This is a genomic window from Streptococcus sp. k-378, assembly GCF_013277505.1.
Classification (GTDB): Bacteria; Bacillota; Bacilli; order Lactobacillales; family Streptococcaceae; genus Streptococcus; species Streptococcus pseudopneumoniae.
Map to the genome: position 1 here is coordinate 1 of NZ_VMNC01000028.1, position 44743 is coordinate 44743.

Consider the following 44743-nt stretch of genomic DNA (forward strand, 5'->3'; position numbering starts at 1 on the left):
TTTTGCTCCTTAATACTCTTCAAAAATCTCTTCAAACCACGTCAGCGTCGCCTTACCGTAGGTATGGTTACTGACTTCGTCAGTTCTATCCACAACCTCAAAACAGTGTTTTGAGCTGACTTCGTCAGTTCTATCTACAACCTCAAAGCAGTGCTTTGAGCAACCTGCGGCTAGCTTCCTAGTTTGCTCTTTGATTTTCATTGAGTATAACTTTGTTTCTATCTTAATCAAACTGGATAGTGAATAATCATATTCTCACGATAGAAGAAGAGGCTGAGATTGCTGACTCTCGGCCTCTTCGATTTCTTAAAATGTTCCGATACGGGTGATTGGCCAGAAGCGGAATTTAGCTTCCCCTGTGATATCTTTTGCTTTGAAGGTGCCTACGTGGCGGCTGTCGCTCGAAACCAAGCGGTCGTCTCCGAGGAGAAGGTATTCTCCTTCTGGAACTGTAAAGCTAAAGTTGGTGTTGTAGTTGACATCAACTGTGAAGGCTTGAGCTTTTTGAGCGATACTTCTAAAGAAAGTTCCTTTATTTCCTTCAAATCCCTTGCCTGAGTAGGTGCTTTGGAGTTTGTCATCCTTGAAGCGTTTGATATAGTCAGCTAGATAAGGTTCATCTGTCTCTTTGTCATTGATGTAAAGTTTATCATTTTCGTAACGGATGGTATCGCCAGGCATTCCGATGACGCGCTTGACGATGTCCTTATTGCCATCTTCCTCATGGGCCACCACGATATCAAAACGGTCAATAGGGAGGTGCTTAACGACAAAGAGAATTTCGCCATCCGCTAGGGTAGGATCCATGGAGTGTCCTTCTACGCGGACATTACTCCAAAAAAAGATACGACTTAAAGCTAGTAATGACAGAATCAGGAGGAATAATCCCCACTCTTTTAGGAAATTTTTAAATGAATTCATAACTTACCTTTCTAAGCGTTTTTTCGCTTTTTCAGTATTTTTAAAGTGCAATTTGGCGCAGAAGCTGAGTCCCTGCATACCATAGGCTTGTAAAATCTGGCTAGCCACCTTATCAGAAGCCGTTCCAGCTCCACTTGGAAGTTGATAGCCCAGTTCTCGTCCTAGATTTTCTAGATTTTCCAGAAAGAGATCACGCGCAATGATAGAAGAAACTGCGACAGCCAAGTATTTTCCCTCAGCCTTTTCTTCTAAGCTGATCGGATTGCTGAAATGATTGGCCTCTTGTGCCAAGTACTTGTCATAATTTTTAGCACTGGTAAAGGCATCAATCACAATTTTCTCAGGCTGAATGCCTTTTTGAAGAAGGAGATAGATAGCCTGGTTATGGAGGGCTACCTTAACCGAAACAGCGTTGTAGCGGTCTCCGATGACCTCGTTGTACTTGCTTGGTGAGAGAAGCAGTGCTTGATGCTGGATTTTTTCTTTGAGGATAGGGGCAATCTGACGAATCTTTTGATCGGTCAGAGTCTTAGAATCTCCCACACCGAGTTTTCGTAAGAAGTCGTGCTGGTCTGGTGTGACAAAGGAAGCCACAACTGCAAGCCCACCAAAGTAGGAACCATTTCCAACCTCATCTGTCCCAATCAAAGGAAGATTTTGTCCGCTGGTTTGCTCTACAGCTTGATAGCCAAAGAAACGAGCGTATTTCTCAGCCCCCTCACCCTGAAGCAAGACCTTTCCAGAAGTATAGATAGAAACCGTTGCTTGAGGTAGTCGCAAAAAGTAGCGGATATAGGGATTCTTGCTGGGAGCTAGACTGGTTTGGTAGTGTTCAAGAAAAGCCTGAATCTCCTTTTCGCTTGGTGTGAGTGTTATACTTGCCATAGTTTCTATTGTACCACAAAAGCAGGCAAATTTGTAAAAACTGACAAAGTTAGCGAATTTTGGTATAATATCGTGAGGTGAATTTTATGGCAAATCTAAATCGATTCAAATTTACATTCGGGAAAAAATCATTAACCTTGACAAGCGAGCATGATAACCTTTTTATGGAGGAAATTGCCAAGGTTGCGACAGAAAAATACCAAGCAATTAAAGAACAAATGCCTAGCGCAGATGATGAAACCATCGCTCTTTTGTTGGCAGTCAACTGTTTATCAACTCAGCTCAGCCGTGAGATTGAATTTGATGATAAGGAGCAAGAGCTAGAAGAACTCCGTCACAAGCTTGTGACTTGCAAGCAAGAACAGAGCAAGATTGAGGATTCCTTATGATTTCACTCCTTCTTCTATTGGTCTTGGCTTGGGGATTTTATATCGGCTATCGGAGAGGCCTGCTCTTACAGATTTATTACCTGATTTCAGCCATGGCATCGGCTTTTATGGCTGGCCAGTTTTATAAGGGGCTTGGAGAGCAGTTCCATTTATTACTTCCTTATGCAAATCCGCAGGAAGGTCAGGGGACTTTCTTTTTCCCATCGGATCAACTCTTTCAGCTGGATAAGGTCTTTTATGCAGGCATCGGCTACTTGCTTGTATTTGGGATTGTCTATAGCATCGGTCGTTTGCTTGGTCTCCTCTTACACTTGATTCCTAGTAAAAAACTGGGTGGTAAGTTGTTCCAAGTTTCAGCAGGTATCTTGTCCATGTTGGTGACCTTATTTGTCTTGCAAATGGCTTTGACCATCTTGGCGACCATCCCCATGGCAGCTATACAAAATCCTCTTGAAAAGAGTATCGTCGCAAAACACATCATCCAGAGCATACCGGTAACAACTAGTTGGCTCAAACAAATCTGGGTGACAAATTTAATCGGATAAAAAGGGCAGGAGTTTTCCTAGCCCTTTGTTTACAGATTTGACTCGAATCTATCAGAATATAAAAAGCTACCACACCTAGACATTCAAAGACAAGGAAATAAAGATGAATAAGAAAATATTAGAAACATTAGAGTTCAATAAGGTCAAGGCCTTGTTTGAACCCCATTTGTTGACCGAGCAGGGCTTGGAGCAATTGAGACAGCTGGCTCCGACTGCTAAAGCAGATAAAATCAAACAGGCTTTTGCTGAGATGAAGGAGATGCAGGCTCTTTTCGTAGAGCAACCGCATTTTACTATTCTCGCAACTAAGGAAATTGCAGGAGTCTGCAAGCGGTTGGAGATGGGAGCAGACCTCAATATCGAGGAGTTCCTCCTCTTGAAGCGCGTGCTTCTTGCTAGTCGAGAACTGCAAAGTTTTTATGCCAATTTGGAAAATGTCAGCTTGGAAGAATTAGCCCTTTGGTTTGAGAAATTACACGATTTTCCGCAATTACAAGGAAATCTCCAAGCCTTTAATGATGCAGGTTTCATTGAAAATTTTGCCAGTGAAGAATTGGCGCGCATCCGTCGAAAAATCCATGACAGCGAGAGTCAGGTCCGCGATGTCTTGCAAGATTTGCTCAAACAAAAAGCGCAGATGTTGACAGAAGGAATCGTTGCTAGCAGAAATGGTCGTCAGGTTTTACCAGTCAAAAATACCTACCGCAATAAGATTGCAGGTGTCGTTCATGATATTTCTGCTAGTGGAAACACCGTCTATATCGAACCCCGTGAGGTGGTCAAACTGAGCGAAGAAATTGCTAGTTTGCGAGCAGATGAGCGTTATGAAATGCTTCGCATTCTCCAAGAAATCTCTGAGCGTGTTCGCCCTTATGCGGCTGAGATTGCTAATGATGCTTGGATTATCGGCCATCTGGACTTGATTCGTGCCAAGGTCCGCTTTATCCAAGAAAGGCAAGCAGTCGTTCCTCAGCTGTCAGAAAATCAGGAAATTCAATTGCTCCATGTCTGCCATCCTTTGGTCAAAAATGCTGTCGCAAATGATGTCCATTTTGGTCAAGATTTAACAGCGATTGTCATTACAGGTCCCAATACAGGTGGGAAGACCATCATGCTTAAAACTCTGGGCTTGACACAGGTGATGGCTCAGTCAGGTTTGCCGATTTTAGCTGATAAGGGAAGTCGTGTTGGTATTTTTGAAGAAATCTTTGCAGATATTGGGGATGAGCAGTCTATTGAGCAGAGCTTGTCTACCTTCTCTAGCCACATGACTAATATTGTGGATATTCTTAGCAAGGTCAATCAACATTCACTCTTGCTTTTGGATGAGTTGGGGGCTGGTACAGACCCTCAAGAGGGAGCTGCCCTTGCCATGGCTATTCTGGAGGACCTTCGCCTGCGTCAAGTCAAGACCATGGCGACTACCCACTATCCAGAACTCAAGGCCTACGGTATTGAGACAGCCTTTGTGCAAAATGCCAGCATGGAGTTTGATACTGCAACTCTACGCCCGACCTATCGCTTTATGCAGGGAGTTCCTGGCCGAAGCAATGCCTTTGAAATTGCCAAACGTCTAGGCCTATCTGAAGTTATCGTAGGGGATGCCAGCCAGCAGGTCAATCAGGACAATGATGTCAATCGTATTATTGAGCAGCTGGAAGAGCAGACGCTTGAAAGTCGTAAACGCTTGGACAATATCCGTGAGGTGGAGCAAGAAAATCTCAAGATGAACCGTGCTCTCAAAAAGCTATACAATGAGCTCAATCGTGAAAAGGAAACGGAGCTCAATAAAGCGCGTGAACAGGCTGCTGAGATTGTGGACATGGCCCTAAGTGAGAGCGACCAGATTCTTAAAAATCTCCACAGCAAATCTCAACTTAAACCCCACGAAATCATAGAAGCCAAGGCCAAGTTGAAAAAATTGGCTCCTGAAAAAGTAGATTTGTCTAAAAACAAGGTCCTTCAAAAAGCTAAGAAAAAACGAGCTCCAAAGGTAGGAGATGATATCGTGGTTCTCAGTTACGGTCAGCGTGGTACCTTGACAAGTCAGCTTAAGGACGGCCGTTGGGAAGCCCAAGTTGGTTTAATCAAGATGACCTTGGAAGAGAAAGAGTTTGACCTTGTTCAAGCCCAGCAAGAAAAGCAAGTCAAGAAGAAACAGGTCAATGTTGTGAAACGAACTTCTGGTCGTGGTCCACAAGCCAGACTGGATCTTCGAGGCAAACGTTATGAAGAGGCTATGAATGAGCTAGATGCCTTTATCGACCAAGCCTTGCTTAATAATATGGCTCAAGTCGATATCATCCATGGTATCGGAACAGGTGTCATCCGTGAAGGTGTCACCAAATACCTACAAAGAAACAAACATGTCAAGAGTTTTGGCTATGCCCCACAAAATGCTGGAGGCAGTGGTGCGACTATTGTCACTTTTAAAGGATAAGAAATATTTCGGAATTCATAAAGTAAAAACTGTTGGGTAAATTCCCAAACTAAGTTCCACCGCTAATCCAAGTGGAAGTTAGTCTGATAAAAATCCTAAAAACCAGTGGAAATCCGTGTCAGGGTAAGTTCCACTGGTTTTACTCATGCTTGATTTCATCGCTTTTGTAGCCAAAATGAATCGAAAAAAAGAGCGCACAAAATCCCCTCATCTGAAAGCGTTTCAGATTAAGTTCCGCTATGGTGGAAGTTAGTGTGAGACGTTTGAATGCGGTTAAAGATTAGTTTTTAGAACTTATGTTGGAGTAATTTAGACGACTGGCAGACGTCTTCTGCAGGTATTTTAGAAATGCCGAGAAGCTTAGGAATCTCTTCTCCATAGGTAAATGCAAAGAGTTCATAGGCTGACTTTCCATTCAAAGCAGCGCGTTTGACACTGTTGACATGCGAACAAACGAGATTGATGTCCTCTTGAGTTAAATTGTCAAAAGAAGTTCCCTTAGGTAGAATGTCTCGAATCAGCGTGTGATTTTTCTCAATTCTCCCTTTCTGGTCAGAGCGATTAGGGTCACAAAAGAAGAGTTTACTCTCTCCTCGCACATCCATTTCGATGTCATCAACCCTTGCAAACTCTCCACCATTATCTGTCAGGATGACAGGAAAGAGTTGGAAGAAATCTTTGTCAGCTTGGTGAAGAGTGTTCTTGATGTCATAGAGGTGTTTGGTAACCTCAAGGGCAGTTTTATTATCCAGCAGTCTAGCGAAGATAAAGTTACAGAAAGACAAGTTGAAGGTGAGTAGGAGTTTACCTCCCATTCTGCCCATAACTGTATCCATTTCCAGCCAAGAGTCTAGTTGATTAAGGGCTAAATAGTTTTGGAAATCCTCATAGGAACGGCCTTTTTTAGCTTCTTTAGGGATGGAAGGTAGCTTACTTTTCCGTCTTTCTTTGAATTTAACGGCTCTGACTAGGTCAATAGGAGCGATAGATAGGTATCCTTTTCGGATGTGTCAATAGACGGTTGAGGAGCTGCCATCAAGGCTATGAGTTTTGAGAATATGATAGATGTGTTGTCCCTTTTTAACACCATCAGAAATGACTTTGTCCATGTCCCAGAAGGTCTTGGAATTGAGGGGAGTTCCTTCACGAGCTTCAACAAGAGTTTGTTCGTACTGTTTTTGAGCTTGCTTAGCGAGGTAGAAGATTTTCTGATAGCCACAGTTTTGTCTTCTTTTAGGGCAGCCGTTACAGACAAAGGGAGTTTTGTCAAGTAGAGGGCAAGGAAGGTTATGGCATGTAGACTCTCGGACTCGTCTGTTTCGTTTGACTTCTTTGGAGACAGTGGTCGGGTCTTTTAGAATGGACTGTCCGATAGCTTTGAAGGTTTCACCGCGCTCTAAGCCTAATTGGATATCATTACGGTCTGAAAGGGTAAGGTGTTTATGTTTTGTCATAGTGAGCCTCATTTCTAACTCAAACGTCTCACACTTAATTCCACCATAAAAATCCGTTTTAGACTAATTTCCACTTTGGTCAAGCAAGTGGAAGTTACTTTGAGAAGTTACCGTAAAAACTGTTGAACTAATTTTTACTAATAAACACATTGACAAAAGCCAACATTTTTTGTAAAATAAGAATCAATTAAATACCAACACCGAATGAAGTTTAATAGAAGTGGGGAATCGTTTGATTTTCCATGACTGTAAATGGACGGAACTCTGGAGAGACCGTAAAGGCACCGAAGGGGCAAGGCAGGCAACTGCTCAAACTCTCAGGTAAAAGGACAGAGCTAGGATAGACCGCTTTTTAGCATTTATCTAAGCATTCCAGAGTACATGTATCTTGCATGTGCTCTTTCTTTTGGGGTTGAAACGATAGGAGAAGGAAATGTTAGAATTGCTTAAATCAATCGATGCTTTTGCTTGGGGACCGCCCCTCTTGATTTTATTGGTCGGAACAGGGCTTTACCTAACTATTCGGCTAGGACTCTTGCAGGTTTTGCGTCTGCCCAAGGCCTTTCAGCTTATTTTTATCCAGGATAAGGGACATGGGGATGTATCCAGTTTTGCAGCTCTGTGTACAGCCTTGGCATCAACCGTTGGAACAGGAAATATCATAGGAGTTGCGACGGCTATCAAGGTTGGTGGACCAGGAGCCCTCTTTTGGATGTGGATGGCGGCTTTCTTTGGAATGGCTACAAAGTATGCGGAAGGACTCTTGGCCATTAAATACCGCACCAAGGACGACCATGGTGCAGTGGCGGGAGGTCCCATGCACTATATCCTTCTAGGAATGGGGGAGAAGTGGCGACCACTTGCTGTTTTGTTTGCAGTAGCAGGAGTACTGGTTGCTCTCTTGGGAATCGGAACCTTCACCCAAGTCAACTCGATTACAGAATCTATCCAAAATACAACGGCGATTTCGCCAACCATCACAGCTCTCGTCTTGTCTGTCTTTGTAGCGATTGCAGTCTTTGGCGGACTCAAGTCCATTTCAAAGGTTTCAACTACTGTTGTTCCTTTTATGGCTATCATTTATATCTTAGGAACTCTTACAGTTATTTTCTTTAATATCGGAAAAATCCCTGGCACAATCGATTTAGTCTTTACCTCAGCTTTTAGTCCCCTTGCTGCGGTAGGTGGATTTGCTGGTGCTAGCGTTCGGATGGCTATTCAAAATGGTGTGGCGCGTGGTGTGTTCTCAAATGAATCTGGTCTAGGTTCTGCTCCCATTGCAGCGGCTGCGGCTAAGACAAATGAACCAGTAGAGCAAGGTTTGATTTCTATGACAGGAACCTTTATTGATACCCTCATCATTTGTACTCTAACTGGTTTGACCATCTTGGTAACTGGAGTTTGGAGTGGTGACTTGAATGGGGTTGCCTTGACTCAGTCAGCTTTCTCAACAGTCTTTTCACACTTTGGGCCTGCCCTCTTGACCATCTTCCTTGTACTTTTTGCCTTTACAACGATTCTAGGTTGGAACTATTACGGAGAACGCTGTTTTGAGTTCCTCTTTGGGGTTCGCTTTATCTGGCTCTACCGTGTGGTTTTTGTGCTCATGGTCTTGTTAGGAGGATTTATCGAGTTGGATATGGTCTGGATTATCGCAGATATCGTCAACGCCTTGATGGCTCTGCCAAACTTGATTGCCCTCTTGGTCTTGTCGCCAGTCGTTATTGCTGAAACTAAAAAGTATTTTGACAAATAATGGAATCACACAGCTCGTGTGATTTTTTTGCCTATAAATAATTTTTATCAGCCTGATATATAATATATATTATGCAAGTGATTGGAAGTGTGATAAACTAATACTCAATGAAAATCAAAGAGCAAACTAGGAAGCTAGCCGAAAGCTGTACTTGAGTACGGTAAGGCGACGCTGACGCGGTTTGAATTTGATTTTCGAAGAGTATAATATACAACGAAAATCTTATGAGAGGAATAAACCTTTGTCTTAAATAAACTTAGGAATCAGGATTTTATAAGATTTTCCAATAATATTAGTGTTAATAACAAGAAAAGAGGTATCTTATGACAACATTTACAATCCATACAGTAGAATCAGCACCAGCAGAAGTGAAAGAAGTTCTTGAGACAGTAGAAAAAGACAACAATGGCTATATTCCTAACCTAATCGGTCTCTTGGCTAATGCACCGACTGCTTTAGAAGCCTACCGAACTGTCGCATCTATCAACCGTCGCAACAGCCTGACACCCGTTGAGCGTGAAGTGGTGCAAATCACGGCAGCCGTGACAAATGGTTGTGCCTTCTGCGTCGCAGGTCATACAGCTTTTTCCATCAAACAAATCCAGATGAATGATGACTTGATTCAAGCTCTTCGCAATCGTACTCCAATTGAAACAGATCCTAAATTGGACACTCTGGCTAAGTTTACCTTGGCAGTTATCAATACCAAGGGTCGTGTAGGAGATGAAGCCTTGGCTGAGTTTTTAGAAGCTGGCTACACCCAACAAAATGCCTTGGATGTAGTTCTCGGTGTCAGCCTAGCAAGCCTCTGTAACTATGCCAACAACCTAGCCAATACCCCAATTAACCCAGAATTGCAACCGTATGCTTAATTCATATCTGAGTAAAAAATGAAGTCTGAAATTAACGGACTTCGTTTTTTATCCCCTCATTTAAGCGCTTTTATGCTATACTGAAACTAACATGATTATTGGAGGTTAGGATGAAAAAACTCCCCTTGGTATTTTCTGGTTGCTTGCTAGGTTTGGCAGGAGCTGGGAATCTTATTTTAGATACGTTGCCAGTTCTGTCACATCTGTTTAGTCTGACAGGTTTGATTTTGTGGATTTACTTTCTAATTCTGCATCTTTTTAATTGGAAGGAAACCAAGCAAGAATTGACTAAGCCTCCTCTTTTGTCAGGGATGGCTACTTTTCCCATGGCTGGAATGATTTTATCGACCTATGTCTTTCGCGTATTCCCTCAGCTTCCTCTGGTAGCACAAGGAATCTGGTGGTTTTCATTTCTCTTGGATTTGGCCTTGATTGCTGGTTTTACCATCAAGTTTGCTTGTCCTGGTCGGAGGGTTCATGCTACTCCGAGCTGGACTGTTCTCTATGTGGGGATAGCAGTGGCTGCCTTGACCTATCCTCTTGTAGGCATTATCGAGATTGCCTATGCGACCTTGAGTTTTGGTTTTCTTCTTACCTTCTATCTCTATCCCCTTATTTATAGCGATTTAAAGAAACATCCACTCCCACTAGCCTTGCTTGGGCAAGAAGGAATCTACTGTGCTCCTTTCTCTCTACTCTTGGCTTCTCTAGTTCGAGTAGGAGGATCCAGCCTGCCGACTTGGGTCTTGATTGTCATGATCTTGGCTTCTCAATCCTTCTTTTTCGTTGTTTTGACTCGCCTGCCCAATATTTTAAAACAAGGTTTTCAACCAGCCTTCTCAGCCCTCACCTTCCCAACCATTATCACGGCTACCTCGCTCAAGATGGCTCAGGGAATCTTGAAACTTCCATTTCTGGATTATCTGGTATTGGCTGAAACCGCTATTTGCTTAATTATTTTAGTCTTTGTATTAGGTGCTTATCTGAATTGGTTACGAAAAAAGGTCTAGCTAGAAATAGCTAAACCTTATTTTTTATGGTTTGATAACTTCAGCGCCACCCATGTATGGACGAAGAACTTCTGGGATGGTTACAGAACCATCTTCATTTTGGTAATTTTCAAGAATTGCAGCCACTGTACGTCCAACTGCAAGTCCAGAACCGTTCAAGGTATGGAGCAATTTCACCTTGCCATCTGCTTCATCACGGTAACGGATTTGGGCACGACGGGCTTGGAAATCTTCTGTGTTTGAACAGCTTGAGATTTCACGGTAAGTATTTTGGGCTGGAATCCACACTTCCAAGTCGTAAGTTTTAGCAGCTGAGAAGCCCATATCTCCTGTAGAGAGCACAACGACACGGTATGGAAGGTTGAGTTTTTGAAGAATATTTTCAGCGTTGGCTGTCATTTTTTCCAATTCTTCGTAAGATTCTTCTGGCTTGGCAAATTTAACCATTTCAACCTTATGGAATTGGTGCAAACGGATCAAGCCACGCGTATCACGGCCAGCTGAACCAGCCTCAGAACGGAATGATGGGCTCATAGCAGTGAAGTAGATTGGCAGGTCTTTACCGTCAAGGATTTCATCACGGTAGTAGTTTGTCAGAGGAACTTCAGCTGTAGGAATAAGGACGTAATTGCTATCGCTGAGTTCAAAAGTATCTTCCTTGAATTTTGGATATTGCCCAGTACCAAACATAGAGTCATGGTTAACCATGTAAGGCGTGATGACTTCCGTATAGCCTTCCTTTCCATGCTCGTCCAACATAAAGTTGTAGATAGCACGTTCCAAACGAGCACCGAGACCTTTATAGAAGAGGAAGCGAGCTCCTGTTACCTTACCACCGCGTTCCCAGTCAAGGATGCCAAGGTCTTCACCAAGATCCCAGTGAGCTTTAGGTTCGAAGTCAAACTCGCGTGGAGTCCCCCAACGGCGAACTTCCACATTGTCATCTTCATCAGCCCCAACAGGAACGCTGTCAGCAGGGATGTTTGGAAGAGTAGTGGTAAATTCTGTCAATTTAGCATCGATTTCTGCCAATTCAGCATCCAAGGCTTTGACGTCAGCAGATAGATTTTGCATGGCAGCAATCTTGTCATCTGCATTTTCCTTGTTACGTTTGGCTTGGGCAATCTCAGCAGAAACTGTGTTACGTTCTGCCTTGAGAGTTTCAACCTTGACCAAGATGTCACGACGTTTAGTATCGATTTCTTTCATCTCATTCAAGACAGCAGCATCTACACCACGTGTAGCTAATTTTTCTGCGACAGCATCAAAGTCTGTACGAATACGTTTGATATCTAACATAAGAACTCCTTTATGAAAAAAGCACACCTGACAAAGCGTTGGAGTGGCAGGGCCACGGTTCCATCCAACTTCACAGGTGTGCACTTGATTGTGTATGTAATTGTTACTAACGGTAGAATTTCACCTATCCCTCCTATCTGCTCGCAGCACCCGCAGACTTTCTGAAAGAAGAAGATAACCTACTTATCCGTTGCTATGATTATACTAAAGTTTTTACTTTTTTGCAAATAGATTTTTAAATTTTTGACCAATTGTCTGAATCAGGGTCGGAAGTTTGACGACCTTGTCATTGCCTAGTTTTTCGCGTGCAATTTTGAGAATAGCACCTGAGTCTTTTGAAGCAAAGAGGAATTTTCCTTTGTCTGTAAAGACTTCGAAGTGGCGACTGATTTTGCGACCAGAAACGTTAGCTCCAATTTGGTTGATATGACTCCAAGGAATCTGGATAAATTGTTCAACATTGACATCTGGGTAAAATTCCAGAGCCTGATCTCCGACAAGGAATTTCCCAACTTTCCCAGCGATAGAGAGGTAGGAAGTGCCTGTCGTGCTGAGAAGCACTGTTTTATTAAGTGATTGAGCCATGCTTAGTCTTCCTTACTTTCACCGAAAAAGGCATTGTAGAGGGCTTTGATAGCTGCTTTCTCTTGGTCTTTATTGACAACGAACATGATAGAAACTTCACTAGAACCTTGAGACATCATCTGGATGTTGATCTTGTTTTCAGATAGAGCGCGTGTCGCAGTAGCAGTTACTCCGATATGGCTCTTCATTTTTTCTCCAACAATCATAATGATAGAAAGGTCGTGTTCGATTTCTGCATGGTCTACTTCAGCCTTTTGAACCAACTGACGCAGGATTTCTTCTTCCTTGATAGGAGTTAGTTCGCGAGAACGGAGAATAATCGAAAGATCGTCGATACCTGTTGGCATATGTTCCCAACCGATGTTAAGGTCTTCAAGGATTTGCAGAACCTTGCGGCCGAATCCAACCTCGCGGTTCATGAGGTATTTCGACATATTAATGCTGACAAAGCCTGAGTCACCAGCAATTCCCACAACTGGAAATTCATCACTACTGTGTTTTAGAACGATACGAGTACCTGGATGGTCAGGGTTGTTGGTATTCTTGATAACCAGAGGAATTTTTCCACGGTAGGCAGGAAGAAGTGCTTCGTCATGAAGGACTGAGAAGCCTGCATAGGCCAACTCACGCATTTCACGGTAGGTTAACTCAGGAATCGAGTGTGGTTGGTGGATAATACCAGGGTGGGCTGCAAAGATACCATCAACGTCTGTAAAGTTTTCATAGAGGTCAGCCTTAACACCTGCAGCAATGATAGAACCTGTAATGTCTGAGCCTCCACGTGAGAAGGTACAGATTTGATTTTCCTTGGTAACTCCAAAGAAACCAGGAATGACAAGGACTTCATTTGTATTTGTCAATTCCTCAATCTTGTCATAACTTGATGGAATGATGCGAGCGTGACCAGGTTCACTTGTGACCACAATACCAGCTTCTCTAGGGTGCACATAGCGTGCATCGATACCATTTTGGTTAAAGTAGGCAGCAATCAATTTGGCATTGTTATTTTCACCGGCTGCTAGGAAAGTATCGTAGAGAAATTCATTTTCATCAATAGGAAGAGTGGCCAAGGCACGAATACTTTTTGAAATTTTTTCTAGCACAGCTGGTTTAAGACCTAGTTCACTAACCATAGCAGCATAGCGGTCGATAATCCAGTTTTGGCTCTTGCTAATATCGTTACCAGCAACATAATCGCGGTAGTATTTAATCAAGGCATCCGTAACCTTAGTATCTTCAGCATTGCGTTTTCCTGGTGCAGAAACAACTACAAAACGACGCTCTGGATCGCTTTTAACGATGTTTAAAACTTTTTCTAATTGACCAGCAGAGGCAAGAGAGCTACCTCCAAATTTAACAACTTTCATAAGAACTCCTAAAGTAAGTATTTTATACGATTATAGCAGAAAAATGAATATATGCCAATATGACAGCTTTTTTTAATACTCTATATTTTGTTTTAAGAACTTTTTAGGAACTTTTTAACTTTTCAAGAGCCATTTCAAACACTGCAGCGGTCTTTTTTTGGTTCGTTTCAGATAGGTGGCTGTATATATCCATGGTCATGGAGATTTTTGAATGACCTAACCTAGTTTGAATATCTTTATAACCTAGTCCAGCGTTTAACAAGATACTAGCGTGGGTATGGCGGAATGCGTGAAAACCTAGGCTTGGGCAGTCAGCTTTTTTCAAGTGCTCTTTTAAGCGGTATTGCAGGCGGTTAGTTTTTTTGTATTCGTCAAAACTATTAGGGAATACTTTTTGGTAGCTGATACCAATAGTCCGCCCGTTTTCTGCTTGTCTTGCTTTGTAAAGTCTAAGCATGAGTAGAGTTTTTTTGTCAAGGTCAAGCGTTCGGATGGCGCTTTTACTTTTGGGGCTGTTTAGCGTTCCTAAAAGGTTTAGAGTCTTTGTTACTGAGATAGTCCCGTCTTGTAAGTCAATATCTGACCATTTGAGGGCTAGACATTCCCCAATCCGTAAACCAGTGGCGAGTAGAGTTTTATATAGCACGGTATCGTAAAAATTTTTATAGGTATTGTCCAAACCGTCCAGGTAATCGAGGAATTTTTTTAAATCCGTATCGTTTAGATACTTGATTTTTGTTGGTGTATTTTTGGCTTTGCGTGGTACGATGGTATCCCTTGCAGGATTTGAGGGCAGGGCTTGAAGGACTACACCATACTGTAAAATACGTTTATTGGTTGAATGTAGTAAGCTATAATTTTTGTAGCCGTAACCGCTGTTATATGCTTGCGCCCAATCGTTGACAACTTTCTGAATAATTTGGGGTGTGAGTTTGTCCAGCTTGTAAGATCCAAAGGCTGGCAAAAGATAATTTTTCAGCATACCTTTATAGACTACCATTGTGTTAGGCTTTACGGTGTGACGGTAACTGTCCCACCAGCTTTCAACCAGTTCTCCATAGGTCAATAGAGTGGCAGCCTTGTATACTGTAGACCCTCCTTTTTCAAAGTCTATTTGAGCCTGTAGTGCTTTGGCTTTGAGTTCTCTCTTGGTTCGCCCTGATATAGTTGTCTTGACTTTCTTACCCGTTACGGTATCGATGCCAAGATAGACGCTGGAGCGATAAACTGTAGATCCGTCTTTTTTTGTGTGTTGTGTAATTTTCATGGTTTTAACTCCTTTTTCATCAGCAGGCAAGCAATTAGAAAAGGTTTTGAGTTTATACCATGCGAGGAGCTACGAGAATGCCCCTATTTTCGATTTTAAGTAGTCAGACGGCAAGTTGTACCAGAATAGAAAACAAGGCGGATATGGGGCTTATATGGGCTTGTTTAATGAACGAGTTTATTTGATTGTTGCCAATTAGGAGGGAAGCCTAGTTCGTTTAAAAAGAAATCAATAGAGAGTGTATGTAAATGTTTAGAGAAGTCTTTAAATCGTGATAGGAGCGTATTATGTAGTTTAGCATACTCATTAGCGCTTAGGAAACATTGTAACGCAATCATGGTATGGTAAGGACTACTTTTTGCGTCTGTATTCTTTATATTGTGCTTGTCGTGTAAATCAGGATAGTATTTCAAGCTATTTCTACACTTGAAACCATATAAGCGGTTATCGTGAGCGCAAACATTTCTAGTTTCTGCTAGGTTTTCAACAAAGGAAATCAGCATATCCCTAGTAAAAGTTTTCTTAATAGTGCAGTGTTCACTAATAAAACTGTAAGACTTCTTTGCAATTCTATCTTGTAGGGAAAGTGGCAAACTCTTTAAAATTGCGAGTATATCTCCAAAAGTCAAGTAATCCACGATTACCCAGAAAGGGACGTCGCTATGTTTATTGAAATAGTGTTGTATGCTATTGCTTTTTCGGCTTGATTTATGTTTATCAATGATTTTTACGATTTGACGAATCACAAAAGGGACAGTCCTCTTGTTTTTCTTGTAGTCGTGGTTTTGGTAATCTAAGTAAAAATAAGGAGTAGTAGGGTAAGTCTCGGAAAAAACATAAGCTAATATAGATTTTATGTGTTTCTCAGCTTCTAAGATAGCTTTTAGGAAGGTGTATTTGATTTCCTTATCATAGAAATATGTATAAGTAATTTCCGAGAAATTAGCACCTTGTATATAATTGTTGTGTGGATCAGTAAAATATTTACTGTAACCATTGATAATACTGTAGTAGTTATTTGTTAGTAGGTACTTTTTTGTTTTGGAATAGTCAGATATTACAAGCCCCCGTTTATGTAATAACTCTATTTGTTCTTGTATAGTCTTGAATGGTTTGGACAAAAAAAGGCACCTCCTAAATACATAGAAGGCGCTTTTTTCGCTATCCCGTTTCACTGAGAATTATCGGGCGCTATTCTCTTAAGTACCTTCATTGTATGATAATTTTAAATGTTAGTCAACACTTTTGTTCAAAATAATTGATTTTTCTTTACTTCGTTTTGTTGGGTAAAATCGGCTTTCTATTCTTCAATTTCCCCTGTTTTTGCACAATAGACCTTAGAAATAGGGGTGCTATTGGCGAATATGGGGGAGCTTTATAGAATTTTTTCAAATACCATTGTGGCTTGAATACGGTCACCACCGCCTAGTCCTTTGCTTCCACCATTGGCGGTTGTGATGGTATGCAGGCGGTAGCCTTTTGCTACTTGGGTGTTAATGACGTTTTCTAATTCTGTCAAGTTTCCTGATCCAGTACCGAAAAATTTTTCTTTCAAAGTTACCTGAAGGACAACGTAGTGTAGTCCATTTACTCCTTTTCGTCGTTTCTTTCAGATAGTTTTTTTACTAAATCAAAAGCTATTTTTTTATCATAATCATTTAAAGAAATATAGTTGATTAAAATATCTGCAAAATTTGTACCAATTTCAGCATCATTTATTATTAACTTTTCTATAGTCAGCATGTAGCTTTGATTAAAATTCACTAAGCCTTTGCCGAAATTCTCGTATTTTTTAGGATTATTTATATGTTTTTCAATGTTCTCATATGCTGATTGAACCTTTTTTAGTAAATCATAATTAGGTTTAATGTTATTTAATTCATTCATATCAAGATTTTTAAAAAAATCTTGTAATTTAGTAGTCATTTCTTCGGGAGATATTTTATCATGGCCTAAAAGAGTTGCGACACTTACCCCAAAGAAGTCAGCAAGTTGCTGGGCTTTTTCTGGTTTAATTTGACGTTCACCTTTTTCCCAATAAATGTAAGTTCTTTTTGTAACTCCTATTTCATCAGCTATTTCTTGCTGGGTCATTCCTACTTTACCGTTAAATTCTTTATTTAACCTCAATTTTTTTAACTTATTATCCATATCAAACAAATACCTTTCAAGAGTATTTTACCACGTTTATTTGCAATGTTGCAAAATAATTTCAACATTTTATAAAAAAAGTATTGACATTGAATAAAAAGTTCAATATAATGTTTTTGTTAACAATAGGTTGAACAAAAAGTACACCATAAAAAATGTTTTTCAATCTAATGTGGTGAAATTTCTAAAAAGTGAGGTAAAAAATGAAAAATAACATGAGATTGTTATTAGCAAAGCAACGTAAGAAAACTGCTGATGTTGCAGAAGCTACAGGAATTTCAAAAAGCACTTTGACGGCTTTGTACTATGAACGTGCAAAGAATCCAAGTCTTGATACATTGAAAAAAGTATCTAGTTACTTGGGTGTTACGCTGGATGAATTTTTAGATACGAAAGATTAGAAAGGAGCGAACTAATCGCAATACTACTCTACATTTACAGATTTCTCATGTGGTGCTTTACCATTGGAGATTGATAAACGGATCTAGCTAAATATTTGCTTGCTACCTATAGCAGTATCAAGGGTTTGTAGGGGTTCATATTCTCCGATTTTACCCTACTTTAATGCTTTACCTTGGTACTGTTTTAGGTGGCAAGCACTGACAAAAGAAGAAAGGAGTGAACCAATGGAACTGGTTTACATGGACGGCAAGAAAGAGCCGTATACTACGAGCGAAATCATCGCTGAATGTGCTGAAGTTACTCATCACACAATACAAGAACTTTTGAGAAAGCATAAAGCTGATTTTGAAAACTATGGAATTATCGCATTTGAAATGCGTAAATTAGACGGACGAGGGAGACCGATGAAAATCTATCGCTTGAACGAGCAACAGGCTACCTTGCTGATCACTTATCTAAAGAATACCGAACCTGTACGGCAATTCAAAATGAACCTAGTCAAAGCCTTTTTTGAAATGCGTGATGAACTTTCTAAACGCTATCTTCAAAGAGAACTGGAAAAGCCAAAGCGTAAAAGTTTAACTGAAGCTATTCAAACATGGGAGAAAGCACCTAAGCATGCCTATAGTACCCTTACAAACTTACTACTAAAGGGAGTGACAGGGAAGAATAAAGCGCAACTCATGAAGGAGCGAGAAAGTAAGAACGGCATTGATGGTTTGACAAGTGCAGAACTGACAAACTACCAACGTTTGGAAGATATGGCAATAGCTATGATTAACTTGAATAGGGGATATTCAGAAATTAAGGAATTAATTTTTAAAGCATAGGAATATAGAAAATGGAAAATGAATTTAAGACAGTTACAAATGCCAAGGGTTTAGAAATTCCCAAGTATCCCAAGGATTTTAAAAAGCTAGTTGAGAAAGACAGACAACTAGTCGAATATCTTTGTATGAACTATGAGGACTTAGAAAGTGAAGACCTGGGCGCATTTCTTGAAACGGTGGAGCAGGGATTCAGCTGGATTCTGGATCTTATCGAAAGTAAAGACTTGCTTTATAAACCAAAGTCAGGTAGTAATCATGCAAAAAGAAAATAAAAAAATCACTTGCTCAAATTTTGACCGAGGAGAGCAAGCGACAAGATTAAGGATATAGAAATTTTTTCTATGCTCCGATTATAGCAGAAAACAGCTATTTTATCAAATACAAACGAAAAACCGAAGAGCAGGCAAGCAATTAGAAAAGGTTTTGAAATCAAGCGCTGACAGGGTGATTCTAAGGCCTTGTTTAGCTGAAAGATGGGTAATTACTCACGAAACACCGCTACAAGCGTTCGCCAACTTGGGGCAATCGCCCAGCGTTTGGAGTGGGTGGAAACCTGTATAAGAAAAGGCAAAAGAAAAGGAAATAATATGACAGTAAATACAAATGATGTTCTAGTAGATTATGAGGGGCTTTGTTGTCAGTTAACTGATACTCTACTAGTCTTAGAAATGGCTAGTATGGAAGACAGTAAACAATCATCAGCTTTACTAAATACAGTAATCCAAGCTATGAACCAACTCATTTCAGAACATACTCAACAGGCTAATGACTATAGAAAGGGGATAAAACATGAATGAGTTAGATTTAACCAACATACAGGCGGTTATCTTTATTGTGGTAGCTATTGGTTTACTAATCTATCTAAACCACCTAGACCGCGAAAAAAGCGCCAAAATAGAGCGAGAAAACCAACAGACGATAGAAACACCTAACGAGAGTTTAACCCCCGATTATGGGCGTTATATTCAGCTTGCAGGGGTTAAGCCATGGGGGTACTAAGATGTTTGAAAAAATGATTGAAGATTTAAAGTCTAAGATTTTGGAAGCAGTGGAACGGTATTTAAAAAGTCATGAGAAAGTACCTCAAAAAAGATTAGATTTAATCAGCAAGGTGGAATTAAAGGAAGAACTGGGCATAGGAGATAAAACCTTGACGAAATGGGAAGGTGCAGGACTACCGCAGTATATACCGCCTATTGAAGATACTAGAAAAGCGTATTATAAAATCTCAGATGTTTTAAAGTTTTTGGGGGTAGATGATGGCAAAGACTAAAATATATTTTTGGTTAAAAGTTGATAAGAAGTTTTTTGATAATCTTTTTATTAAACGACTTAAAAATATGCCTGGTGGCTACACTATGACAGTGATTTATATCCGTCTTATGTTGGAAAGTTTAGAAGATGATTGTATTTTGTACTATGAGGGGTATTTTGATAATTTGATACAGGAGCTAGCTTTAAAATTGGATGTGTCCGAGGATGATATAAATATGACAGTTGCATATTTTACAAAATGCGGACTGATTCAGATAGACGATGATGGACATGCTACATTATCACAAGCAAAAGCCATGGTTGAGAGTGAAACAAACTGGGCAAAATACAAGCGAGAACAAAGAAAAAACAGTCAAGATTTACCAAAATTGGATAATGTCCAAAATAAAAAGACTATTTCCAACTCACGTCCAACAGAGATAGAGAAAGAGAATAGAGTTAATAGTAAGAGTAATAATTTATATTTAGATAATATATTGTCGGGAAATCCCGACTACAATTTTCCTACTTGGCTTGAAGAAACAGCTATAAAAGATTTAGAGAAAACAAAATATAAAGAACTTTGGATTCCTATTGTTTATCTGAATCAAGTAGCTAATAAGAGGTATAAGTTTGTTGATAAGACAAAAAGGCTTTTATTAGCACGATTCAAAGAAGGCTATACACTTGAAGATTTTAAACAGGTAATAGATATTAAAACGGCAGAATGGAAGGATAGTCCTGAATTTTCTAAATATCTGAGACCTGAAACACTTTTCGGATCTAAGTTTGACGGTTATTTGAATCAAAAGCCTAAAACCATAAAAGGGAAGTCAGAAGATAACTTCCCAGATCTACCATTTTAGGAGTTGCAAGGATGAAGGAACAATTTAAAGAGTTCAATAACAGAAAAATATCGGATAAAGTTTGTGATATTCATCAGGTAAATTACTGGGAAATTTCTATACCTGTAGTAGGGAGTTCAGAAAGAAAAATACAATCATTTTGCCCGGAGTGTGTGAAGGGGGATATTAAACAAAAAGAGAAAGACCTATTACAGCGGTTTGATGATAGACAAACATATTTTAAAACTTATGATGTATTAATGCGTGATAGTACAATTCCTAAAGAGTTAAAGGGAGCGACATTTGATAATTTCTTTGTTAAGACTACAGAGGAAGGTCAGATGTTAGAGTTTGTAAAGGGTCAAGCCCAGAAATACCTTGCAGGTATGACGGGAAATACTTTAATCAGCGGTAGCACAGGAATAGGAAAAAGTCATTTATCGCTTGCCCTGGCCAAAGAAATCAATGAGAGTTTCAGAGAGAAGAACGATCCTAAGAGTGTTTTATTTGTTAGCTTAACCGAGATTATCAAGCAGATAAAAGAAGGCTGGGCTTATGGAAGAAATGCAAACTTAACAGAATATGAGGCGGTTAAAAAGCTTGTTGATGTTGATTTTCTAATTATCGATGACCTGGGGGCAAAAAATGGGACGGTAACACCTAAGAGCGATTGGGAACAGGATTTCTTGTTTGATATTATCAATAATCGAGAAACTACGATTTTCAACACGAACCTAGATAGTAGTGAACTGCGGACTGTTTATAATGCTAGAAACTCAAGTAGAATTTTGAAAGGTTTAGAGGGGAACACTTTTAAGGCTTTCACAATCAAAGATAAGCGATATACGATTAATACAGTGAGAGGAGAGAAAGGTTAATAGATATGGATGAAATGAAATTTTCAACAGAAAAAGGCTTTATTGTCTACGAAAAATGTGGTATAATAGAGATAGAAAAAGTTCCAAGATTTGGAGAGATAACTTTAGTCTACTCAGATGGGAAATTTACTCATCTAGTCAAAAAAGAAACTAAAAAATAAGTCTATTGAGAACAACTCAGGGGCATACCGTAAGCATATGATGCTAGTGGTATGCCCTTTTTTGCTTGAGAAGAAAGGAGGTGAAGAAGATGACGGTAGATACTTCATTAGGGTATGTGGTAGCTAGTAAGTTTTCTATTGATCCGGAAAAAAGACAGAAAATATTTTCAAAATGTAAAAATGAAGATAGCAGTTTAGAAAGTGGGAACCATGAAATACTAGAAAAATATGCTGACGAAAACACAAAATCAACAGTTAGAAAAAATGATTTTAAAAGCTCGTAGAGTTCTAAAAGAAAAGCTAAGAGCTAAGAACTTTAGAAAAAATTATAAACAACGAGGAGCAATAAAGAGATAAAGGAGGGTAAAATGAGTTTAACGAGTGATTTAGCAAATGAAATTGCTAAAACTTTGGAAGCTTATTCTGAAGAAGTTGAAGAACAGATAGATTTAATTGCTGAAGAGGTTACAAATGAAGCAGTGAATGAATTGAAACAAACAAGTCCTAAAAGATATGGGAAATATGCGAAAAATTGGCGCTTTAAGAAAAATTCTAAAGGTTCTTTTGTAATCTATAATGCAGATCCAACATATAGATTAACTCATTTATTAGAACATGGACATGTATTAAGAAATGGGGGACGCAGCAAAGCAATTCCTCACATAAAACCAGTAGAGGAAAAAATAAAAGAGAAATTTGAACAAAAAATAAAAAAAATAGGCAGATAATCTAAAAAATAAGATAAAGGAGTATAAAATGGCTAAAAAATTTAGTTTGGTAGAAAAGTATGTAAGAAGTAGAGGAATGAGTATCGATGATAAAAATTCAAAAACAGGTTTAATATTATCACAAGATATAACAAGTATCTATGACGTTCCTGAAGAAGGAAAAGAACTAGTGGATCTTGTTAATGTGATTGAGTATACGGGTACTGGTGGAACATATGAAACTGTAGGTTTTGACGATGAACATCTATCAGAACTTGAATCGGAAGAGTTTAGAGAAAGTGAAATTGTAGAACTTAGAAAAAAACAGATTAGAACTAAGTTCGAACACAAGACATTTTCAGGCCGTATCCCCTTATCGTCTGAACAAGTTGATGATGGAGAATATAATATATTAGACTTCTTAAGTAACAAAATTACCCGTCTTTGTCGTAAAACACGTAATATTGAAATTGGAAAAATTCTAAAAGAAGCACCTGAAAAAAATGTTTCTAATTTTGACGAATTGAAAGACACCATAAACGATTTGAATCCTGAACGTCATAATACTCTTGTATTAAGTCAGTCGCTATTTAAGTTTTTAGATAAAGAGAAATCTAGTGATGGAAATTATATTTTAAAAATTAACAAGAAAGAACGATACTCAGAAAACTTATACGTTGATGATGTTATTGTTGTGTCTGATGAAGTACTAGGAGTAAAAGGCGATAAAGTTGCTTTCGTTGGGGATTTGTACAATTTCGCTACTTTATTTGAAAGAAATAAAAATAGCTTACGTTGGGTAAGTGAATCCGTTATTTATGGAATGAGTTTAATGCTTTATACTCGTTTCGTTGTGAAGAAAATTGAAACGGATTGCGCTTTCTTTATAAAATGGAATTAGGAGATAGGGGATGGATATTAGAGAAGTATTATCAATATTAGAAAATCTTGATGATAAAAAAGATAAGATTGCAAAAGCAAGAACAAAGTTGGAAGAAAAAAGAAAAACAATTACTGGAGAGAAGAAGGTTTTATTTGATAATATTGATTCTTTTTTTGAGGATAATGCTACTTCCTTAGAACAAATTGCTAAAATGAGTGAATCAATCAATCTTTTAGAGAAAGAGTATGATACTTATTTCTGGGAGGCAAAGGCAGCGATATTTGAATATATCTTTAAAGAGACTAAGCGAAGAGCTGAAGAAAAGAAAATCTATAAACGTTACCAGAAGAAACTTAGTATAATTTTAGATGCCTACGATGAAATTCAAGCACTAAAGAAAGATGTAGAAGAAATACATAAAGGCGTAGTTGGAGAAATAACTCAGGAGCATTCTCTTGAAGTATATCGGACAGAAGTAAATCCAACAAGCATCCTTCCGTTCTTAAATCCTGATGTCAGTGGGCATATGAATTTTTCTAAGGAATATCGTAAGATTAAAGAGTATTTAGGTAAAGAGTAGTTCATTAGAAACAAGGCTGATTTGAATATCAAGAAATTGATAGCTATATCAAAAATGGCCTTGTTTTTAATTTTAGTAAATTAGTTTCACAAAATGAAGAAAGCATAAACTAAAATAGAGTATAGGCTTGGAAGCCATGTATATCAGTAAGTTATAGAATGGGGTGAGTTTCACAGAATGTAAGATAAGAGAAACTGGGGAATAAATTAGAGGGATACTTCTTTAAATTGTCATATTGAATAGTTGTCAAACTTAAAACAATGATACCTGGTAAGTGGAGTGTTGGAAGGCTTTTAGCGCTTTTTGTCAGTTTGACAGAATTTACAATTTGACAAATTGAAAGATAAAAAATTTTTTAAATTTAAGTGGAGGTACTTGCCTATGTACGAGTTGAGTAACAGAGACCTGGACGGGATAGATATTGAGTTAGGACGATATAGAACGCTTGCTAATAAAATTTATTTGAGAAGACAGGAACTGATACATAATAAGAAACATAGCACTGAAGATTATACTGGTGGGAAAGGCAAGACAGTATCTAGTCCTACTGAAACGACAATCATTAGAATTGAAGAAGACCAAACACTAAGATATTTAGAAGGCTTCAAACTAGTTGTAGATACCTTGATGGAAAACTTAATTGAAAGTGATCTAGTAATTTTTAAAATGAGATATTTAGAAGCTGGTGCGACTTGGGAAGACGTGGCAGAGAAACTAAATAAAACTACTCGTTATATAAATAGTCGAAGAAAAGCAATCGCTAAAAGATTTATAGAACTGAAAGGATATTGACACTCCCCCCACGTTGAAAAAAATTTTTTGAAGCCTCTGGGAACCGGTGAAGGGAACTTTTTCCAAGTCGGAGACCTCCAGACAAAAAGGGGGTAAAAACTGGCCAATTTACCAGAAAAATGATTAGTTTTGAAAAATGAAGAAATTTAGGGGAAGAAATTAAGCTCCTACCCTTTCTTTTGCTTTGTTTAAAACACCACGGACAAACTACAAGCCCTTAGAAACGAATCTGGGGGCTTTTGTGAGGTTGTAAAAACAAGTGTAAAAAATACGTGTTACACATTGACAAATATTTCAAACAAGTGTATAATATAATTAAAGATACGGAAAGGAGAAACCGATGACCGAAAGAGAACTAAAGAAACTCGCTAAGAAAAAAGGGTTTATCAAAACAGCTTTTGGTAAAGGTTCGCATGAAGTTTGGAAACATCCAGATGGAAGAACGGTCACGATACCTAAACCAAAAGAAAACGATTATAGACCTGGAACACTTGGCAAGATTTTGAAAGTATTGGAAGGGGAGTAAAAAAACTCCCTCCCCTATATTGGGGCGGTCATTGGTTATTATCAGATTATGAAATACACTTACTTGGCACTATTTGAAGTGGATACAGAAAACGGCGGTTATACAATCACGTTCCCTGATTTTCAAGGAGCAGTTAGCGAGGCTGACACCTTAAACGAGGCAATTTATAAGGCCCGTGAGGTGCTAGAAATTTATACAATCATGTTTGAAGATGAAGGCAAAGAGTTTCCAGGACCTTCAAGTTTTAAGGCTTTGGCTAGTCAACTTGGCAGTGATGAGGATATTCTGCAAGCTATCTCAGTAGATACGGAACTAGTTAGAGAGCGCGAACGTTCTAAGATTGTCAATAAGACTGTAACCCTACCTAGTTGGTTGGTTGAAGTTGGTAAAGAAAATAAAATCAATTTCAGTCAGCTACTACAAAAAGCGATCAGAGAAGAATTACAGGTATAACGTCATAAAGTACGTACTTCATGGTATAATATACCTATCAGCAATAAAAAAAGCACGTTTGATCGTGCTAGTTTCTTGCCTGCTGAACTCATTATTTATTGCCCTTTTTGAGGGCTTTTTTTGTGGACTTTTTGAGAATTTTTAAGAACTTTTAATGATATCTATTGAAATGTGATTTTTTAAAAACTCAGTAATATCAAGGGTTTAGGAGCTGTAAATTGGTAAAAAGAAAGTTGCAAAAGGTAATATACGATTATAGCAGAAAGAAAGCCTTTTTTCAATGAAGAAAATAAGATGCTTTATAGGATAAAGCGAGCCTTTCCAATCGGCTGAGACACTTTCAGTCAATTTTTTCTTGCTTTCTGTTCCTAAAAAAGATATACTTTGAAAATAAAATAATTTAATACTCAATGAAAATCAAAGAGCAAACTAGGAAGCTAGCCGTAGTCAGCTCAAAGCACTGCTTTGANNTGACGAAGTCAGCTCAAAATACTGTTTTGAGGTTGCAGATGGAAGCTGACGCGGTTTGAAGAGATTTTCGAAGAGTATAAACTGCTTATAAAATAAAAAGGAGCCCTGATGGAACATATTATTTATCAGCTTGAAGAGGATTTGGCAATTATTACTTTAAACCGTCCTGATGTCGCTAATGGTTTTCATATTCCCATGTGTGAGGAGATCTTAGAAGCCTTGACTCTGGCAGAAGAAAATCCAGCTGTGCATTTTATCTTAATCAATGCCAATGGAAAGGTCTTCTCAGTTGGGGGAGATTTGGTAGAGATGAAGCGGGCAGTGGATGAGGATGATATTCCATCATTGACAAAAATCGCAGAGTTGGTCAATACGATTTCTTATAAAATCAAGCAAATAGCCAAACCTGTTTTAATGGAAGTTGACGGTGCTGTTGCAGGTGCCGCAGCGAATATGGCTGTTGCGGCAGATTTCTGTTTGGCGACGGATAAGGCTAAGTTTATCCAAGCCTTTGTTGGTGTTGGTTTGGCTCCAGATGCAGGGGGAATTCATCTCTTGAGCCGCAGTATCGGTGTGACGCGTGCTGCTCAATTAGCTATGACAGGAGAGGCTTTAACGGCAGAAAAAGCCCTAGAATGGGGGTTGGTTTACCGCGTTTCTGAAGCTGAAAAACTTGAAAAGACGAGAGAACAGCTTCTTAAAAAATTAAGACGTGCTTCAAGTAATTCCTATGCTGCCATTAAGAAGTTGGTTTGGGAGAGCCAGTTTAAAGACTGGCAGGGTTACGCTACTTTAGAACTGAACCTACAGAAATCCTTAGCTCAAACAGAGGATTTCAAAGAAGGAGTGCGAGCTCATTCGGAGAGAAGAAGACCTAAATTTACAGGAAAATAAAAAATACTTGCATCATTCTTTGAATTTTGATATAATTCTTTCTGTCAAATGTTTTGATTGTAAAAGTTTTTTGAAGAAGGAGGGATATGAAAAATGGACTACCAACGAATCAATGAATATTTAACATCTATATTTAACAATGTCCTTGTAATTGAGGAAGTGAACTTGAGAGGTAGTCGTTTTAAGGATATCTCCATCAAAGAAATGCATACGATTGATGTCATCGGTAAGGCTCCAGATGTGACTCCAAGTCAAGTGTCAAAAGAGTTGATGGTAACTCTTGGAACTGTTACGACAAGTTTGAACAATTTAGAGCGTAAGGGATACATTGAGCGAGTTCGGTCAGAACAGGATCGTCGTGTGGTGCATCTGCATTTGACAAAGAAGGGGCGCTTGATCCATAGACTGCATAAACGCTTCCACAAGGCCATGGTAGAAAAAATTATTGATGGCATGAGCGAGGAAGAAATTGATGTCATGAGCAAAGGTTTGACTAATCTTTACCAATTTTTGGAGGATTTGAAATAATGGCTTTTGCAAAAATAAGCCAGGTTGCTCATTATGTGCCAGAGCAAGTGGTTACAAATCACGACTTGGCTCAGATTATGGATACCAATGATGAGTGGATTTCAAGTCGAACGGGAATACGACAAAGGCATATTTCAAGAACAGAATCTACCAGTGATTTGGCTACGGAAGTTGCTAAGAAACTGATGGCAAAAGCTGGAATAATAGGAGAGGAACTGGATTTTATCATCCTAGCTACCATTACTCCAGATTCGATGATGCCCTCTACAGCTGCTCGTGTTCAAGCTAATATTGGTGCTAATAAAGCCTTTGCTTTTGACTTAACCGCGGCTTGCAGTGGATTTGTATTTGCTCTTTCAACTGCTGAAAAGTTTATCGCTTCTGGTCGCTTTCAAAAAGGCTTGGTGATTGGTAGTGAAACCCTCTCTAAGGCAGTCGATTGGTCGGATCGATCAACAGCTGTGTTGTTTGGAGATGGTGCTGGTGGTGTCTTGTTAGAAGCTAGCGAGCAAGAGAATTTCTTAGCTGAGAGTCTCAATAGCGATGGAAGTCGCAGTGAGTGTTTAACTTATGGGCATTCAGGTTTGCATTCTCCATTTTCAGATCAAGAAAGTGCAGATTCATTGTTGAAGATGGATGGACGCGCAGTCTTTGATTTTGCCATTCGAGATGTAGCCAAGTCTATCAAGCAGACTATTGAAGAATCTCCTATAGAGGCGACAGACTTGGATTATCTGCTATTGCATCAGGCTAATATCCGTATTTTGGATAAGATGGCTAGAAAAATTGGTGTTGACCGAGACAAACTTCCAGCCAATATGATGGAATATGGCAATACCAGTGCAGCCAGTATCCCGATTTTACTTTCAGAGTGTGTAGAACAAGGCCTCATCCCTTTAGATGGTAGTCAGACTGTTCTGCTATCAGGCTTCGGTGGAGGCTTGACCTGGGGCACGCTCATTCTTACAATTTAGGTAATCATGTGGTGAACACATTGTTATAAAAAAACTATTTATTTTAAAGGAGTCCTATCATGGCAGTATTTGAAAAAGTACAAGAAATTATCGTTGAAGAACTTGGAAAAGACGCATCAGAAGTAACACTTGAATCAACTTTTGATGATTTGGACGCTGATTCATTGGACTTGTTCCAAGTAATCTCAGAAATCGAAGATGCTTTTGATATCCAAATCGAAGCAGAAGATGACTTGAAAACAGTTGGTGACTTGGTTGCCTACGTTGAAGAGCAAACAAAATAATACTCAATGAAAATCAAAGAGCAAACTAGGAAGCTAGCCGCAGGCTGTACTTGAGTACGGCAAGGTGACGCTGACGTGGTTTGAATTTGATTTTCGAAGAGTATAAGCAGAATATAGATAGAAGGAGTAGGGAAACCCGCTCCCTCTTGTTTAGGCAATAGTTTGATTGTCAAATTATGACAGTATCGAACTATTACGTAAGCAAGAAACGATGGAGGCACTATGAAAACGCGTATTACAGAATTATTGAACATTGATTATCCTATCTTTCAAGGAGGAATGGCCTGGGTTGCTGATGGTGATTTAGCAGGGGCTGTTTCTAAAGCTGGAGGACTAGGGATTATCGGTGGGGGAAATGCCCCGAAAGAAGTTGTCAAGGCAAATATTGATAAGATCAAATCATTGACGGATAAACCCTTTGGTGTCAACATCATGCTCTTGTCTCCCTTTGTGGAAGATATTGTAGATCTCGTTATCGAGGAAGGTGTTAAGGTAGTGACAACAGGTGCAGGAAATCCTGGTAAATACATGGAACGTTTCCATGAAGCAGGGATTACAGTTATTCCTGTTGTACCAAGCGTTGCCCTAGCTAAACGAATGGAAAAAATTGGTGCGGACGCTGTTATCGCAGAAGGAATGGAAGCTGGGGGGCATATCGGTAAATTAACAACCATGACCTTGGTGCGACAGGTAGCCACAGCTGTATCTATTCCTGTTATTGCTGCAGGAGGAATTGCGGATGGTGAAGGTGCTGCGGCTGGCTTTATGCTAGGTGCAGAGGCTGTACAGGTGGGGACACGGTTTGTAGTTGCAAAAGAGTCGAATGCCCATCCAAACTACAAGGAGAAAATTTTAAAAGCAAGGGATATTGATACTACGATTTCAGCTCAGCACTTTGGTCATGCTGTTCGTGCTATTAAAAATCAGTTGACTAGAGATTTTGAACTGGCTGAAAAAGATGCCTTTAAGCAGGAAGATCCTGATTTAGAAATCTTTGAACAAATGGGAGCAGGCGCCCTAGCCAAAGCAGTTGTTCACGGTGATGTGGATGGTGGCTCTGTCATGGCAGGTCAAATCGCAGGGCTTGTTTCTAAAGAAGAAACAGCTGAAGAAATCCTAAAAGATTTGTATTACGGAGCAGCTAAGAAAATTCAAGAAGAAGCCTCTCGCTGGGCAGGAGTTGTAAGAAATGACTAAAACAGCCTTTTTATTTGCTGGTCAAGGTGCCCAGTATCTAGGGGTGGGACGGGATCTCTATGATCACTACCCTATTGTCAAAGAAACGATTGATCGAGCGAGTCAGGTGCTCGGTTATGATTTGCGTTATCTCATCGATAGGGAAGAAGACAAACTCAATCAGACCCGCTATACGCAACCAGCCATTCTAGCGACTTCGGTTGCTATCTACCGTTTATTGCAAGAAAAGGGCTATCAGCCTGATATGGTTGCTGGTTTATCTCTTGGAGAATACTCTGCCTTGGTGGCAAGCGGCGCCTTGGATTTTGAAGATGCGGTTGCCTTGGTAGCTAAGCGTGGAGCCTATATGGAAGAAGCGGCTCCTGCTGACTCTGGCAAGATGGTAGCAGTTCTCAATACGCCAGTAGAGGTCATTGAAGAAGCCTGTCAAAAAGCTTCTGAACTTGGAGTGGTTACTCCAGCCAACTATAACACACCTGCACAAATCGTCATTGCTGGAGAAGTGGTTGCAGTTGATCGAGCGGTTGAACTTTTGCAAGAAGCAGGTGCCAAACGCTTGATTCCTCTTAAGGTGTCAGGTCCCTTTCACACCGCTCTCCTTGAACCTGCTAGCCAGAAACTAGCTGAAACTCTAGCTCAGGTAAGTTTTTCAGATTTTACTTGTCCCCTAGTCGGCAATACAGAAGCTGCTGTGATGCAAAAAGAGGACATTGCTCAGCTCTTGACGCGTCAGGTCAAGGAACCCGTTCGTTTCTATGAAAGTATTGGGGTCATGCAAGAAGCAGGCATAAGCAACTTTATCGAGATTGGACCGGGGAAAGTCTTGTCAGGTTTTGTTAAAAAAATTGATCAAACTGCTCACTTAGCTCATGTGGAAGATCAAGCGAGTTTAGTAGCACTTTTAGAAAAATAGACTAAAATAAGTAGAAGTTTTGAAAGGAAAAAAATGAAACTAGAACATAAAAATATCTTTATTACAGGTTCGAGTCGTGGAATTGGTCTTGCCATCGCCCACAAGTTTGCTCAAGTAGGAGCCAACATTGTCTTAAACAGTCGTGGGGCAATCTCAGAAGAATTGCTTGCTGAGTTTTCAAACTATGGTATCAAGGTGGTTCCCATTTCAGGAGATGTATCAGATTTTGCAGACGCTAAGCGTATGATTGATCAAGCTATTGCAGAACTGGGTTCAGTAGATGTTTTGGTCAACAATGCAGGGATCACCCAAGATACTCTTATGCTTAAGATGACAGAAGCAGATTTTGAAAAAGTGCTCAAGGTCAATCTGACTGGTGCCTTTAATATGACACAATCAGTCTTGAAACCGATGATGAAAGCCAGAGAAGGTGCTATCATTAATATGTCTAGTGTTGTTGGTTTGATGGGGAATATTGGTCAAGCTAACTATGCTGCTTCTAAGGCTGGCTTGATTGGCTTTACCAAGTCTGTGGCACGCGAGGTCGCTAGTCGGAATATACGAGTCAATGTGATTGCTCCAGGAATGATTGAGTCTGATATGACAGCTATCTTATCAGATAAGATTAAGGAAGCTACACTAGCTCAGATTCCGATGAAAGAATTTGGGCAGGCAGAGCAGGTTGCAGATTTGACAGTATTTTTAGCAGGCCAAGATTATCTAACTGGTCAAGTGGTTGCCATTGATGGTGGCTTAAGTATGTAGCGAAAGCTAGAGGTGAAAAGAATGAAACTAAATCGAGTAGTGGTAACAGGTTATGGAGTAACATCTCCAATCGGAAATACGCCAGAAGAATTTTGGAATAGTTTAGCAACTGGGAAAATCGGCATTGGTGGCATTACAAAATTTGATCATAGTGACTTTGATGTTCATAATGCGGCAGAAATCCAAGATTTTCCGTTCGATAAATACTTTGTAAAAAAAGATACCAACCGTTTTGATAACTATTCTTTATATGCCTTGTATGCAGCCCAAGAGGCTGTAAATCATGCCAATCTTGATGTAGAGGCTCTTAATAGGGATCGTTTTGGTGTTATCGTTGCATCTGGTATTGGTGGAATCAAGGAAATTGAAGATCAGGTACTTCGCCTTCATGAAAAAGGGCCCAAACGTGTCAAACCAATGACTCTTCCAAAAGCTTTACCAAATATGGCTTCTGGGAATGTAGCCATGCGTTTTGGTGCAAACGGTGTTTGTAAATCTATCAATACTGCCTGCTCTTCATCAAATGATGCGATTGGGGATGCCTTCCGCTCTATTAAGTTTGGTTTCCAAGATGTGATGTTGGTGGGAGGAACAGAAGCTTCTATCACACCTTTTGCCATCGCTGGTTTCCAAGCCTTAACAGCTCTCTCTACTACAGAGGATCCAACTCGTGCTTCGATCCCATTTGATAAGGATCGCAATGGGTTTGTTATGGGTGAAGGTTCAGGGATGTTGGTTCTAGAAAGTCTTGAACACGCTGAAAAACGTGGAGCTACTATCCTGGCTGAAGTGGTTGGTTACGGAAATACTTGTGATGCCTACCACATGACTTCTCCACATCCAGAAGGTCAGGGAGCTATCAAGGCCATCAAACTAGCCTTGGAAGAAGCTGAGATTTCTCCAGAGCAAGTAGCCTATGTCAATGCTCACGGAACGTCAACTCCTGCCAATGAAAAAGGAGAAAGTGGTGCTATCGTAGCTGTTCTTGGTAAGGAAGTACCTGTATCATCAACCAAGTCTTTTACAGGACATTTGCTGGGGGCTGCGGGTGCAGTAGAAGCTATCGTCACCATCGAAGCTATGCGTCATAACTTTGTACCAATGACAGCTGGGACAAGTGAAGTATCAGATTATATCGAAGCTAATGTCGTTTATGGACAAGGCTTGGAGAAAGAAATTCCATACGCTATTTCAAATACTTTTGGTTTTGGAGGCCACAATGCAGTTCTTGCTTTCAAACGTTGGGAGAATAGATAAGTATGAATTTAAACGATATTAAAGACTTGATGACTCAATTTGACCAGTCAAGTTTGAGAGAATTTTCTTATAAAAATGGGACGGATGAGTTGCAGTTTAGCAAGAATGAAGCGAGACCTGTGCCTGAAGTTGCAACTCAAGTCGCTCCAGCACCCGTTCTAGCAACACCGAGTCCAGTAGCTCCTACATCTGCTCCAGCAGAGACTGTAGCAGAAGAAGTTCCAGCTCCAGCTGAAGCAAGTGTGGCTACTGAGGGAAATCTTGTAGAGAGTCCACTTGTTGGAGTGGTTTACTTGGCTGCTGGACCAGATAAACCTGCCTTCGTTACAGTTGGTGATAGTGTCAAAAAAGGTCAAACATTGGTCATTATCGAAGCCATGAAAGTCATGAATGAAATCCCAGCTCCTAAGGATGGTGTGGTAACGGAAATTCTCGTCTCTAACGAAGAAATGGTTGAGTTTGGTAAAGGATTGGTACGTATCAAATGATCGATATTCAAGGAATCAAAGAAGCCCTTCCCCACCGTTATCCTATGCTTCTAGTGGACCGTGTCTTGGAAGTGAGCGAGGATACCATTGTTGCTATCAAAAATGTGACCATCAACGAGCCTTTCTTTAACGGCCACTTTCCTCAATACCCAGTTATGCCAGGTGTTCTGATTATGGAAGCCTTGGCGCAAACTGCCGGTGTGTTGGAGTTGTCAAAACCTGAAAATAAAGGAAAACTGGTCTTTTACGCTGGTATGGACAAGGTTAAGTTCAAGAAGCAAGTTGTACCAGGCGACCAATTGGTTATGACAGCGACTTTTGTAAAACGTCGTGGCACCATAGCTGTGGTTGAAGCAAAGGCTGAAGTGGATGGCAAGCTTGCAGCCAGTGGTACCCTTACTTTTGCAATTGGGAACTAAGGAGGTTCTCCATGTTTCGAAAAATTTTAATTGCCAATCGTGGTGAAATTGCGGTTCGTATTATCCGTGCGGCACGTGAATTGGGGATTGCGACGGTAGCGGTTTATTCAACTGCTGATAAGGAAGCTCTTCATACGCTTTTGGCAGATGAAGCAGTTTGTATTGGTCCTGGCAAGGCAACAGAGTCTTATCTCAATATTAATGCAGTTCTATCAGCTGCAGTCTTGACTGAGGCAGAAGCTATTCACCCTGGTTTTGGATTTCTCAGTGAAAATTCCAAATTTGCGACCATGTGTGAAGAAGTAGGTATCAAGTTTATCGGTCCATCTGGTCATGTTATGGATATGATGGGGGATAAGATCAATGCGCGTGCTCAGATGATTAAAGCAGGTGTGCCTGTTATACCAGGTTCAGATGGAGAAGTGCATAACTCTGAAGAAGCTTTAATTGTTGCTGAAAAAATTGGCTATCCTGTTATGCTCAAGGCTTCAGCAGGTGGAGGTGGTAAAGGGATTCGTAAGGTTGAAAAACCAGATGACCTCGTTTCTGCCTTTGAAACTGCCTCTAGTGAGGCCAAGGCCAATTATGGCAATGGTGCCATGTACATAGAACGGGTTATCTATCCAGCTCGGCACATTGAGGTTCAAATCCTAGGTGATGAGCATGGACATGTGATTCACTTGGGTGAACGGGATTGTTCTCTTCAAAGGAATAACCAAAAGGTTTTGGAAGAAAGTCCCTCGATTGCAATCGGAAAAACGCTGCGTCATGAAATAGGTGCTGCTGCTGTTCGAGCGGCAGAGTTTGTTGGCTATGAGAATGCAGGAACCATTGAATTTCTTCTTGATGAAGCAAGTAGCAATTTCTATTTCATGGAGATGAATACTCGTGTTCAGGTAGAACATCCAGTAACAGAGTTTGTTTCAGGTGTTGATATCGTTAAGGAACAGATTTGCATTGCGGCAGGTCAGCCTTTGTCTGTTAAGCAAGAAGATATTGTCCTACGCGGTCATGCCATCGAGTGTCGTATCAATGCAGAAAACCCAGCCTTTAACTTTGCTCCAAGTCCAGGTAAGATTACTAATCTCTATCTGCCAAGTGGTGGAGTTGGCTTGCGCGTGGATTCAGCAGTTTATCCAGGTTATACCATTCCGCCTTATTATGATAGTATGATTGCCAAAATCATAGTACACGGCGAAAATCGTTTTGACGCCTTGATGAAAATGCAACGTGCCCTCTATGAATTAGAAATTGAAGGAGTGCAGACCAATGCAGATTTCCAGCTTGACCTCATTTCAGATCGCAATGTCATTGCTGGGGATTATGATACTTCCTTCTTGATGGAAACCTTCTTACCTAAATATCAAGAAAAAGAATAAAATGACTTTAAGAGTTTAAACCGAAAAGGGGAATCAATGGCTCTATTTAGTAAAAAAGATAAGTATATTCGAATCAATCCCAATCGTTCGGTTAGGGAAAAACCTCAAGCTAAGCCAGAGGTTCCAGATGAATTATTTTCCCAGTGTCCAGGCTGTAAGCATACCATTTATCAGAAGGATCTGGGAAGTGAGCGTATCTGTCCGCACTGTAGCTATACCTTTCGTATTTCTGCCCAAGAACGCTTGGCTTTGATGATTGATATGGGAACCTTCAAGGAATTGTTTACAGGGATTGAAAGCAAGGATCCCTTGCATTTCCCTGGTTATCAAAAGAAACTAGCAACTATGCGTGAAAAAACAGGTCTGGATGAAGCCGTTGTGACAGGAACAGCTCTTATAAAAGGTCAGACTGTGGCTCTTGGGATTATGGATTCTAACTTTATCATGGCTTCTATGGGTACGGTTGTAGGTGAAAAAATCACTCGTTTGTTTGAGTATGCGACTGTCGAAAAATTGCCAGTTGTCCTATTCACAGCCTCTGGTGGAGCCCGTATGCAGGAAGGAATCATGAGTCTCATGCAGATGGCTAAGATCTCTGCGGCGGTTAAACGCCATTCAAATGTTGGTCTCTTTTACCTGACCATTTTGACAGATCCAACGACTGGTGGTGTGACAGCTTCTTTCGCTATGGAAGGCGATATCATTCTGGCTGAACCACAGAGCTTGGTTGGTTTTGCTGGGCGTCGTGTGATTGAAAATACGGTTCGTGAAAGCTTGCCTGAGGATTTCCAAAAGGCAGAATTCCTATTAGAACATGGCTTTGTGGATGCTATTGTCAAAAGAAGAGACTTACCAGATATGATTGCTAGCCTAGTCAGATTGCATGGAGGGAGTCCTAGATGAATATTGCAAAAATAGTCAGAGAAGCGCGTGAGCAGAGTCGCTTGACAACCTTGGACTTTGCGACAGGCATTTTTGATGAATTTATCCAATTACATGGTGACCGTTCTTTTCGTGATGATGGTGCAGTTGTTGGTGGTATTGGTTGGCTTGGAGACCAAGCTGTAACAGTGGTTGGTATCCAAAAAGGCAAGAGTTTGCAAGACAACCTCAAACGGAATTTTGGCCAACCACATCCAGAAGGCTACCGAAAGGCACTGCGGTTGATGAAACAGGCTGAGAAATTTGGCCGTCCAGTTGTGACCTTTATCAATACAGCAGGTGCTTATCCTGGTGTCGGAGCGGAAGAACGTGGACAGGGAGAAGCTATTGCTCGCAATCTCATGGAAATGAGTGATTTGAAAGTTCCTATTATTGCCATCATTATCGGTGAAGGTGGTTCAGGTGGGGCTCTGGCTCTAGCCGTTGCGGACCGTGTTTGGATGCTGGAAAATTCTATCTATGCCATTCTCAGCCCAGAAGGCTTTGCTTCCATTCTATGGAAGGACGGCAGTCGTGCCATGGAAGCAGCAGAGTTGATGAAAATCACTTCACACGAACTGTTAGAAATGGACGTAGTAGACAAGGTGATTTCTGAAGCAGGACTTTCTAGCAAAGAACTGATTAAGAATGTTAAAAAAGAACTCCAAGCTGAGCTAGCTCTACTTTCACAAAAACCGTTAGAAGCGTTGTTGGAAGAGCGCTATCAACGGTTTAGAAAATACTAATACCTCAGAATACGCAAAAACTAGAACTGGCAGTTAGTTCTAGTTTTTATGTGGTTCTTACTCTGTGCAGAGGGGAAAGTCAAAAGGTGCCTGGAAGACCAAACACCTTTTTGATTATTCATTTTCTTCAGTTACAAATTGACTAAGCAATCCATTGATAAAACGGGCTGATTTTTGATCTGAAAAATTCTTGGCAAGTTCAATGGCTTCATTGACTGCTACCAGCTGAGGTGTATCAAATGATGTGATTTCAAAGATACCCAAGCGTAGTAAGTTTTTTTCGACCAAAGTCAAACGTTCAACTGTCCAGCCTGACTTGAGGTGCTGGTTGATTTGTTTATCCAACTCTTCTTTTTGAGCTTGGATACCAGAAACCAAGTTTAGAAGAAAGGCTGGGATTTGCACATCTGCATCTTCACGGTCATGTGTGTAGGCAAAGCGACAAGCCGTTTCCATATCTGTACCGAATTCAAGGCTCATAAGAGCTTGAAAAGCGCATTTACGAAGTTCGCGTCTAGATTCTAATAATGGACTAGTCATTGAGGAAGTCCTCGTTAAATAGATCTTTCAACTCAGGTTTTGGTGTTTTATCTGGAACGATTCCTGTAACATGGATATTGACAGCAGAAAGTTCCACATCAGCCATATCATGGACAGCATCTTTGACCGCTTTTTGAATAGCAAGAGCCACTTTTGGTACTTTCACACCGTACTCAAGGTAGAGGTAGATGTCAGCAGTTAGTTCTTCATTGCTTTCTTTTAAGTAGACACCACGACCAAGAGAGAGTTTTGATAGGGTGTCAGATACGGATTTATTTGAAAATGAGTGGACACCCTCAACTTTAGCAGTTGCGATGGCAATAATTTTTTCAAGTACACGTGGAGCGATAACGATTTCGCCAAATTGTTCTTCAATTCCCATAGAATGACCTCTTTCTAGAGATTAGGCACGAGAAACGTAAGTTCCTTCTGCAGTGTTGATGATCAATTTTTGTCCAGCTTCGATGAAGTCAGGAACGTTGACAACAAGTCCAGTTTCCATAGTTGCTGGTTTACCAGAACCTGTAACAGTAGCACCTTTGATAGATGGTTGTGTTTCAGCAACTGTCAATTCAACAGTAGTTGGTACAGTTACACCGATTACTTCAGTTCCGTAGAATTGGATTTTCACATCAGAGTTTTCAAGGATGTAAAGCAACTCATTTTCAACATTTACGACTGGTATTTCGTATTGGTCGTAAGTTTCAGTGTTCATGAAGTAGGCAGTTTCATCCATTTTGTACAAGTATTGAGCTGGAACAGTTTCGATAATAGCTTGTTCGAATTTTTCTTCTGGACGGTAGCTTGTATCAAATGTAGAACCAGTACGGACATCACGCAATTTCATACGCATGATTGTGTTCCCTTTACCTGGTTTGTGGTGGCTAGCTTCCAAAACGCGGATCAATTTTCCGTCTGCAGTTTCAAATGTCATACCAGCTTTCAATTTGCTTGCTTCAATCATGTTTTTACCTCTTTAATAAATATTATTACTCTTCATTTTACCATAAAATCTTCTGGAAATAAAGCCAAAATAGTTATTGGGAGATGGTAGGGGAGAAAAAACCAACCTCAAGGCTGGTTTCTTTTACATATTAATCTTCTTTCAACTTCGCCAATTCCTGTGCAAGTAGTTTAAGGGCAACTTGTGGGTTGGCTTGGCCTTTGGTTGCCTTCATAAGGAATCCTGTAAAGGCCTTGTCGGCGTTACGTTTGCCTGACTTGAAGTCGGCAACAGCAGCTTCGTTATCGGCAAAGACTTGGTGGATGATTGGGATCAAGATAGCTGGATCTGAAATTTGAACCATACCTGCTTTTTCCACGTATTCACGCGCGCCACCGCCATTTTTAGCTAGATGGACAAAGACTTTCTTGGCAATCTTAGATGAAATAGTACCGTCTTCGATGATGGCAATCATTTCAACCAAGTTTTCTGGTGTCAATTCGATTTGTTCCAGTGTTTTACCTTCAGCATTCAAGAACTGAGCGACTTCCCCTTGGAGCCAGTTAGAGATTTGTTTGGCATCACCACCTAGGGCAACAGCTTTTTCAAAGAAGTCAGAAGTGACTTTATTAGCAGTCAACTGACTAGCATCGTAGTCTGATAAACCAAGGTCAGATACATAACGCGCACGACGTTCTTTTGGAAACTCTGGCAACTCAGTCCGCATTTCCTCAATCCACTCGTCTGAGATTTCAAAGAGGGGTAGGTCTGGTTCTGGGAAGTAGCGGTAGTCAGCAGCCCCTTCCTTGACACGCATGAGGATGGTTGCTTTATTCGCTTCATCGTAACGGCGTGTTTCTTGGCGGATTTGACCACCTGAGCGAAGAATTTCAGCCTGGCGTTGGACTTCGTATTCAAGACCTTTACGAACGTTTGAGAAGGAATTGAGGTTTTTCAACTCAGTCTTGGTACCGAATTTTTCTTGACCATAAGGACGAAGAGAAATATTGGCATCCACACGCATAGAACCTTCTTCCATCTTAACGTCAGAAATACCAGCGTACTGGATAACTTCCTTGAGGGCTGTCAGATAAGCGTAGGCTTCTTCTGGCGAACGCATATCGGCTTCAGATACAATCTCAATCAAAGGTACCCCTTGGCGGTTAAGGTCAACGTAAGAGTAGCCGTCTGTACCGTGGGTGTTTTTACCAGCGTCTTCCTCTAGGTGGGCGCGTTCGATACCAATTTTCTTAGTCGTACCGTCTTCTAGTTCGACTTCAATCCAGCCGTTGTAGCCGATTGGCTCATCAAACTGAGAAATTTGGTAGGCCTTTGGATTATCAGGATAGAAGTAGTTCTTGCGGTCAAAGTGCATCTTTTTGTGGATGTCCATATTGAGGGCAAGAGCAGCCTTGATACCAGCATCGACAACACCTTTATTGAGAACTGGCAGAACTCCTGGGAAAGACCAGTCAATCACGTTAGTGTTGGCATTCTGGTCATTTCCAAAGTGGGCAGAAGTAGGTGAGAAGATTTTTGAATTGGTGTTGAGCTCTACGTGGACTTCAAGTCCAATGACTGTTTCAAAGTTCATTAGTTGTTACCTCCAAAAATCACGGGTTGTTGTTTGTGGTAGTCTGTTGTCGCTTCAAAAGCAGCGGCAGCTTGGTAAATGGTTTCCTCAGAGTACTTAGGACCAATTAATTGCAGACCGACAGGGAGACCTTGAGAGAATCCAGCAGGAATCGAAATTCCAGGGAAACCTGCTAAGTTTACAGGTATGGTCAAGAGGTCAGCCAAGTACATGGAAACTGGGTCATGGTTGAGAGAATCCAAGTCATAGGCAACACTTGGAGCAGTTGGGCCCAAAATCAAGTCGTAATTTGCGAAGACTTTTTCGAAATCTTGGATGATAAGGGTACGGACCTGTCCAGCCTTCTTATAGTAGGCATCGTAGTAACCTGATGAAAGGCTGAAAGTACCTAGCATGATACGGCGTTTCACTTCTTCACCGAAACCTTGGCTACGGCTGTTTACATAGATTTCATCAAGATTAGTCGCATCTTCTGCGCGGTAGCCGTAACGGATACCATCAAAACGTTGCAAGTTTGATGAAGCTTCTGATGAAGCGATGATGTAATAAACGGCAACACCGTATTTAGAGTGAGGAAGGCTGACTTCTTCGACGATAGCACCCAATTTTTCAAAGTGTTTGGCCGCGTTTAAGATTGTTTCCTTAACCTCTGGATCGATTCCTTCGCCTAGGTATTCCTTAGGCAAAGCAATTTTCATGCCCTTGATGTCTTGGCCGATTTTTGAAGTAAAGTCGGCGATGCGGACAGGAGCAGAAGTAGAGTCTTTAGCATCTTCGCTGGCAATAGCGTTGAGCAAGAGGGCATTTTCCTTAACAGTTGGTGCGAAAGGTCCGATTTGGTCTAATGAGCTACCGAAGGCAATGAGACCGAAACGAGAAACTGTTCCGTAGGTTGGTTTGAGACCAACGATCCCGTTGAAGGCAGCAGGTTGGCGGATGGAACCACCCGTATCAGAACCAAGTGACAAGCGGACTTGTCCTGAGGCTACAGCTGCAGCTGAACCACTTGATGAACCACCAGGAACCTTGCTGTGGTCCCAAGCATTTTTAGTTGCACCGTAGTGAGAAGTTTCACCTGAACCACCCATGGCAAATTCGTCCATGTTGGTTTTTCCGACAACAATCATACCTTTAGCTTTGGCATTAGCAACGGCTGTCGCATCAAAGATAGGCTCGTAGTTGTAGAGCATTTTTGAGGCAGCAGTTGTGAGAATACCGTCTGTAGAGATGTTATCCTTAACTGCAAGTGGAATTCCTGAAAGGACATTGTCAGTGTCAATTCCAGTTTCATCAATAGCTTTAGCTTGAGCAAGGGCTTGCTCCTCAGCGATGGTAACAAAAGCGTTAATAGCTGTCTCGCGAGACTTGATATCTTCAAGCGTAGCTTGTGTCAATTCTGTTGCTGAAATTTCCTTAGAAACAAGGAGATTGTGCAACTCTTCAATGGTTTTATTGTTGAAAGTCATTAGGTATCTCCTCCATCGTCTAGGATAGCTGGTACCTTGATATAATAGTTATCTTTTTCAGGTACGTTTTTAAACAAGCGATCGCGGTCTGTTCCTTCTTCGGCCACATCAGGTCGGAGTACAGTCTTGCGGTCAGCCATAGTTGTAGTTGGTGCGACACCAGTTGTGTCAACTTCGCCTAGCAACTCAACCATGTCAACAATCTTAGACAAGGTAGTCGCAAAGGCAGCAGTTTCTTCTTCAGAGAATCTTAATTTTGAAAGATTGGCAACGTGTGTTACCTCTTCTTGCGTAATTTTCATCTTGCATCCTTTCGTGAAATGATGATTTTTAGTCTGTTCTATTTTACCATATTTTCCTATAAATAAGGGAGGGATAAGTGAAAAGAAATAGAAATTGAAAAAAATGCTAAAATCCGATATAATGGAGTGTTGAAAGGAATGGTAAAATCCAATGTAAAAATCATTCTTAGCTATCGAAACAAGAAAAATAGAGAATCAAAGAAAGAGAACTTATGAATATTCAAGAAGAAATTAAGAAACGCCGTACCTTTGCCATCATCTCCCACCCTGACGCGGGGAAAACTACTATTACTGAGCAGTTGCTCTACTTTGGGGGCGAGATTCGTGAGGCTGGTACGGTTAAAGGAAAGAAAACAGGGACTTTTGCCAAGTCTGACTGGATGGATATCGAGAAGCAACGTGGGATTTCGGTTACTTCATCTGTTATGCAGTTTGACTACGATGGCAAGCGCGTGAATATCCTAGACACACCAGGGCACGAGGACTTCTCAGAAGATACTTATCGTACCTTGATGGCGGTGGATGCTGCGGTCATGGTCGTGGACTCTGCCAAGGGTATCGAGGCGCAGACAAAGAAATTGTTTGAAGTTGTCAAACACCGTGGTATTCCAGTCTTTACCTTTATGAACAAGCTAGACCGTGACGGTCGTGAGCCACTGGACCTCTTGCAAGAATTGGAAGAAGTCTTGGGTATTGCGAGCTATCCGATGAACTGGCCAATCGGGATGGGGAAAGCTTTTGAAGGGCTCTATGACCTCTATAACCAACGCTTGGAGCTCTATAAGGGGGATGAGCGTTTTGCCAGTTTAGAAGATGGGGACAAGCTTTTTAGCAGCAATCCTTTCTACGAGCAGGTAAAAGATGATATTGAACTTTTAAATGAAGCTGGAAATGAGTTTTCAGAGGAAGCTATCCTTGCTGGAGAATTGACACCTGTCTTCTTCGGTTCGGCTTTGACAAATTTTGGTGTGCAGACCTTCCTTGAGACTTTCCTTAAGTTTGCTCCAGAACCACATGGACACAAGAAAACAGATGGCGAAATTGTGGATCCTTACGACAAGGATTTTTCAGGATTTGTCTTTAAAATCCAAGCCAATATGGACCCTCGTCACCGTGACCGCATTGCCTTTGTCCGTATCGTATCTGGTGAATTTGAGCGCGGTATGAGTGTTAACCTGCCTCGTACTGGTAAGGGGGCTAAACTGTCGAATGTGACTCAGTTTATGGTGGAAAGTCGTGAGAATGTAACCAATGCCGTGGCAGGTGATATCATCGGGGTTTACGATACAGGTACTTATCAGGTTGGTGACACTTTGACAGTTGGAAAAAACAAGTTTGAGTTTGAACCGCTGCCAACCTTTACTCCTGAAATTTTCATGAAAGTATCTGCTAAGAACGTTATGAAACAAAAATCTTTCCACAAGGGAATCGAGCAATTGGTGCAAGAAGGAGCTATTCAGCTTTATAAGAATTACCAAACAGGCGAGTACATGCTGGGAGCTGTTGGTCAACTTCAGTTTGAAGTCTTTAAGCACCGTATGGAAGGCGAGTACAATGCAGAAGTGGTCATGAGCCCAATGGGTAAAAAGACCGTTCGTTGGATTAAACCTGAGGACTTGGATGAACGCATGTCATCAAGCCGCAATATCTTGGCTAAAGACCGTTTCGACCAATCAGTCTTTCTCTTTGAAAATGACTTTGCTCTCCGTTGGTTTGCGGACAAGTATCCAGATGTAGAGTTGGAAGAGAAGATGTGACTCAGTACCAACAATTGGAACTAAAGTTCCTAATTGTTGGACGCTAGTCGCTATTTGGCGAACTAGCTAATTGCCTCACTAACTGAGTTTTACAAATGGAATTGATTTGTAAAACTCAGTGTCGTAGTTCAGTAAATTTATTTGATTGTGTAACAATCTAAGTAACTAACGAGTCTGGGACAAAAGTCTAACCTTAAATATAAAAAGCGAACAAAACAAGTTATCTGACACTCAGAATTCTGTTTTGTTTGCTTTTTTGTCTAATCTATCGATTTTAAAAACTTATAATAAAGAATTCATAAAATCAAAATCTTTTTGTCCCAGACTCTAGGCGCTCCACTAGTAAAGTTTTACGAATAATATCGATTCGTAAAACTTTACGTCGTAACTGGTAGTGAGCGGTCTAGCTAACTGCCTCACTAACTACGTTTGGCAAATAGAATCGATTGGTCAAACTACGTGTCGTAGTATAACAATCGGCTTACCTAAACGCTTCACTAGGAAAAATCCACGAATAATATTGATTCGTGGATTTTTCCGTTGTAGCAGAAAGTAGGTAGCCTAGCTAACTGCCTTACTAACTACGTTTGGCAAATGAAATCGATTTGTAAAACTCCGTGTCGTAATGTAAAAATTGTAAACCGTAATGAGACTTCATCTAAAATCTCCACTGGTATGGTTTTACGAACGAATAGGCGAAAATAATGGTTACGTAGAAACATATGATGGGAATAAAAAGAAATAAGATAAAGAGTGAAAGAAGAGAAAAAAGCGATTGTCTTAGGTGCAGATAATGCTTATATGGATAAAGTTGAAACAACAATAAAATCTCTTTGTGTTCATCATTATAATCTTAAGTTTTATGTTTTTAATGATGACCTTCCGCGAGAATGGTTCCAATTGATGGAAAAAAGACTAGAGACTTTGAATAGTGAGATTGTGAATGTTTAGATTGACAGTAGTATTCTGAAAGGTTATCGTCTCCCCTTTGAGGGACTTTCATATGCGGTTTTTTTAGGTATTTTATTCCAAAGTATGTAAGCGAGTCTCGTGTACTGTATTTGGATTTAGATATTGTTGTAAGAAAATCGATAGATGAGCTGTGGGATTTGGACTTGACGGCTATACCCTTAGCTGCAGTTAGAGATGATTTTTATACACATAATTTTAATTCTGGTGTTCTGTTAATCAACAATGGTATGTGGAGAGCAGAAAATGTCACGCAAGACCTGATTTAAGACACAAATAAAAAATCTTCCAATTCTCTGTTTCCGTGTCTGAAGGTTTCTTTTCCTTTCTGTTGATAGACTAGTAGCAGACGATTGATTTGTCTTTCAGAAAGATTAAGTTCGACACAGGCTTGTTTCTTTGTTTTCTTTCCTTGGGCAATAGCTGTTATAGTCATTTAGTTTTAACAAAGCGTTCCAAACATTCAAAAATAGTTGGGACTTCCCTTAATAAATCTGTTACTTTCTTTTTCAAGATAGCCCAAGCTTACTCAATAGGATTCAAATCTGGTGAATAAGGCGGTAGAGGTAAGAAAAAGTGTTTATCTTGGATGCAGAGTTCATCCAAAATGTTCTTGGGATCAAAACTAGCATTGTCCATGATAATAACATGAGGTGTCTTCAAAGCAGGCAGGAGTTGCGTTTT

Annotated in this window: 54 protein-coding genes, 3 pseudogenes and 1 riboswitch; of the genes and pseudogenes, 38 read left to right on the top strand and 19 right to left on the bottom strand. The window is 40.4% G+C overall.

The features are described from left to right. Nucleotides 1-9: 9 nt before the first annotated feature. From HT719_RS11520 to rnhC, 3 genes are all read right to left on the bottom strand, one after another. Nucleotides 10-201 (bottom strand): hypothetical protein, encoded by a 192-nt coding sequence (locus HT719_RS11520; RefSeq protein ID WP_054370578.1) that lies wholly within the window; start codon nt 199-201, stop codon nt 10-12. A gap of 105 nt (nt 202-306) precedes the next feature. Beyond that, a complete protein-coding gene (gene lepB / locus HT719_RS03390; protein ID WP_001083986.1) occupies nt 307-921 on the bottom strand; it encodes a signal peptidase I in 615 nt (204 codons plus the stop codon). Between the two features lie 3 nt (nt 922-924). Then, nucleotides 925-1806: a ribonuclease HIII gene (gene rnhC, locus HT719_RS03395; RefSeq protein WP_023933106.1), complete on the bottom strand. Its 882-nt coding sequence runs from the start codon at nt 1804-1806 to the stop codon at nt 925-927. Between the two features lie 86 nt (nt 1807-1892). Here rnhC and zapA point away from each other — a divergent pair, with 86 nt between their 5' ends. The 3 genes from zapA to HT719_RS03410 all read left to right on the top strand — a co-directional run bounded on the left by zapA (nt 1893) and on the right by HT719_RS03410 (nt 5180). Beyond that, the gene (gene zapA / locus HT719_RS03400; RefSeq protein ID WP_000002019.1) at nt 1893-2195 is read left to right on the top strand and encodes a cell division protein ZapA; all 303 of its coding nucleotides are present in this window, start codon (nt 1893-1895) and stop codon (nt 2193-2195) included. After that, nucleotides 2192-2740, top strand: coding sequence for a CvpA family protein (locus HT719_RS03405; RefSeq protein WP_023933107.1), 549 nt, complete (start codon nt 2192-2194; stop codon nt 2738-2740). Before zapA ends, HT719_RS03405 begins: the two co-directional genes overlap by 4 nt. Before the next feature lie 103 nt (nt 2741-2843). Continuing rightward, a complete protein-coding gene (locus tag HT719_RS03410) occupies nt 2844-5180 on the top strand; it encodes an endonuclease MutS2 (protein WP_172928242.1) in 2337 nt (778 codons plus the stop codon). A 287-nt stretch (nt 5181-5467) separates the two neighbouring features. Here HT719_RS03410 and HT719_RS03415 read toward each other — a convergent pair. Further along, a pseudogene (locus HT719_RS03415) lies at nt 5468-6634 on the bottom strand (IS30 family transposase). 254 nt (nt 6635-6888) lie between these two features. Continuing rightward, nucleotides 6889-6977: riboswitch (glycine riboswitch) on the top strand. A gap of 90 nt (nt 6978-7067) precedes the next feature. Here HT719_RS03415 and HT719_RS03420 point away from each other — a divergent pair. From HT719_RS03420 to HT719_RS03430, 3 genes are all read left to right on the top strand, one after another. Further along, a complete protein-coding gene (locus tag HT719_RS03420) occupies nt 7068-8390 on the top strand; it encodes a sodium:alanine symporter family protein (protein WP_138700085.1) in 1323 nt (440 codons plus the stop codon). A 323-nt stretch (nt 8391-8713) separates the two neighbouring features. After that, nucleotides 8714-9262 carry a carboxymuconolactone decarboxylase family protein gene (locus HT719_RS03425; protein WP_050223066.1) on the top strand — a complete coding sequence of 183 codons (549 nt, stop codon included), beginning with the start codon at nt 8714-8716 and terminating at the stop codon, nt 9260-9262. Nucleotides 9263-9372: 110 nt separating this feature from the next. After that, entirely contained in the window at nt 9373-10272 is a 900-nt protein-coding gene (locus HT719_RS03430; protein WP_172928244.1) for a TDT family transporter, read from the top strand. A gap of 24 nt (nt 10273-10296) precedes the next feature. Here the strand turns inward: HT719_RS03430 and serS are convergent, their stop codons facing one another. From serS to HT719_RS03465, 7 genes are all read right to left on the bottom strand, one after another. Continuing rightward, nucleotides 10297-11571: a serine--tRNA ligase gene (gene serS, locus HT719_RS03435; RefSeq protein WP_172928246.1), complete on the bottom strand. Its 1275-nt coding sequence runs from the start codon at nt 11569-11571 to the stop codon at nt 10297-10299. Between the two features lie 213 nt (nt 11572-11784). Next, nucleotides 11785-12156 (bottom strand): DUF956 family protein, encoded by a 372-nt coding sequence (locus tag HT719_RS03440; protein ID WP_050100696.1) that lies wholly within the window; start codon nt 12154-12156, stop codon nt 11785-11787. Between the two features lie 2 nt (nt 12157-12158). Beyond that, nucleotides 12159-13523: an aspartate kinase gene (locus HT719_RS03445; protein ID WP_172928248.1), complete on the bottom strand. Its 1365-nt coding sequence runs from the start codon at nt 13521-13523 to the stop codon at nt 12159-12161. A gap of 103 nt (nt 13524-13626) precedes the next feature. Beyond that, the gene (locus HT719_RS03450; RefSeq protein ID WP_172928249.1) at nt 13627-14790 is read right to left on the bottom strand and encodes a site-specific integrase; all 1164 of its coding nucleotides are present in this window, start codon (nt 14788-14790) and stop codon (nt 13627-13629) included. 164 nt (nt 14791-14954) lie between these two features. After that, on the bottom strand, nt 14955-15911 hold the full coding sequence (locus tag HT719_RS03455) for an Abi family protein (protein ID WP_172926344.1): 957 nt from the start codon (nt 15909-15911) through the stop codon (nt 14955-14957). A gap of 254 nt (nt 15912-16165) precedes the next feature. Continuing rightward, nucleotides 16166-16345, bottom strand: coding sequence for a DUF4177 domain-containing protein (locus tag HT719_RS03460; protein WP_172926343.1), 180 nt, complete (start codon nt 16343-16345; stop codon nt 16166-16168). 32 nt (nt 16346-16377) lie between these two features. Next, nucleotides 16378-16941, bottom strand: a complete 564-nt coding sequence (locus tag HT719_RS03465; protein WP_172926342.1) for a helix-turn-helix transcriptional regulator — start codon at nt 16939-16941, stop codon at nt 16378-16380. A gap of 203 nt (nt 16942-17144) precedes the next feature. Here HT719_RS03465 and HT719_RS03470 point away from each other — a divergent pair, with 203 nt between their 5' ends. The 29 genes from HT719_RS03470 (at nt 17145) to HT719_RS03610 (ending at nt 36488) form a co-directional block, all read left to right on the top strand. Then, nucleotides 17145-17342: a helix-turn-helix transcriptional regulator gene (locus HT719_RS03470; RefSeq protein ID WP_064276818.1), complete on the top strand. Its 198-nt coding sequence runs from the start codon at nt 17145-17147 to the stop codon at nt 17340-17342. A 225-nt stretch (nt 17343-17567) separates the two neighbouring features. Next, entirely contained in the window at nt 17568-18173 is a 606-nt protein-coding gene (locus HT719_RS03475; RefSeq protein ID WP_172926341.1) for a Rha family transcriptional regulator, read from the top strand. A gap of 11 nt (nt 18174-18184) precedes the next feature. Beyond that, nucleotides 18185-18445 carry a hypothetical protein gene (locus HT719_RS03480; RefSeq protein ID WP_172928251.1) on the top strand — a complete coding sequence of 87 codons (261 nt, stop codon included), beginning with the start codon at nt 18185-18187 and terminating at the stop codon, nt 18443-18445. Nucleotides 18446-18760: 315 nt separating this feature from the next. Continuing rightward, nucleotides 18761-18970 (top strand): hypothetical protein, encoded by a 210-nt coding sequence (locus HT719_RS03485; protein ID WP_049509650.1) that lies wholly within the window; start codon nt 18761-18763, stop codon nt 18968-18970. Next, nucleotides 18963-19172, top strand: coding sequence for a hypothetical protein (locus HT719_RS03490; RefSeq protein ID WP_172926340.1), 210 nt, complete (start codon nt 18963-18965; stop codon nt 19170-19172). The genes HT719_RS03485 and HT719_RS03490 overlap by 8 nt, the downstream gene beginning before the upstream one ends. Nucleotide 19173: 1 nt before the next feature. Next, nucleotides 19174-19446 (top strand): hypothetical protein, encoded by a 273-nt coding sequence (locus HT719_RS03495; RefSeq protein WP_061419259.1) that lies wholly within the window; start codon nt 19174-19176, stop codon nt 19444-19446. Then, nucleotides 19433-20293 (top strand): conserved phage C-terminal domain-containing protein, encoded by an 861-nt coding sequence (locus HT719_RS03500; protein ID WP_172926338.1) that lies wholly within the window; start codon nt 19433-19435, stop codon nt 20291-20293. Before HT719_RS03495 ends, HT719_RS03500 begins: the two co-directional genes overlap by 14 nt. A gap of 11 nt (nt 20294-20304) precedes the next feature. Beyond that, a complete protein-coding gene (locus tag HT719_RS03505; protein ID WP_172928253.1) occupies nt 20305-21150 on the top strand; it encodes an ATP-binding protein in 846 nt (281 codons plus the stop codon). Between the two features lie 5 nt (nt 21151-21155). Further along, a complete protein-coding gene (locus HT719_RS03510) occupies nt 21156-21311 on the top strand; it encodes a hypothetical protein (protein ID WP_000344069.1) in 156 nt (51 codons plus the stop codon). Between the two features lie 89 nt (nt 21312-21400). After that, entirely contained in the window at nt 21401-21595 is a 195-nt protein-coding gene (locus HT719_RS03515; protein ID WP_045605734.1) for a hypothetical protein, read from the top strand. Between the two features lie 84 nt (nt 21596-21679). Further along, on the top strand, nt 21680-22039 hold the full coding sequence (locus HT719_RS03520; protein ID WP_172926336.1) for an HK97 gp10 family phage protein: 360 nt from the start codon (nt 21680-21682) through the stop codon (nt 22037-22039). Nucleotides 22040-22067: 28 nt separating this feature from the next. Beyond that, nucleotides 22068-22919 (top strand): phage major capsid protein, encoded by an 852-nt coding sequence (locus HT719_RS03525; protein WP_172926335.1) that lies wholly within the window; start codon nt 22068-22070, stop codon nt 22917-22919. Nucleotides 22920-22929: 10 nt separating this feature from the next. Further along, nucleotides 22930-23481: a hypothetical protein gene (locus HT719_RS03530; RefSeq protein ID WP_172926334.1), complete on the top strand. Its 552-nt coding sequence runs from the start codon at nt 22930-22932 to the stop codon at nt 23479-23481. A 381-nt stretch (nt 23482-23862) separates the two neighbouring features. Further along, the gene (locus HT719_RS03535) at nt 23863-24273 is read left to right on the top strand and encodes a DUF722 domain-containing protein (protein WP_172926333.1); all 411 of its coding nucleotides are present in this window, start codon (nt 23863-23865) and stop codon (nt 24271-24273) included. A 340-nt stretch (nt 24274-24613) separates the two neighbouring features. Next, on the top strand, nt 24614-24799 hold the full coding sequence (locus tag HT719_RS03540; RefSeq protein ID WP_023935892.1) for a type II toxin-antitoxin system HicA family toxin: 186 nt from the start codon (nt 24614-24616) through the stop codon (nt 24797-24799). 48 nt (nt 24800-24847) lie between these two features. Beyond that, the gene (locus HT719_RS03545) at nt 24848-25252 is read left to right on the top strand and encodes a type II toxin-antitoxin system HicB family antitoxin (protein WP_172928255.1); all 405 of its coding nucleotides are present in this window, start codon (nt 24848-24850) and stop codon (nt 25250-25252) included. A gap of 579 nt (nt 25253-25831) precedes the next feature. Next, nucleotides 25832-26617 (top strand): enoyl-CoA hydratase, encoded by a 786-nt coding sequence (locus HT719_RS03550; RefSeq protein ID WP_000400065.1) that lies wholly within the window; start codon nt 25832-25834, stop codon nt 26615-26617. Between the two features lie 93 nt (nt 26618-26710). Next, nucleotides 26711-27145 (top strand): MarR family transcriptional regulator, encoded by a 435-nt coding sequence (locus HT719_RS03555; RefSeq protein WP_000386348.1) that lies wholly within the window; start codon nt 26711-26713, stop codon nt 27143-27145. After that, nucleotides 27145-28119, top strand: a complete 975-nt coding sequence (locus tag HT719_RS03560; RefSeq protein ID WP_172928257.1) for a beta-ketoacyl-ACP synthase III — start codon at nt 27145-27147, stop codon at nt 28117-28119. The genes HT719_RS03555 and HT719_RS03560 overlap by 1 nt, the downstream gene beginning before the upstream one ends. Before the next feature lie 59 nt (nt 28120-28178). After that, nucleotides 28179-28403, top strand: a complete 225-nt coding sequence (locus tag HT719_RS03565; RefSeq protein ID WP_000257838.1) for an acyl carrier protein — start codon at nt 28179-28181, stop codon at nt 28401-28403. Nucleotides 28404-28625: 222 nt separating this feature from the next. Beyond that, nucleotides 28626-29600 (top strand): enoyl-[acyl-carrier-protein] reductase FabK, encoded by a 975-nt coding sequence (gene fabK / locus HT719_RS03570; RefSeq protein ID WP_166730714.1) that lies wholly within the window; start codon nt 28626-28628, stop codon nt 29598-29600. Further along, nucleotides 29593-30513: an ACP S-malonyltransferase gene (fabD, locus tag HT719_RS03575; protein WP_023933124.1), complete on the top strand. Its 921-nt coding sequence runs from the start codon at nt 29593-29595 to the stop codon at nt 30511-30513. The genes fabK and fabD overlap by 8 nt, the downstream gene beginning before the upstream one ends. 33 nt (nt 30514-30546) lie before the next feature. Next, a complete protein-coding gene (fabG, locus tag HT719_RS03580) occupies nt 30547-31278 on the top strand; it encodes a 3-oxoacyl-[acyl-carrier-protein] reductase (protein WP_050200973.1) in 732 nt (243 codons plus the stop codon). Between the two features lie 21 nt (nt 31279-31299). Continuing rightward, on the top strand, nt 31300-32535 hold the full coding sequence (fabF, locus tag HT719_RS03585; protein WP_000774063.1) for a beta-ketoacyl-ACP synthase II: 1236 nt from the start codon (nt 31300-31302) through the stop codon (nt 32533-32535). 2 nt (nt 32536-32537) lie between these two features. Then, entirely contained in the window at nt 32538-33023 is a 486-nt protein-coding gene (accB, locus tag HT719_RS03590; RefSeq protein ID WP_001052244.1) for an acetyl-CoA carboxylase biotin carboxyl carrier protein, read from the top strand. Continuing rightward, a complete protein-coding gene (fabZ, locus tag HT719_RS03595) occupies nt 33020-33442 on the top strand; it encodes a 3-hydroxyacyl-ACP dehydratase FabZ (RefSeq protein ID WP_000565515.1) in 423 nt (140 codons plus the stop codon). Before accB ends, fabZ begins: the two co-directional genes overlap by 4 nt. Before the next feature lie 11 nt (nt 33443-33453). Then, nucleotides 33454-34821, top strand: a complete 1368-nt coding sequence (gene accC, locus HT719_RS03600) for an acetyl-CoA carboxylase biotin carboxylase subunit (protein WP_000488675.1) — start codon at nt 33454-33456, stop codon at nt 34819-34821. Between the two features lie 36 nt (nt 34822-34857). Then, entirely contained in the window at nt 34858-35724 is an 867-nt protein-coding gene (gene accD, locus HT719_RS03605; RefSeq protein WP_172928259.1) for an acetyl-CoA carboxylase, carboxyltransferase subunit beta, read from the top strand. Then, nucleotides 35721-36488, top strand: a complete 768-nt coding sequence (locus tag HT719_RS03610) for an acetyl-CoA carboxylase carboxyl transferase subunit alpha (protein ID WP_050261419.1) — start codon at nt 35721-35723, stop codon at nt 36486-36488. Before accD ends, HT719_RS03610 begins: the two co-directional genes overlap by 4 nt. Nucleotides 36489-36602: 114 nt before the next feature. Here the strand turns inward: HT719_RS03610 and nusB are convergent, their stop codons facing one another. From nusB to gatC, 6 genes are all read right to left on the bottom strand, one after another. Next, nucleotides 36603-37028, bottom strand: coding sequence for a transcription antitermination factor NusB (gene nusB / locus HT719_RS03615; RefSeq protein ID WP_000203641.1), 426 nt, complete (start codon nt 37026-37028; stop codon nt 36603-36605). Continuing rightward, the gene (locus HT719_RS03620) at nt 37021-37410 is read right to left on the bottom strand and encodes an Asp23/Gls24 family envelope stress response protein (RefSeq protein WP_000510576.1); all 390 of its coding nucleotides are present in this window, start codon (nt 37408-37410) and stop codon (nt 37021-37023) included. The genes nusB and HT719_RS03620 overlap by 8 nt, the downstream gene beginning before the upstream one ends. A gap of 21 nt (nt 37411-37431) precedes the next feature. Continuing rightward, nucleotides 37432-37992: an elongation factor P gene (gene efp, locus HT719_RS03625; protein ID WP_000568643.1), complete on the bottom strand. Its 561-nt coding sequence runs from the start codon at nt 37990-37992 to the stop codon at nt 37432-37434. Nucleotides 37993-38122: 130 nt separating this feature from the next. Next, the gene (gene gatB / locus HT719_RS03630; protein WP_172928261.1) at nt 38123-39565 is read right to left on the bottom strand and encodes an Asp-tRNA(Asn)/Glu-tRNA(Gln) amidotransferase subunit GatB; all 1443 of its coding nucleotides are present in this window, start codon (nt 39563-39565) and stop codon (nt 38123-38125) included. After that, nucleotides 39565-41031, bottom strand: a complete 1467-nt coding sequence (gene gatA, locus HT719_RS03635; protein ID WP_172928262.1) for an Asp-tRNA(Asn)/Glu-tRNA(Gln) amidotransferase subunit GatA — start codon at nt 41029-41031, stop codon at nt 39565-39567. The genes gatB and gatA overlap by 1 nt, the downstream gene beginning before the upstream one ends. After that, nucleotides 41031-41333 (bottom strand): Asp-tRNA(Asn)/Glu-tRNA(Gln) amidotransferase subunit GatC, encoded by a 303-nt coding sequence (gene gatC, locus HT719_RS03640; protein ID WP_138027468.1) that lies wholly within the window; start codon nt 41331-41333, stop codon nt 41031-41033. Before gatC ends, gatA begins: the two co-directional genes overlap by 1 nt. Before the next feature lie 212 nt (nt 41334-41545). Between gatC and HT719_RS03645 the strand changes: the two genes are divergently transcribed. From HT719_RS03645 to HT719_RS03655, 3 genes are all read left to right on the top strand, one after another. Further along, complete coding sequence (locus HT719_RS03645) at nt 41546-43090, top strand: peptide chain release factor 3 (RefSeq protein WP_172922135.1); 1545 nt, start codon at nt 41546-41548, stop codon at nt 43088-43090. Nucleotides 43091-43843: 753 nt separating this feature from the next. Continuing rightward, nucleotides 43844-44041, top strand: coding sequence for a hypothetical protein (locus tag HT719_RS03650; RefSeq protein ID WP_001808557.1), 198 nt, complete (start codon nt 43844-43846; stop codon nt 44039-44041). A gap of 110 nt (nt 44042-44151) precedes the next feature. Then, the gene (locus tag HT719_RS03655; protein WP_001816247.1) at nt 44152-44328 is read left to right on the top strand and encodes a glycosyltransferase; all 177 of its coding nucleotides are present in this window, start codon (nt 44152-44154) and stop codon (nt 44326-44328) included. A 26-nt stretch (nt 44329-44354) separates the two neighbouring features. Here the strand turns inward: HT719_RS03655 and HT719_RS03660 are convergent. Together HT719_RS03660 and HT719_RS11525 are read right to left on the bottom strand one after the other, a co-directional pair. Next, a pseudogene (locus tag HT719_RS03660) lies at nt 44355-44495 on the bottom strand (helix-turn-helix domain-containing protein); the annotation flags it as partial. Beyond that, nucleotides 44492-44743: pseudogene (locus HT719_RS11525) on the bottom strand (transposase); the annotation flags it as partial. The pseudogenes HT719_RS03660 and HT719_RS11525, both read right to left, overlap by 4 nt.

Coding starts and splice junctions, on each gene's coding strand:
- HT719_RS03425 (WP_050223066.1), top strand. CDS start 8,714: ATGACAACATTTACAATCCATACAGTAGAATCAGCACCAGCAGAAGTG.
- HT719_RS03550 (WP_000400065.1), top strand. CDS start 25,832: ATGGAACATATTATTTATCAGCTTGAAGAGGATTTGGCAATTATTACT.
- gatA (WP_172928262.1), bottom strand. CDS start 41,031: ATGACTTTCAACAATAAAACCATTGAAGAGTTGCACAATCTCCTTGTT.
- accD (WP_172928259.1), top strand. CDS start 34,858: ATGGCTCTATTTAGTAAAAAAGATAAGTATATTCGAATCAATCCCAAT.
- HT719_RS03565 (WP_000257838.1), top strand. CDS start 28,179: ATGGCAGTATTTGAAAAAGTACAAGAAATTATCGTTGAAGAACTTGGA.
- HT719_RS03530 (WP_172926334.1), top strand. CDS start 22,930: ATGGATATTAGAGAAGTATTATCAATATTAGAAAATCTTGATGATAAA.
- HT719_RS03545 (WP_172928255.1), top strand. CDS start 24,848: ATGAAATACACTTACTTGGCACTATTTGAAGTGGATACAGAAAACGGC.
- HT719_RS03505 (WP_172928253.1), top strand. CDS start 20,305: ATGAAGGAACAATTTAAAGAGTTCAATAACAGAAAAATATCGGATAAA.
- efp (WP_000568643.1), bottom strand. CDS start 37,992: ATGATTGAAGCAAGCAAATTGAAAGCTGGTATGACATTTGAAACTGCA.
- zapA (WP_000002019.1), top strand. CDS start 1,893: ATGGCAAATCTAAATCGATTCAAATTTACATTCGGGAAAAAATCATTA.
- HT719_RS03470 (WP_064276818.1), top strand. CDS start 17,145: ATGAAAAATAACATGAGATTGTTATTAGCAAAGCAACGTAAGAAAACT.
- HT719_RS03540 (WP_023935892.1), top strand. CDS start 24,614: ATGACCGAAAGAGAACTAAAGAAACTCGCTAAGAAAAAAGGGTTTATC.
- HT719_RS03430 (WP_172928244.1), top strand. CDS start 9,373: ATGAAAAAACTCCCCTTGGTATTTTCTGGTTGCTTGCTAGGTTTGGCA.
- gatC (WP_138027468.1), bottom strand. CDS start 41,333: ATGAAAATTACGCAAGAAGAGGTAACACACGTTGCCAATCTTTCAAAA.
- HT719_RS03445 (WP_172928248.1), bottom strand. CDS start 13,523: ATGAAAGTTGTTAAATTTGGAGGTAGCTCTCTTGCCTCTGCTGGTCAA.
- lepB (WP_001083986.1), bottom strand. CDS start 921: ATGAATTCATTTAAAAATTTCCTAAAAGAGTGGGGATTATTCCTCCTG.
- HT719_RS03610 (WP_050261419.1), top strand. CDS start 35,721: ATGAATATTGCAAAAATAGTCAGAGAAGCGCGTGAGCAGAGTCGCTTG.
- accC (WP_000488675.1), top strand. CDS start 33,454: ATGTTTCGAAAAATTTTAATTGCCAATCGTGGTGAAATTGCGGTTCGT.
- HT719_RS03420 (WP_138700085.1), top strand. CDS start 7,068: ATGTTAGAATTGCTTAAATCAATCGATGCTTTTGCTTGGGGACCGCCC.
- HT719_RS03485 (WP_049509650.1), top strand. CDS start 18,761: ATGACAGTAAATACAAATGATGTTCTAGTAGATTATGAGGGGCTTTGT.
- HT719_RS03480 (WP_172928251.1), top strand. CDS start 18,185: ATGGAAAATGAATTTAAGACAGTTACAAATGCCAAGGGTTTAGAAATT.
- rnhC (WP_023933106.1), bottom strand. CDS start 1,806: ATGGCAAGTATAACACTCACACCAAGCGAAAAGGAGATTCAGGCTTTT.
- HT719_RS11520 (WP_054370578.1), bottom strand. CDS start 201: ATGAAAATCAAAGAGCAAACTAGGAAGCTAGCCGCAGGTTGCTCAAAG.
- HT719_RS03510 (WP_000344069.1), top strand. CDS start 21,156: ATGGATGAAATGAAATTTTCAACAGAAAAAGGCTTTATTGTCTACGAA.
- HT719_RS03515 (WP_045605734.1), top strand. CDS start 21,401: ATGACGGTAGATACTTCATTAGGGTATGTGGTAGCTAGTAAGTTTTCT.
- nusB (WP_000203641.1), bottom strand. CDS start 37,028: ATGACTAGTCCATTATTAGAATCTAGACGCGAACTTCGTAAATGCGCT.
- HT719_RS03620 (WP_000510576.1), bottom strand. CDS start 37,410: ATGGGAATTGAAGAACAATTTGGCGAAATCGTTATCGCTCCACGTGTA.
- HT719_RS03535 (WP_172926333.1), top strand. CDS start 23,863: ATGTACGAGTTGAGTAACAGAGACCTGGACGGGATAGATATTGAGTTA.
- HT719_RS03450 (WP_172928249.1), bottom strand. CDS start 14,790: ATGAAAATTACACAACACACAAAAAAAGACGGATCTACAGTTTATCGC.
- HT719_RS03490 (WP_172926340.1), top strand. CDS start 18,963: ATGAATGAGTTAGATTTAACCAACATACAGGCGGTTATCTTTATTGTG.
- HT719_RS03405 (WP_023933107.1), top strand. CDS start 2,192: ATGATTTCACTCCTTCTTCTATTGGTCTTGGCTTGGGGATTTTATATC.
- HT719_RS03520 (WP_172926336.1), top strand. CDS start 21,680: ATGAGTTTAACGAGTGATTTAGCAAATGAAATTGCTAAAACTTTGGAA.
- HT719_RS03475 (WP_172926341.1), top strand. CDS start 17,568: ATGGAACTGGTTTACATGGACGGCAAGAAAGAGCCGTATACTACGAGC.
- HT719_RS03410 (WP_172928242.1), top strand. CDS start 2,844: ATGAATAAGAAAATATTAGAAACATTAGAGTTCAATAAGGTCAAGGCC.
- HT719_RS03495 (WP_061419259.1), top strand. CDS start 19,174: ATGTTTGAAAAAATGATTGAAGATTTAAAGTCTAAGATTTTGGAAGCA.
- HT719_RS03525 (WP_172926335.1), top strand. CDS start 22,068: ATGGCTAAAAAATTTAGTTTGGTAGAAAAGTATGTAAGAAGTAGAGGA.
- fabG (WP_050200973.1), top strand. CDS start 30,547: ATGAAACTAGAACATAAAAATATCTTTATTACAGGTTCGAGTCGTGGA.
- HT719_RS03645 (WP_172922135.1), top strand. CDS start 41,546: ATGAATATTCAAGAAGAAATTAAGAAACGCCGTACCTTTGCCATCATC.
- fabZ (WP_000565515.1), top strand. CDS start 33,020: ATGATCGATATTCAAGGAATCAAAGAAGCCCTTCCCCACCGTTATCCT.
- HT719_RS03440 (WP_050100696.1), bottom strand. CDS start 12,156: ATGGCTCAATCACTTAATAAAACAGTGCTTCTCAGCACGACAGGCACT.
- HT719_RS03465 (WP_172926342.1), bottom strand. CDS start 16,941: ATGGATAATAAGTTAAAAAAATTGAGGTTAAATAAAGAATTTAACGGT.
- fabD (WP_023933124.1), top strand. CDS start 29,593: ATGACTAAAACAGCCTTTTTATTTGCTGGTCAAGGTGCCCAGTATCTA.
- fabK (WP_166730714.1), top strand. CDS start 28,626: ATGAAAACGCGTATTACAGAATTATTGAACATTGATTATCCTATCTTT.
- fabF (WP_000774063.1), top strand. CDS start 31,300: ATGAAACTAAATCGAGTAGTGGTAACAGGTTATGGAGTAACATCTCCA.
- accB (WP_001052244.1), top strand. CDS start 32,538: ATGAATTTAAACGATATTAAAGACTTGATGACTCAATTTGACCAGTCA.
- HT719_RS03555 (WP_000386348.1), top strand. CDS start 26,711: ATGGACTACCAACGAATCAATGAATATTTAACATCTATATTTAACAAT.
- serS (WP_172928246.1), bottom strand. CDS start 11,571: ATGTTAGATATCAAACGTATTCGTACAGACTTTGATGCTGTCGCAGAA.
- gatB (WP_172928261.1), bottom strand. CDS start 39,565: ATGAACTTTGAAACAGTCATTGGACTTGAAGTCCACGTAGAGCTCAAC.
- HT719_RS03500 (WP_172926338.1), top strand. CDS start 19,433: ATGGCAAAGACTAAAATATATTTTTGGTTAAAAGTTGATAAGAAGTTT.
- HT719_RS03560 (WP_172928257.1), top strand. CDS start 27,145: ATGGCTTTTGCAAAAATAAGCCAGGTTGCTCATTATGTGCCAGAGCAA.